The 52,773-nt window shown below is 70.3% G+C and carries 51 protein-coding genes and 1 pseudogene; 29 read left to right on the top strand and 23 right to left on the bottom strand.

Annotation, left to right across the window (positions count from 1 at the left end):
- Together MZTS_RS07315 and MZTS_RS07310 are read right to left on the bottom strand one after the other, a co-directional pair.
- Window positions 1-1,001: sodium:proton exchanger (locus tag MZTS_RS07315; protein WP_192282885.1), on the bottom strand; the 1,001-nt coding region annotated here is incomplete at its 3' end.
- A 255-nt stretch (window positions 1,002-1,256) separates the two neighbouring features.
- Complete coding sequence (locus MZTS_RS07310) at window positions 1,257-1,973, bottom strand: YkgJ family cysteine cluster protein (RefSeq protein WP_158022374.1); 717 nt, start codon at window positions 1,971-1,973, stop codon at window positions 1,257-1,259.
- A gap of 1,071 nt (window positions 1,974-3,044) precedes the next feature.
- Here MZTS_RS07310 and MZTS_RS07305 point away from each other — a divergent pair.
- The 15 genes from MZTS_RS07305 (at window position 3,045) to MZTS_RS07235 (ending at window position 18,637) form a co-directional block, all read left to right on the top strand.
- On the top strand, window positions 3,045-3,518 hold the full coding sequence (locus MZTS_RS07305) for a hypothetical protein (protein ID WP_012752991.1): 474 nt from the start codon (window positions 3,045-3,047) through the stop codon (window positions 3,516-3,518).
- Between the two features lie 367 nt (window positions 3,519-3,885).
- Complete coding sequence (locus MZTS_RS07300; RefSeq protein WP_009862913.1) at window positions 3,886-4,122, top strand: DUF6894 family protein; 237 nt, start codon at window positions 3,886-3,888, stop codon at window positions 4,120-4,122.
- Window positions 4,123-4,563: 441 nt separating this feature from the next.
- A complete protein-coding gene (locus MZTS_RS07295) occupies window positions 4,564-5,835 on the top strand; it encodes a multidrug ABC transporter ATPase (RefSeq protein ID WP_343068718.1) in 1,272 nt (423 codons plus the stop codon).
- Window positions 5,836-6,156: 321 nt separating this feature from the next.
- Entirely contained in the window at window positions 6,157-6,993 is an 837-nt protein-coding gene (locus MZTS_RS07290; protein ID WP_153874034.1) for a hypothetical protein, read from the top strand.
- 57 nt (window positions 6,994-7,050) lie between these two features.
- A complete protein-coding gene (locus tag MZTS_RS07285) occupies window positions 7,051-7,449 on the top strand; it encodes a hypothetical protein (protein ID WP_153874033.1) in 399 nt (132 codons plus the stop codon).
- 206 nt (window positions 7,450-7,655) lie between these two features.
- Window positions 7,656-9,032, top strand: a complete 1,377-nt coding sequence (locus tag MZTS_RS07280) for a hypothetical protein (RefSeq protein ID WP_153874032.1) — start codon at window positions 7,656-7,658, stop codon at window positions 9,030-9,032.
- A 252-nt stretch (window positions 9,033-9,284) separates the two neighbouring features.
- The gene (locus MZTS_RS07275) at window positions 9,285-9,782 is read left to right on the top strand and encodes a hypothetical protein (RefSeq protein ID WP_012752997.1); all 498 of its coding nucleotides are present in this window, start codon (window positions 9,285-9,287) and stop codon (window positions 9,780-9,782) included.
- 464 nt (window positions 9,783-10,246) lie between these two features.
- Window positions 10,247-10,399 carry a hypothetical protein gene (locus MZTS_RS07270; RefSeq protein WP_009863639.1) on the top strand — a complete coding sequence of 51 codons (153 nt, stop codon included), beginning with the start codon at window positions 10,247-10,249 and terminating at the stop codon, window positions 10,397-10,399.
- Window positions 10,400-10,490: 91 nt separating this feature from the next.
- Entirely contained in the window at window positions 10,491-11,654 is a 1,164-nt protein-coding gene (locus MZTS_RS07265) for a hypothetical protein (RefSeq protein ID WP_066927218.1), read from the top strand.
- Complete coding sequence (locus MZTS_RS07260) at window positions 11,654-12,340, top strand: TnsA endonuclease N-terminal domain-containing protein (RefSeq protein ID WP_012752999.1); 687 nt, start codon at window positions 11,654-11,656, stop codon at window positions 12,338-12,340. The genes MZTS_RS07265 and MZTS_RS07260 overlap by 1 nt, the downstream gene beginning before the upstream one ends.
- A gap of 4 nt (window positions 12,341-12,344) precedes the next feature.
- Window positions 12,345-12,557 carry a hypothetical protein gene (locus MZTS_RS07255; RefSeq protein ID WP_066927220.1) on the top strand — a complete coding sequence of 71 codons (213 nt, stop codon included), beginning with the start codon at window positions 12,345-12,347 and terminating at the stop codon, window positions 12,555-12,557.
- A gap of 2 nt (window positions 12,558-12,559) precedes the next feature.
- Window positions 12,560-14,806 carry a DDE-type integrase/transposase/recombinase gene (locus tag MZTS_RS07250; RefSeq protein WP_082222805.1) on the top strand — a complete coding sequence of 749 codons (2,247 nt, stop codon included), beginning with the start codon at window positions 12,560-12,562 and terminating at the stop codon, window positions 14,804-14,806.
- A 10-nt stretch (window positions 14,807-14,816) separates the two neighbouring features.
- On the top strand, window positions 14,817-15,938 hold the full coding sequence (locus MZTS_RS07245; protein WP_066923658.1) for an ATP-binding protein: 1,122 nt from the start codon (window positions 14,817-14,819) through the stop codon (window positions 15,936-15,938).
- Between the two features lie 10 nt (window positions 15,939-15,948).
- Window positions 15,949-17,808: a TniQ family protein gene (locus tag MZTS_RS07240; RefSeq protein WP_066923656.1), complete on the top strand. Its 1,860-nt coding sequence runs from the start codon at window positions 15,949-15,951 to the stop codon at window positions 17,806-17,808.
- A gap of 484 nt (window positions 17,809-18,292) precedes the next feature.
- On the top strand, window positions 18,293-18,637 hold the full coding sequence (locus MZTS_RS07235; protein WP_012753004.1) for a hypothetical protein: 345 nt from the start codon (window positions 18,293-18,295) through the stop codon (window positions 18,635-18,637).
- A 13-nt stretch (window positions 18,638-18,650) separates the two neighbouring features.
- On the opposite strand, the gene MZTS_RS07230 is transcribed toward MZTS_RS07235, so the two are convergent.
- Both MZTS_RS07230 and MZTS_RS07225 read right to left on the bottom strand, forming a co-directional pair.
- On the bottom strand, window positions 18,651-19,373 hold the full coding sequence (locus MZTS_RS07230) for an RES family NAD+ phosphorylase (protein ID WP_012753005.1): 723 nt from the start codon (window positions 19,371-19,373) through the stop codon (window positions 18,651-18,653).
- Complete coding sequence (locus MZTS_RS07225; protein ID WP_012753006.1) at window positions 19,354-19,743, bottom strand: MbcA/ParS/Xre antitoxin family protein; 390 nt, start codon at window positions 19,741-19,743, stop codon at window positions 19,354-19,356. Before MZTS_RS07225 ends, MZTS_RS07230 begins: the two co-directional genes overlap by 20 nt.
- Window positions 19,744-19,897: 154 nt before the next feature.
- Here MZTS_RS07225 and MZTS_RS07220 point away from each other — a divergent pair, with 154 nt between their 5' ends.
- From MZTS_RS07220 to MZTS_RS07200, 5 genes are all read left to right on the top strand, one after another.
- Complete coding sequence (locus MZTS_RS07220; protein ID WP_142584743.1) at window positions 19,898-20,614, top strand: multiubiquitin domain-containing protein; 717 nt, start codon at window positions 19,898-19,900, stop codon at window positions 20,612-20,614.
- Window positions 20,607-21,044 (top strand): putative metal-binding protein, encoded by a 438-nt coding sequence (locus MZTS_RS07215; protein ID WP_043766874.1) that lies wholly within the window; start codon window positions 20,607-20,609, stop codon window positions 21,042-21,044. The genes MZTS_RS07220 and MZTS_RS07215 overlap by 8 nt, the downstream gene beginning before the upstream one ends.
- Window positions 21,041-21,511, top strand: coding sequence for a Mov34/MPN/PAD-1 family protein (locus MZTS_RS07210; RefSeq protein ID WP_009865918.1), 471 nt, complete (start codon window positions 21,041-21,043; stop codon window positions 21,509-21,511). The genes MZTS_RS07215 and MZTS_RS07210 overlap by 4 nt, the downstream gene beginning before the upstream one ends.
- Window positions 21,508-22,875, top strand: coding sequence for a ThiF family adenylyltransferase (locus MZTS_RS07205; RefSeq protein ID WP_012753009.1), 1,368 nt, complete (start codon window positions 21,508-21,510; stop codon window positions 22,873-22,875). Before MZTS_RS07210 ends, MZTS_RS07205 begins: the two co-directional genes overlap by 4 nt.
- A gap of 1,567 nt (window positions 22,876-24,442) precedes the next feature.
- The gene (locus MZTS_RS07200) at window positions 24,443-25,687 is read left to right on the top strand and encodes a hypothetical protein (RefSeq protein WP_192282881.1); all 1,245 of its coding nucleotides are present in this window, start codon (window positions 24,443-24,445) and stop codon (window positions 25,685-25,687) included.
- A 6-nt stretch (window positions 25,688-25,693) separates the two neighbouring features.
- Here MZTS_RS07200 and MZTS_RS07195 read toward each other — a convergent pair whose 3' ends face one another.
- The 3 genes and pseudogenes from MZTS_RS07195 to MZTS_RS07185 form a co-directional block, all read right to left on the bottom strand.
- Window positions 25,694-27,106: a hypothetical protein gene (locus MZTS_RS07195; RefSeq protein ID WP_066922167.1), complete on the bottom strand. Its 1,413-nt coding sequence runs from the start codon at window positions 27,104-27,106 to the stop codon at window positions 25,694-25,696.
- A gap of 1,495 nt (window positions 27,107-28,601) precedes the next feature.
- Window positions 28,602-29,309: pseudogene (locus MZTS_RS07190) on the bottom strand (sigma-70 family RNA polymerase sigma factor).
- A 13-nt stretch (window positions 29,310-29,322) separates the two neighbouring features.
- The gene (locus tag MZTS_RS07185; RefSeq protein WP_192282879.1) at window positions 29,323-29,658 is read right to left on the bottom strand and encodes a hypothetical protein; all 336 of its coding nucleotides are present in this window, start codon (window positions 29,656-29,658) and stop codon (window positions 29,323-29,325) included.
- 96 nt (window positions 29,659-29,754) lie between these two features.
- On the opposite strand from MZTS_RS07185, the gene mscL reads away from it, so the two are divergent.
- A complete protein-coding gene (mscL, locus tag MZTS_RS07180; protein ID WP_009864584.1) occupies window positions 29,755-30,180 on the top strand; it encodes a large conductance mechanosensitive channel protein MscL in 426 nt (141 codons plus the stop codon).
- Between the two features lie 7 nt (window positions 30,181-30,187).
- Here mscL and MZTS_RS07175 read toward each other — a convergent pair whose 3' ends face one another.
- From MZTS_RS07175 to MZTS_RS07145, 7 genes are all read right to left on the bottom strand, one after another.
- On the bottom strand, window positions 30,188-30,481 hold the full coding sequence (locus tag MZTS_RS07175) for a hypothetical protein (RefSeq protein WP_192282877.1): 294 nt from the start codon (window positions 30,479-30,481) through the stop codon (window positions 30,188-30,190).
- Window positions 30,482-30,725: 244 nt separating this feature from the next.
- On the bottom strand, window positions 30,726-31,139 hold the full coding sequence (locus MZTS_RS07170; RefSeq protein ID WP_192282875.1) for a DUF1236 domain-containing protein: 414 nt from the start codon (window positions 31,137-31,139) through the stop codon (window positions 30,726-30,728).
- Between the two features lie 169 nt (window positions 31,140-31,308).
- Window positions 31,309-31,470: a hypothetical protein gene (locus MZTS_RS25655; protein ID WP_009861379.1), complete on the bottom strand. Its 162-nt coding sequence runs from the start codon at window positions 31,468-31,470 to the stop codon at window positions 31,309-31,311.
- A gap of 369 nt (window positions 31,471-31,839) precedes the next feature.
- The gene (locus MZTS_RS07160) at window positions 31,840-32,031 is read right to left on the bottom strand and encodes a hypothetical protein (RefSeq protein ID WP_192282873.1); all 192 of its coding nucleotides are present in this window, start codon (window positions 32,029-32,031) and stop codon (window positions 31,840-31,842) included.
- Between the two features lie 143 nt (window positions 32,032-32,174).
- Window positions 32,175-33,581 carry an ATP-binding protein gene (locus MZTS_RS07155; RefSeq protein ID WP_192282871.1) on the bottom strand — a complete coding sequence of 469 codons (1,407 nt, stop codon included), beginning with the start codon at window positions 33,579-33,581 and terminating at the stop codon, window positions 32,175-32,177.
- A gap of 8 nt (window positions 33,582-33,589) precedes the next feature.
- Window positions 33,590-34,318: a response regulator gene (locus tag MZTS_RS07150; RefSeq protein WP_192282869.1), complete on the bottom strand. Its 729-nt coding sequence runs from the start codon at window positions 34,316-34,318 to the stop codon at window positions 33,590-33,592.
- Window positions 34,318-34,890 (bottom strand): MarR family winged helix-turn-helix transcriptional regulator, encoded by a 573-nt coding sequence (locus MZTS_RS07145; protein WP_192282867.1) that lies wholly within the window; start codon window positions 34,888-34,890, stop codon window positions 34,318-34,320. Before MZTS_RS07145 ends, MZTS_RS07150 begins: the two co-directional genes overlap by 1 nt.
- 197 nt (window positions 34,891-35,087) lie before the next feature.
- Here MZTS_RS07145 and MZTS_RS07140 point away from each other — a divergent pair, with 197 nt between their 5' ends.
- The 3 genes from MZTS_RS07140 (at window position 35,088) to MZTS_RS07130 (ending at window position 36,812) form a co-directional block, all read left to right on the top strand.
- A complete protein-coding gene (locus MZTS_RS07140; RefSeq protein ID WP_192282865.1) occupies window positions 35,088-35,975 on the top strand; it encodes a branched-chain amino acid aminotransferase in 888 nt (295 codons plus the stop codon).
- Between the two features lie 107 nt (window positions 35,976-36,082).
- Window positions 36,083-36,334 (top strand): DUF3072 domain-containing protein, encoded by a 252-nt coding sequence (locus tag MZTS_RS07135; RefSeq protein ID WP_192282887.1) that lies wholly within the window; start codon window positions 36,083-36,085, stop codon window positions 36,332-36,334.
- A gap of 259 nt (window positions 36,335-36,593) precedes the next feature.
- On the top strand, window positions 36,594-36,812 hold the full coding sequence (locus tag MZTS_RS07130) for a Flp family type IVb pilin (RefSeq protein WP_192282863.1): 219 nt from the start codon (window positions 36,594-36,596) through the stop codon (window positions 36,810-36,812).
- 73 nt (window positions 36,813-36,885) lie between these two features.
- Here MZTS_RS07130 and MZTS_RS07125 read toward each other — a convergent pair whose 3' ends face one another.
- The 3 genes from MZTS_RS07125 to MZTS_RS07115 all read right to left on the bottom strand — a co-directional run bounded on the left by MZTS_RS07125 (window position 36,886) and on the right by MZTS_RS07115 (window position 41,291).
- Window positions 36,886-37,683: a DUF937 domain-containing protein gene (locus MZTS_RS07125; RefSeq protein ID WP_192282861.1), complete on the bottom strand. Its 798-nt coding sequence runs from the start codon at window positions 37,681-37,683 to the stop codon at window positions 36,886-36,888.
- A gap of 244 nt (window positions 37,684-37,927) precedes the next feature.
- A complete protein-coding gene (locus MZTS_RS07120) occupies window positions 37,928-39,400 on the bottom strand; it encodes an MATE family efflux transporter (protein ID WP_192282858.1) in 1,473 nt (490 codons plus the stop codon).
- Window positions 39,393-41,291, bottom strand: a complete 1,899-nt coding sequence (locus tag MZTS_RS07115) for a monovalent cation:proton antiporter-2 (CPA2) family protein (protein ID WP_192282856.1) — start codon at window positions 41,289-41,291, stop codon at window positions 39,393-39,395. The genes MZTS_RS07120 and MZTS_RS07115 overlap by 8 nt, the downstream gene beginning before the upstream one ends.
- A gap of 321 nt (window positions 41,292-41,612) precedes the next feature.
- Here MZTS_RS07115 and ispH point away from each other — a divergent pair, with 321 nt between their 5' ends.
- A complete protein-coding gene (gene ispH / locus MZTS_RS07110; protein WP_192282854.1) occupies window positions 41,613-42,635 on the top strand; it encodes a 4-hydroxy-3-methylbut-2-enyl diphosphate reductase in 1,023 nt (340 codons plus the stop codon).
- Window positions 42,636-42,729: 94 nt separating this feature from the next.
- The gene (thrB, locus tag MZTS_RS07105; RefSeq protein ID WP_192282852.1) at window positions 42,730-43,695 is read left to right on the top strand and encodes a homoserine kinase; all 966 of its coding nucleotides are present in this window, start codon (window positions 42,730-42,732) and stop codon (window positions 43,693-43,695) included.
- Between the two features lie 48 nt (window positions 43,696-43,743).
- Here thrB and MZTS_RS07100 read toward each other — a convergent pair whose 3' ends face one another.
- Window positions 43,744-44,226 carry a peroxiredoxin gene (locus tag MZTS_RS07100; RefSeq protein WP_192282850.1) on the bottom strand — a complete coding sequence of 161 codons (483 nt, stop codon included), beginning with the start codon at window positions 44,224-44,226 and terminating at the stop codon, window positions 43,744-43,746.
- Window positions 44,227-44,430: 204 nt separating this feature from the next.
- Between MZTS_RS07100 and MZTS_RS07095 the strand changes: the two genes are divergently transcribed.
- A complete protein-coding gene (locus MZTS_RS07095) occupies window positions 44,431-45,039 on the top strand; it encodes a YqgE/AlgH family protein (protein ID WP_192282848.1) in 609 nt (202 codons plus the stop codon).
- Between the two features lie 28 nt (window positions 45,040-45,067).
- Here the strand turns inward: MZTS_RS07095 and MZTS_RS07090 are convergent, their stop codons facing one another.
- The 3 genes from MZTS_RS07090 to MZTS_RS07080 all read right to left on the bottom strand — a co-directional run bounded on the left by MZTS_RS07090 (window position 45,068) and on the right by MZTS_RS07080 (window position 49,812).
- The gene (locus MZTS_RS07090; RefSeq protein ID WP_192282846.1) at window positions 45,068-46,132 is read right to left on the bottom strand and encodes a zinc-binding metallopeptidase family protein; all 1,065 of its coding nucleotides are present in this window, start codon (window positions 46,130-46,132) and stop codon (window positions 45,068-45,070) included.
- A gap of 179 nt (window positions 46,133-46,311) precedes the next feature.
- Entirely contained in the window at window positions 46,312-48,990 is a 2,679-nt protein-coding gene (gene alaS / locus MZTS_RS07085; RefSeq protein WP_192282844.1) for an alanine--tRNA ligase, read from the bottom strand.
- 93 nt (window positions 48,991-49,083) lie between these two features.
- A complete protein-coding gene (locus MZTS_RS07080) occupies window positions 49,084-49,812 on the bottom strand; it encodes a helix-turn-helix transcriptional regulator (RefSeq protein WP_192282842.1) in 729 nt (242 codons plus the stop codon).
- A gap of 74 nt (window positions 49,813-49,886) precedes the next feature.
- On the opposite strand from MZTS_RS07080, the gene MZTS_RS07075 reads away from it, so the two are divergent.
- Window positions 49,887-50,486, top strand: coding sequence for a glutathione S-transferase family protein (locus tag MZTS_RS07075; RefSeq protein WP_192282840.1), 600 nt, complete (start codon window positions 49,887-49,889; stop codon window positions 50,484-50,486).
- 77 nt (window positions 50,487-50,563) lie between these two features.
- Here the strand turns inward: MZTS_RS07075 and recA are convergent, their stop codons facing one another.
- The gene (gene recA, locus MZTS_RS07070) at window positions 50,564-51,643 is read right to left on the bottom strand and encodes a recombinase RecA (RefSeq protein WP_378741895.1); all 1,080 of its coding nucleotides are present in this window, start codon (window positions 51,641-51,643) and stop codon (window positions 50,564-50,566) included.
- Between the two features lie 489 nt (window positions 51,644-52,132).
- On the opposite strand from recA, the gene MZTS_RS07065 reads away from it, so the two are divergent.
- Entirely contained in the window at window positions 52,133-52,348 is a 216-nt protein-coding gene (locus tag MZTS_RS07065; RefSeq protein ID WP_192282836.1) for a hypothetical protein, read from the top strand.
- A gap of 49 nt (window positions 52,349-52,397) precedes the next feature.
- On the opposite strand, the gene MZTS_RS07060 is transcribed toward MZTS_RS07065, so the two are convergent.
- Window positions 52,398-52,613 (bottom strand): hypothetical protein, encoded by a 216-nt coding sequence (locus tag MZTS_RS07060; protein WP_009862991.1) that lies wholly within the window; start codon window positions 52,611-52,613, stop codon window positions 52,398-52,400.
- Between the last annotated feature and the right edge of the window lie 160 nt (window positions 52,614-52,773).

Below are 52,773 nucleotides of genomic sequence, written 5' to 3'. Positions count from 1 at the left end.
AGCAGCGCCAGGGCGAACAGCGACTGCGCCGCGGTCAGGAAGAACTCCTCGGCCTGGCGCGCGTCGAGCGGCAAGGCCGTCAACGAACCCGCGCCGACGCTCATCGCCAGGGGCAGCATGCCGACGAGCAGCGTCCACTGGTTGATCTTGTCGCTCACCAAGGCGGCGAGGCCGCTGGCGGCGCGCCCCGCGACCACGAACAGGATCGCGACGGTGACGGCCGGGGCCTCGCTCGCCAGCGGCGCCAGCCACTGGATCAGCAGGAACTCGTTGAGGCCCAGCAGCCGGCCCGAGCCGACCATCGCCTCCGCGAAGGGCTCGGCCGAGACCAGGATGATCCCGCAGGCGACCACCGTCAGCGCAGCCATGGACGCCCACTGGGCGGCGGGCGTCAGCGCGTTGAGGGCGGCGGCCGGGCCGGGCTCCTCGCCCTCGTCCTCCTCGGCCTCGGACCCGCCGCGCACGCGCCAGACATAGGCCGCGAAGATCGCGACGAGCACGGCGAAGTCGAGCAGCGTGATCGTGTCCTTCAGCACGATCAGGAAGGCGTAGAGGCTGGCGACGAGCAGGACGACGATCTCGACCGCGTTGCTCCGCGTCAGCGCGATGGCGCGCCCGCCCCCCTTCAGCCAGTGCAGCGCGACCAGCAACGGCCACGCCAGCCCGACCAGGAGGCGGTTGGCGCCGGTCATGTTGGCCGCGGCGTAGTGGACGTACTGGGAGTCCGGGCCCGCCTTGCCGGCCTGGTAGGCGTAGTAGAGATCGACCGCGTATTCGGGCAGCACGGTCACCAGGGCCACGACGGCGACGATCAGGCCCAAGGAGACGTGGCGTTCGGCCGCCTCCGCGCCCCACGAGAGCAGGAACCCGGCCGACAGGATCGCGGCGCCGAACGCCACCATCTCGCCGATGGGACCGACCTGCAGGCCGGTCAGGCGGATCCCCACACCCGGCAGGGCTGCCAGCACCGCGAGTGCGACCAGCATCAGGAACCGTCTCATCCCTCATCCCCCGTCACACCATCCTCCCCTTCGGCCTTGCGGCGCCGACCGTCACCCGAGTTGCCGTCCCGGAGAGTCCCGGATTTCCGCCCAAAAACGGGCGGCCCGGCGCGGGACACCTCCGTTCCGCACGGCCGACCGCCGCGGCGCGGAGATCTCGGCCCTTGTCCGTCATGCGTGCGCCGTTCGGCCGGCGAGTCAGCGGCACCAAGCCGTCCACGCCCGGAAGCCGGGGCTCGGGAGGCAGAGCTGCCGTCAAGGACCGGCTCTCGGCGTGAACACCCTCGCGCCCGCCATCCAGCGCTCAACGGTGTCCTTGTCGTCGCTGATCTGGGACAGGGCCGACACGAGGCTCACGTCGTCGTGTTGAAGACCGAGTTCTCTCGTGATCGCGTTGATGCCCGCCCGATGGGCGCATCCGACAAGTTGGAGGACGCCATAGGACTTCATGTAGACGTCGGCTTTTCCGGAAACCGCCGATTTCAAGGCGTCTTCGCACAGCACGGCATCGGAGGACAGCAACGTACGACATGCGAACGGTCGCACCGCGTAGACCGAGCAGGTTTTCTCCTCGCTCAACAGCGGGCACGGCAGGCCCGCGCGCGACCGGCCGACGACGCGGAGGGGAGCCGGTCGATGCGCGGGTGCGCCCGACGGCCGGCCTTCGGGGCCGTGCGCCGCGTCTCTCCTGCGCGCGATCAGGATCGCTTCCGGGATGGACACGTCGACATCCTGGTGGCAGCACCAGGCGCATCCCGTCCTGCAGGCGACCGGCAAGCGTCCGCCCGGAGCGTCCGCGACCAGGCCGTCGACCGCAGCGTCGCCATGCCTGAAGACGACGCCTTCCAGATAGTTCAGAAGGGCTTCGATCTTCGCCGCGGTGCTGCCTTCCGCGGACCGGCACCTCGTCAGGCCGCCGTCCCTGACGTCGCGAGCGATATTCGTCGCAGCTCCATAGATCAGTGGATCCAAATTCGTCGGCATCCCCATCGGAAGCGGGACTTGGATGGGGTGTCCCTGCCGGGATGGAACCTGTTCGGATGCTCGCCGCCGGCTTGATTGGCGGCCAAACGCTCGTCGCTCCATTGCGAACCTCGATACGTACCCATGATTTGGCTGAGCGGTTCGGGTTGTCGTCTGCATGCCGCAGAGACCGACGTATCGAGGTCGTGGTGGTTTACTCGGCTTATCCAGGTCAGCCGAAGGCAAAGCCGCCGCATCCGGCGGAACGCCAAGATGGCGGGCAAGCAGATGCCGTCCGGGACATTCGAGCGCCGGGCTGAGACCCGAGCCGCAGTCGCAGGTGCCACCGCACAGGCCCGGTCCAGGCAAGGAGTCCTGGGAACAGCCCGGAGGCTCGCGGCTTCCGTCGCGCAGCACGCCGGGCAGGTCCGCGAGAGCGATGGTAGCCTGCCTCTCGGCCGGTCCGCCCGTGGCCGCGGTCGCGAGACCGACCAGCCCCAGGATCAGCGCAAGCGCGATCATGCACGCGCCCAGGCGGAGCGGGCGGATCGCGGTCGGCACGGAGATGCGTCCGGTTTTGCGCATGGCTCTCAGGGATCGGGCCGCCGGTCACGCGAAGTGGTTTCGGGCATCCGCCCGGCCGTCGCCGGCTGACCGGACGGTGCGGCCCAGGCCGGAACGGTCCCGGGCGGCCTGTCCATGCCCCTCGTCCTGCAGCGAAGGGACTTCGCGGCCGCGGGAGACGCGGGCGTCGGGTCCGCAAGAGCCGCTGCGATCATGAGGCGCTCCCTCTGCCCGGCACCGGGGGCCAGGCCGGAGGGCCGCCTTCATGCACCCTGTAGCCACTACAGGGTCAAGGCCATATCGCGGGTCCCTTCGCCGACCGTCGGCGGTCTTGCCAGCGCCGCGGGGAGGCGCAGTTGGCCCGGCCGAGGCGTCATGCGGCCGACCGCAACCGGGACCCAGCGCGGGCCATCGTTCGTCGCCTCCGGGCCGGGGGAGGTGCACGCTCGTCCCGGATTGCCGGGGCTGCGTGCTCGTGCGATGCTCCGCGGGAGGCGGGGGGAGGTCAGCGAACCTGTGGCGATCGCGCGTTTCCTGGTGCTGTCCGTTTTCGCGTTGGCCATTGCCGTCGCGCCGGCGGCGCAATGCACGACGCCGAGACACGCCTCCCTCGCTGACCTGACGGTGGCGGAGCCCCCGGCCTATCCTCACGACGGTGGATGGAGCGTTGGCATCGTGCCGGCGCCCGACGATGGCGACGTCGTCGGCGCGGGGGCCGAGGCGATCTCCGCGGCCGCCGAGGCGGCCGGTGACATTCCGGACGACGTGGCGCCGAAGCCTTCCCACCGGCACCAGCCCCAGCAGAAGCGCGCCGCCTCCTGCCCGGCGACCTGTTCGCCCTTGGCATGCCAGGCCGCCGTGCCCGCGCCGCCGGCCTCCGGTGCCATATCGGGGCTTCGGCCGGCCGAGCGGCTCCGGGCGCTGCAGGAGGATGCCGTCGCCGACCCGCACCTCCTGCGCATCGAGCGGCCGCCGAGACGCACCGCCTGACGCGGGCGGCGCCCGGACACGGCCGCCCCGAAACCGCGTCGCCGAGCCGGTCATCCTGAGCTGATCCCGGCCGACGGCCGGCCGTGCCCTGGTCGACGCCTCCGCGTCGCCGGTGCAACTCGGGCGCGCCGTCCCTCCCATGCCCGCCAGCCCCGCTCCGCGGCAGGCCCGCCCCCGTCCGGGACCTCCCTGATGTCGACGGCGGCGGGACCGGTCATCGGCCGCCGCGGGCAGGGGCGCCGTCGGCAAGCTCTGTGGGGCGATGCCAACCGCCGTGCCTCCGGATTGGGAGCCCGGACGCCCGCGCCGGCCCGTTACCGCCTCGTCCGCGAGGCGGCGTCATTGTCGGAGAGCGAGGATCCAGCCGATGCCGCGGTACTTCTTTGATTTCAGCGACGCCAACGGAAAGGTCTTCGACCGGGACGGCCTCGACCTCGCCGACCGAGAGGCCGTGCGGGAGGAGGTCAGCGCCACCCTTTCCGAGCTCGCCAGGGACCTGCCGCCCGGCGAGGACCGGACCACGCTGATCGCGCGGGTGCGCGACGAGGCCGGGGGCGTCCTGCTGATCGCAACGCTGTCGCTCGTCGTGGAGTGGGTCACCTAGGCCGATGCGAGCCGCCGAGGGACCGTGCCGTCAGCCCTTGCCCCGTCTCGCTCCGGCCGCGGGAAACGGATGCGCGACGGCGGCTCGGTTCGCGCTCACGTGCCGGGAGGTCAAGGCGGCACCGCGCCCGCTGCCGCGCGGGGCCTGCCGCGCGCCCCCGGGCCGGGGTTGGCGCAGCTCCGGGCGCGAGCGCGGCGCCGCATCGCTTCGCCCGGCTGCCGGAGGCCCCGGTCCCGCGGCGCGTGCGCGGCGGCCCTGGCCGCCCGGCCCGAGCCTGCGGACGGGAATCCCCCGGTCGTCACCGGCCGGGCCGGGCCGGCGGAGCCCCCGGCGAGGCCCGGACGCGAAACGGGGACGTGACGCGGGCACGCACGCATCGGCGCGGGCAAGCCTGACGGCCCCCACGGGATGGGATCGATCCCGGCATCGGAGCGCCCCGTGGTGACGCCAGCCTTCATCCACGCCCTGGCCCACCGGATCACGGGGCTCGACTACCCGCACGGCCACTGGTGGATCGACCTCCTGGCCGTGCTCGTCTTCGTGGTCGCGCCGGCCTGGACAGGATGGCTGATCGTCCGGTTCGGCCTGCGGTGGGCGGGGCTGCGGCGGCGCCGGCGGGCCCGGCCGAGGCCGATGCCGCCGACCGCGGTCGGCGCGTCCGAGGGCGAGCGGGGGTGGCGCCTGGAGCGCTTCATCGTCCGGGCGACGCTGCGCTTCCAGCTGCGCCTCGTGCTGCTCTCGCTGCTGACCCTTCCGGCGGCGTGGCTTCTCCTGGAGATCCCCAAGCACATCATCAACCGCGCCATCACCGACGCGGACGGGGACGGCCATCCGGAGATGACCGTCCTGGGCCTCACCCTCTCGCAGGTGGAACTCCTGTTCGCCCTGTGCGCCAGCTACCTTGCCGTGCTGACGCTGGGCGGGCTCGCCAAGTACGCGGTCAACCGGGCGCGCGGGCGCGTCAACGAGCGCCTCGTGCGCCGGCTACGCCTCGCCATCGTCCGGCGGGCGCGCGGGGAACGCTCGCCCGAGCGCCGGGCCGCGCTCGCGGCCGTCGCCGTCCAGGAGGTCGAGCCCATCGGCTACTTCGGGGCCAGCCTCGTGGCCGTGCCGCTCGTGCAGGGCGGCACGCTGGTGACCAGCGTCGCCTTCCTGCTCCTCCAGAACGCCGCCCTCGCGCTGGCCGCGCTGATGATGCTGCCGGTGCAGCTCAGCGTCCTGCCCCGCCTCCAGCGGCGCCTGAACGGCAGGGTGCGCGCGCGGGTCCACGCGACCCGGGCGCTCGGCGGCCTCCTGACCACGGAGGAGGCCGCCCGCGCGCCCGCGGCCGCGCCCGGCCCCGCACGCGGGTCGGCCCTGCTGCGGCAGATGCGGTTGGCGGAGGAGCTTGAGCGGGTGCGGGTCGAGATCAACGACCTCAAGGGCCGGCTGAAGGGGCTCTACAACTACACCTCCAACCTCACGCCGTTCTTCTTCTTCGCGATCGGCGGCTACCTCGTCGTCCAGGGCCGCCTCTCGCTCGGCGCCCTGGTCGCGGCGCTGGCGGCCTACAAGGAGATCGCGCCGGCCCTGCGCGAGCTGTTCGACTTCGCCCAGAACTGGTCCGACGCGAGCGCGCGGTTCGAGGAGGTCACCAAGGCGGTGAGCCGTCCCCGATCGGACCAGGGGCCGCGTCTCACTGACGCGCCGGGGCGGTCGATCCGGACCGCCTGAGCGCTCGCCCGCGCCCCGTCGCCGGCGCGGCGGGCTCGCCGGGAACGCGACGGGCAACGGATCGGCGTCCGGCGAAGACCGGGCTCGCGGCTCCCCGCGCGGCCCGCTCGCCGAGCCGTCGGAAGCGTGGCGGTGGTGCGGCCCGCATCCCCGCACGTCGGGGCGCGTAGACTGCTTTCGGTTAACCAAGGCCAGAGATTGCGGTGGGGTGAACTGCTTTCAGGCAAGACCGAATCTAGCCAGTCTATTTTACCATTGGTATAATTCAGCCTTCCTCAGAGAAGGAAGCTCCAGCGGCCCGCAACCGGAAAGGATGCCGCCATGGTCTATGGGTTCTTCGCGGACGATGCGTCCGGATACCACGCGGCGTTGCTGGCCGCCGCCGCCCTCGCGCGCGTCGAGCGCCCGGCCACCGTCCTGGCCTACCCCGGGCACGCGCCCGGCCCGGCCGCGCCGGCCGGCCGGCGCCCGCCCGCCCTGGTCGCCCACGGCGCGGCGGCGCAGCTCCAGGGCCTGCTCGACCGCGCGGCGGCAGCCCTGGCGGGCGGGTCCGAGGTCTTCCTCGTGCTGCCGCTCGCCGCGCTGGACGAGGACCGGGTCCGCGCCCGCCTCGGCGTGGCGGTCGTGACGGGCATGAGCCCGCTCCACGCCGCCCGGGCCCTGCGGGCCGTCGCGCACGCGGCCGCCCCGGCCGGCCGGCGCCCGCCGCCCCCCTGGCTGCTGCCCTGGTCCGCCGCGCTCTCCGGATGCCGGCGCCTCGAAGGCAGGCTGCGGACGCTCCCGGTCCGCCTCGCCCCGCCCGGTCGCGCGGACCTCGCCGCCCTCGCGGCCGGCACGCCGGCCGCCAGCCTGCTGCGGTCGGGCACCCTGCTCATGGCCGTCCTGGAGGCCGCGGCGGCCGACCCGGACGCGCAGCGGCTCGACGCCGCGGCCCTCGGGGAGGCGCTCAGCCCCGCCGGCTCCCCCGCGGACCAGGCCACCGCCGAGCGCCTCAGGGACCTCGCCGAGAGCTTCGCGCGCCTCGGCGGCGACGGCTCCCGAGCGGCGCGGGCGCCCCGCCGCGCGCCGCCGCCGAGGCGCCGCAGGCCCGGACCCCGCGTTCCCGGCCGACGCCCCGCCGCCTGCCAGCCCTGCGCGGCGATGCCGGGGGCTCGGTGAGCCGGCAACCCCTCCGACCTGCGCCACCCCATCGATCCTGCTGCGACGGAGACGACGATGACGACATTGGCGAACACCCGCGGCGCCCCCTCCAGGGCAACGCCCGGGCGCGCGGCGAATCCCAGGCCCCGCCGGCCCGGGCCGGCGCGCTCGCCCGGGCCGGGCCGGGGCCGCCCGGACCGCGCCCGGGGCCGCGCCGGGCGGCTCGCCGGCCGTCTCGCCCGCGACCCGGGCGCGGCCGTCGACCCGGCCTCGCCGCGGGACCGCGGGCGGACCGGGCCGGACGACCGCGGCTTCGCCGATGGCGCGGCGCTCGCCGCGCCGGAGGCGTGGACCCTGCTCGACGGCGCCTTCGACGACGCCAACGAGGACCTCGCCACCTTCGTCCGGCTCGCCCGCGAGACCGCGTCGCTGCCGGGCTCCTGGGCGTCCTGGGACACCGGCGAGGCGACCTGAGGCGCGCGCCGGTGCAGGGGATGCGGCACGGCCCGGGCGGCGCCGATTGTGGCTTGCTCCGTGGCCCGCACAATGGGGCGTGCGCCCGATTCCCGGGCGCCGTCCGCGGCCCGGATCGAAGCGCCCTGGATCCATCGCGCCGGCCTGGCGCGGTCCCGCGGCCTATCGCCCGGCCGGACGCTCGCGTTCCTGGGCATCCTCCGGCCATGCACCCCGCTCCCGTCGTCCCGGCCTCCCGCGCCGGAAGCAGCCCCACGCAAACGGACGCGGGAGAGCTCGCGACGGCGTGGCGAACCATCGCGACGCTCTCGCACCCGGCCACCCGGCACACGGTCGACGCGACGATGGAGAACCTGCACGCGGCGTTCGTGGCCGGCGGCATCCGGGCGACCCGGATCGCGGCCCTGAGGCGGGCGATCCGGAAGGATCTCCGGCAGGTCTGGGACGACGGGATCGTCCTCCCCCTGGCGCGGTCGCGCGCGGCGGCCGACCGCGCGCTCCTGCGCGCGCTCCCCGGGGCCTTCGCGCCGGCGGATCACGCGCAGGTGCGGGATGCCCTGCTCAGGGCCGCCCGCTGGATCCCCGAGGATGGCGCCTCCGCCCGCGCGCATGTCGAGCGCGCCCTCCGCTTCCTCGATTGCCTGCCGGCGGTCCTCCGGGCCTCCGACGAGCTGGAGGCGCTCGCGTTCACGGTCGCGCCGGAGGCGCGGCAGGCCGCGGCGCTGATGGCGGATGCCGGCGAGGCAAGCCGGGCGGCGCAGGCCGCCTCGGCCGGCCGGCGGCTGCGGGCGGCCCTGGCCAAGGGGCTGCCGCCGCTGGTCGAGGCCGTCGCGGATGCGCTCTACCGAGAGGCGCTGGGCGCGAGTGCCGGACAGCGCTTCCGCCACGCCGCCGCGGTCCTCCGGGCGCTGCCGGCCCCCGGCGCCCGGAGGAGCGACCGCGACGGCCCGGCTTGGCGGCGGCGCCTCGCCGACGCGCTCGCGCGGGACATCGTCGACGCGGAGCTCGGCCCCGCCCTGGGTCGCCTGCTGCGCCGGCATCGGGGACTGGCGGTGGGTCCGGCGTCCTACGCCGCGGGCGAGGGACTCGACGGGGCGGTGGCGATCACCGTGACGCGCACCGCTGTCCGCCTCGTCCTGTCGGCCCGCTTCGACCTCCGGGCCGGCGGGATCGAGCTGTCCGTCGCGGCGGTCCTGCCGGGCGGCGGCGCGGCGCGGGTCTCCGACGCGGCGGCCGACACCCTGCTGGACGCCTCGGTCCCGGCCGAGCTCGACACCGCCGCGCACCGGGTCATGCGCCGGCTGACCCGGGGGGACGACCTGCCGGACCTGCCGCTGGGCCTGTCGGGGGAGGGGGACCTGGTCGTAGGCGGCCTGGCCGGGCGGGCCCCGCGCCCAGGCTTCCTGGAGCGGCTCGTCGCGATCGCGGACGCGGAGGGGGCCGGGCTGCGGATCGCTCCCGCCGACGACGCGCAGCTGACGGCGGCGCTGGCCGCGCTTGGCTTCGCCTGGGCGGAGGGCAGGGGGCAGCCCTTCATGTCGCGCGAGCCGGTCGGTCCGGCCGCGGCCTACCGGGCGGGGTGACGCCGAGTCACCCGGCCAACGGCCGGAGCGCGCCGGCACGCCCGGCCCGGGCTCGCCGCCCGCGGGCGCGCCCGGCCAGCTCTGCGCGGCCGGTCCGGACGGGAAGCCACCCGGCCGGAAGCAGGGTCGGTCAGGCAGGACCCCGTTAACCAGGCGCCTTGCGGCCGGGTCTCACCCGGTTGCCACGGGGTCCGCGACCGGGTAGGATTTCAAAATCGGCCTGGGCGCGACCGCCCGCGGGCCTTGTGGGGGATGGTCGTGCTCACCGAACTGCAACAGGCGCGGGAGAGGCTGCGCGAGCAGGCCCGGCAGGCCGAGGCGGAGATGCACGAAGCCGTGCGGTCGGCGATGCTGGCCGGTGCCGCGAAGCTTCGCGAGATCGCCACCGAACTGGCCGGCATCGACCACCTGATCGGCACGTTGGAGCGCTCCGGCCTCGCGCCGGCCGTGGCCCTCCCGCGGGCGGCCGCGGATGCGGATCGGCCGGGGGCGGAGCCCCTGCAACTGCCCGCGGTCACCGGCCCGGTCGCGAAGGTGATCGTCACGGCGTTGGCGAAGGCGGGCCCCCGGGGGATGTCCGGCGCCGAGGTGAACGAGGTCGTCCGGAAAGCCGGCTACCAGCTCGACGCCTCGGAGAAGTCCAAGACCAAGCTTAAGCGCGATGGGAAAATAATCCACGACCGGAAGGCGAAGATGTGGTACGCGCTCGGCCAGTTCCGGGCGCAGCCGTCTCAGGGCGAAACCGAGTAAAGTCCCGTCCCGGGACTTCGAGGGAGAGTAACAATGCCCGGCCAGATCAGACCGGTTCGCGTCCGCCGTGGGCGGTCGCGCGACCCTCCGCGACCGGCTCCGGTCGCGCCCCATGAGTCATGACAAAGGCGCACGGCCCGAGGGCCGCACGCCTTGAGATCACCTGCGTCTAACCACCAAGCCACCGCAGGTGTATCGCTCGACCGCGCCGGGAAGGGGAGTGGAGTGGAATCCCCGGCCCAAGCGACGTCCGAGCCTTTTCGACCGCGACCGTGAAACTACCGCACCGACCGGATGAGGCACACGCCGAGGCCCGACACGTATGCCAGCTCCCGCGCGTGAAAGCAAGGGCCTGCGCGTGTCGCCTCCTTGGGGTGTCCCGGCCGCCTGATGCCGCCGAGCCGGGGCCGTCCGACGGACGCCCTCGACCGGGCCACCGACCTCGCGACCCCAGGAGAACGCCCTTGACCGATCAGTACGGCGGCGAGCCGCCCGCCGGCGACCGCTTCGTCGATCCCGCCTTCGACGCGTGGGACGACGACCTCGGCCTCCTTCTCGGCCACCCCACCGGCAAGTTCACGCCCGAGGCCTGGGACGACCAGGCGCCCGAGGACTAGCCCGCACGACCGGCCCCGGCCCGAGTGCCGGGGCCGCCTCGCCCAGCTTCCATCAACGCCCGCCACGGGCTTTCAGAGGACCGCCGCGGTCATGACGCAGCTCGAACTTTTTCCCGTCCAGAGCGACTCCCTCGCCCCGGCGGATCCGCCGGCCCTCTCGGAGCTGACGGAGGCGCAGCGCGCCCGCGCCGGACGGCGCCTGGCCTATGTGCAGGCCCTGGAAGGCCTGCCGGCCGGCGCGTGCGGCGCCGATGCCGTGCCGGCCGCCTTCGCGGCGGTCGGCCGTGAGGTGGACGACGTCAAGTGGCCGTCGCTGCGGCAGGTCAGGCGGTGGCAGCGGCTGCTCCGCACGAGCGGCGGGCAGGTGGCCGCGCTCGCCGACCGGCGGCGGTCCGTGCCGGCCCGGCCCCGCTGGGCCGCCTGGATCGGGTCCGTGGCCGACGAGGCCGCCGCCCAGGCCCGCCTGCGGCCGGCGCCCTCGCTCTCCCTGTTGACGCAGGCGGCGCTGCAGCGGTGCCGGGAAGAGGCCCTGGCCCGCGGGTGCGCGCCCGACCAGGTGCCGGCGCCCGGCACCCTTCGCCGGATGATCCGCGCCCGCATGCGGCCGCCGGCGCGCGGATCCGCGGCGCCCGCCCGGCAGGTCTTCCGGTTCCTGCACATGTCGAGCGGGCACCCCTTGGGCGAGGTGGTCGTCGGCGAGGAGACCCTCGACATCGCGCTGCCGGAACTCGACACGGATCGCGTCCACCTGCTGACCGCGCGGGACGCCTACAGCGGCGTGACGGTCGCGGCGAGGCTCTCCACGACGGAGCCCGACGGCGACGCCGTCCTCGGGCTCTTCGGTGCCCGGCCGGCCGCAGCCACGCCGGAGCCGCTCGGCGTCGCCCGCCTCTGCCTCGGTCTCCCGGACGCCCTCCTGCTCGACCACGCCCCCCGGTTCCGCAGCGAATCGGTCCTGCGGTCCGCGGCGGCGCTCGGGATCGAGCTGCGCTTCGGCCCGGCGGCCTCCGCGGGCGGGGCCGCGCCGGCGGCGGGCCTGGGGCAATGGCTCGCCGCGACCGGGGCCGCGGTGGCGACGGCCGACGGCCTGATGGCCGCGGTGCAGGATTGGCTCAGCCAGCACGACCTCGGCCGCTCGCGCCGGGACGGGCGGACCCCGCTGGACCGCTGGCAGGAGGGGGTGACGCGGTATCCAATCCGCCTGGGGGCGGCGGCCGCGCCCGCGCGGATGCCCGGCGCCGGGGCAGGGGCCTGATGTCCCGGACCCTGCGAAGCCGGCATGTCGGCAAGCCGAATCCGTCCCGCCGGATCGTCACCGGACGGCGGGACTGCATCACGGGCGAGATCCCCTCCGGCAAGCCGGGCATGGGCCACCGCATGGTGGCCTACGAGGGCCTCCTCGCGCGGGATTTCATCCTCCTCCTGGAGCAGGACGACGCCGTCCTGCGCTACCAGGAGGAGCCCGTCCCGTTCCGGTGGCACGACGGCGTCCGGTGGCACACCTACACGCCGGACTTCGCCGTCGAGATCGACGACGGGCGGCGCCTCTGCGTCGAGGTCAAGCCGCTGAAGCGGGTGATCAGGCTCGGCTGGGACGAGATCCGGCCCCGCTTGGCGGCGGGCGCCATCGCGGCCGGCTACCACGGCTTCGAGCTCTGGACCGAGGTCGAGATCGACGCGCTCCGGGTCGCGAACGCGGCGCTCGTCGCGAGCGAGCGAAGCTTCGTCGTCGACGAGGCGGAGCAGCACACCATCCGCGTCGTCCTGGACCGCTTCGGCGGCGAGGCCCGCGTCCGGGAGCTCCGAGCGGCCTCGGGCCTCGGGACCCGCGCCTTCCGGGCCGTCGTCGCCCTGGTCGCGCGCGGGGAAGCCGAGCTCACCGAACCCGGCCGACCGTTCGACGACCACGCCCTTGTCCGCCGTTCCCCGAGCCGGAGGTAGCCCCATGACAGGAGATCGGTCTCAGATCCGCACGCACCGCGGCGCGGTCGCGCTCGTCGACGGGATCCCCCACGCCATCGCGCGCGCCGCGGCCGGCGTCCTCTTGCGCCGGCTCGGGCCCGATCCCGTCACGCTTTTCCTGAGCGAGGCCGCGATGCTGGACCTTTGCCGCAGCGGGCGGCTGCGCGTGTCCGAGCCCGGGAGGGGGCGGCGTTGAACATGGGCGCTTGCCAGATCCGCCTGCAGGAGGGCGCCCTCGTCATCGTCGAGGGCGTCTACCACAAGGTGCTCTCGCGCGACGCGAGCGGCGTCACCCTGCGCACGCTCGGGGCGAGGCCGGTCTCGGTCACGAAGAGCCATGCCGAGCTGGCCGACCTCTACTTCGGCGAGCCGAGGCGCCTTCAACTGGTGGAGGACACGACCGCGGGCCTGCCCCAAGGCGTCCAGGACAACCTCCTCCGCACCATCGACACGTTCGATGTCCGCCAGCAGGACGCGGCGCTGATGCGCCTCGACTACATGCAGGCCTGCGACCGGTGCTTCGCCGAGCGGACCCACAAGAAGGTCCTGAAGGGCTACGCCGAGATCGCGAAGCTCGTCGCGGCGGAGCGTCGGCAACGGGTCATCGAGAACGAGGGCTCCCATCCCGACGACGTGCCGCTCGAACGGGTGAGCGGGTCCTCGCTGAAGGGTTGGTACGGGCGCTGGCGCAAGGGGGGCAGGGCCCTCGCGGCGCTGATCCCGTTGCACGACCAGAAGGGGCGGGCGGGTTTCCGCCTCGACCCGGAAGTCGAGGTGATCCTCGCCGAGCGGGTGCGCGAGGACTGGCTCATCCGGAACGGCCCCCCCCTCAGCCACGTCATCCTGTTCATCCAGGGCCGGGTCGAGCGCGAGAACAAGACGCGCGCCGTGCCCCTCGATGTGCCCGACGCCATGACCATCCGGCGCTGGGTGAAGGCGAACGTCAGTCGGTTCGACGAGATCTATCACCGCCAGGGCCCCGCGGAGGCGGAGCAGGCCTTCCGGCACGTCAAGAAGGCTCCTCAGGCGACGCGGCCGCTCGAAATCGTCGAGATCGACCACACGCCGCTCGACGTGCTGGTTCTGGAAGGCGACGGCACCCCGGCGCGGAACCGGCGTCGGAAGGACAAGCGCACCAAGCGCGTCTGGCTCACGGTCGCCATCTGTGCGGCCACCCGGATGATCGTCGGGTTCCATCTCAGCGAAGAGCGCCCCTCCTGGACCTCGGTGATGCATTGCCTGCGCATGGCGGTGCTGCCGAAGGACCTGACCCGCGTCCGCGTCGAGACGTCCTGGCCCGTGTTCGGCGTGCCGGAGGTGGTCAAGCTCGACAACGGACGGGAATTCCACTCCCGCTCGATGAAGGCGGCCGCCGGGCAGCTGCGGTTCGAGCTTCGCTACATGCCCCGGCGCAAGCCCCACCTGAAGGGCAAGGTCGAGCGGGCCCTCGGCACGATCGCGCGCGACTTCTGCGCCTACCTGCCGGGCCGGACCTTCCGGGACGTGCGCGAGCGGGGCGACTACGACAGCGTCGGGCAAGCCGCCCTGACCCTCGCCCAGCTCATCGAATTCTTCACGATCTGGGTCGTCGACATCTATCACAACCGCAAGCATGGCGGGCTGCTGGGACGCACGCCCCTGCAGCGCTGGCAGGACCTGATCGGCTACGGCACGCGCCTGCCGCCGTCGGCCGACGACCTCGACCCGCTCATCGCGCTCGTGGTCCCGAGGACCATCCAGCGGCACGGGATCACCTTCCTCGGGCTCACCTTCCAGTCGGACGAGCTGAAGGGCGTCCGCCGCAGGAAAGGCTTCCACTTCGGCGAGGAGTTCCTCGTCAAGGTCGATGCGTCCGATCTCGGCCACCTCCTCGTCCTGGTGGACGAGGAGGCCGGGTGGATCAGGGTTCCCTGCGACGACGCCTTGGCGGACGGCACCTCCCTTGCCGAGTGGCGCGACGTGGTCCGGACGGCGCGTCGCATGACGCTGGAGGGCCAGCGCGTCGCACGCGCGACCCTCGTCCGCGCGATGGAGCTGCTTCGCGCCGAATGCCGCAAGGCCGGCGTCAAGCCGCAGCGGTTGGCCAGCACCGACGTCGACTGGTTCCGCGAGCACGCGGACGACCCGATGTTCGAGGTGGCCTGGGACGTCGCTGACGAGAACGCCCACGAGGCCGAGCGGCTGCGGACCCGGCGCCCGAGGAAGGCCGCGCCGTCGGCCGCGGCCGACGGCCAGGCGGCGCCTGCGCCCCGCATCGGGCAGGGGGGCCGCAAGACCGGCGGGCGCCCGGTCCGCGCGGCGCAGGACGACTCGGTCGCCGCCGAGCCGGCACGATCACCGCCCGTCACCGCGGCGGCGACCGTGCCGGCGGCGACCATGCCGGCGGCGGCGGCCGACGACATCGGGTTCGATGCAGACGATCCCGATAACTGGACTGCCGAGTGAGGACCATCGCATGCTGCAAGCCCACGAAGCGGACATCTTCCGCCCCGACGTCACGGTCCTCGCCCCGCAGGAGGCCGTTCCCGCGCGCCGGGAGCGGTTCGCCACCCGTCTGAGCCCCCAGGATCTGGAGCGGCGCGCCTGGAAGAGACGCGTGAACACGATCCACGTGAACACGGACGTCGTCGTCAAGGCGGTCGCGCGCTTCGACCAGATGCTGGCCGACCTCGCCGACGACGTCGAGGGCCAGTGCCTTGTCGTTCCGGCTCCTTCCGGGGCCGGGAAGTCGCATCTGCTCGCCCGGCTGCAGATGCGCCCGTCCCTGGTGCCGTTCCGTGACGAGGTCGGCCCCGTGCGCCCGCTGGTGTTCATCAAGGCGCCCAGCCCCTGCACCCTGAAGACGCTGGGGCTCGCGCTGTACGTCGCCCTGACCGATCTGGAACTCAGCGCCACCCTGAAGGAGCACGACATCTGGCGCAGGGTCCGCCACCAGATGCACGCCCAACTCGTGTCGGTCGTCATGGTCGATGAATTCCACCACGCCCTCCGCGGGCGCACCGGCGACGAGCGGCGGGCCTTGGTCGAGACGCTGAAGAACCTCGTCCTCCCGGACCCGAACGACCCCCTGCGGCCGCCGGGGGCGGAGATGCGCCCCATCTCGCTCGTGCTCTCCGGCATGCCGTGGCTGAGGCGGGTGCTCAAGGAGGACTTCCAGTTGCTCCGACGCTGCATCTTCATGCCCATCAGGCCACTCGGCCACTCGGCGGCCTGTGTGAAGAAGGCGACGAAGTTCCTGGAGCTGATCGAGCCGCGGCTCGGCTTCCCGGCCCCCTCCGGCCTGTCCGAGCACGACATGGTCCAGCGCATGCTCAAGGCATCGGCGGGATACACCGGCCGGATGATGCACCTCGTCAAGAAGGCGGCCTTCCGCGCCATCCGAAGCGGCGCGCCGAGCATCAGCCAACTCGACCACCTAGCATTCGTCTTCGACGAGATCTTCGAGCTCGGCCCTCACCGGAACCCGTTCAGGGTGCCCGACATCTCGACCTGCCCGAAGCTGAAGGAGATCGAGTTCGACAAGCTCACCCGACTGATGGGAACCGCGCAAGCGGACATCGACCCGGACGACGCGTAGGAGGACGTCGGTGCGACTGACCATCATCCCGCCCGTCGTCGAGGGCGAATCCGCAGCGGCGCACCTGCTGCGCGCCTTCGACGTCAATGGCGAGCCGTGGAGCCGGGAACGCCTGAGGAGCGCCGGCCATGCCTTGAGCGACATCCTGCAGGGGCGCGCCGCCAAGCCCCTCGCGGACCGGCTCGGCCGTGACGGTGAGCCCTTCCTGCGATGGACCCCGGCGGAGGTCACCAAGCGGAGGGTCGTGATCGCCGGCGAGGAGATCCACCGGGACGACTGGACGACGAACGCGCGTCGCTGGTGCCCGCGCTGCTGGGACGACGACCTCCGCCGGCCGCGGTCCGGACGTCACGCCCATTGGAACGTTCACCGGCGCTTCTGGTGGGACGTGGCTGCCGTCCGCACCTGCCCGGTGCATCACGTCCTGCTGGCCGCGGCTTGCCCGACCTGCGGCGTGGACGTCACCTGGGAAGCCGGCTCGCTGACCCGGTGCAGGAACGGCCACCCCCTGCTGGCCTGCGAGGGCGTCGAGGTCGCGCCCGGCACGACCCTGGCGGACGCCTACGTGGTCGGCCGCCTCGGCGGCATGCCGAGGACGGAGGTCCCCATTCTCGACGGGCTGACGCTCGCAGAGGCTTGCGACGCCATGGAGCGGCTGGGCGTCGCCCGGCACGGGGGCGCCGACGGGGCCTTGTCGAAGTTTCCGGCGGAACGCCATCCCGAGGTGCTTTCGGCCGGCCTCGCCATCGCGCGGGACTGGCCGCGCGCCTTCGAGGCCCTGCTCGACGGGATGGCCGGAGCCGACCATGTCGGCCTCGGGGCCTGGGGCGCCGAACAGGTCTATGGCTACCTGTACCTGTGGGCGAAGCGACTGCCGGCGGGAGGGAGCGGTGACGCGGTGCGGGCGATCCTCTTCGCGCATCACGCGGCACGGGGTCCGGTCCACAAGACCTCGGTGGTGATCCGGCATGCCGATGTCCCCCTGGTCAGCCTCGCCGAGATCGCGGCCCAGTGCGGGCGCCGGCCGGAGTTCGTCGCCGGCTACGTCAAGGCCCTGGGTGCGTGGCCGGAACGGACCAAGCGGGGCACGCCCATCGGCATCACCCGCGAGACCGCCGCCGAGATCCGCGCGCTCCTCGACCGTGCGGTCCGCGCGGACGACCTGCCCGCCGCGCTCGGGCTGGCCAAGCGACAGGCCAGGATGCTGGTGGCCGCCCGCATCGTCCCGCCAGCCGAGATCCATCGTCGCGCCGGCATCAAGGCCGAGGTATTCGACCGGGGTGCCATCGACGCCGTGCTGGCCCGACTCCGCGGCCCAGCGCCGACCGTCGAGGCCGCTCCCGCCGGCCTCCTGCCGCTCGCGCGCGCCAGCCAGCACGGCAAGGTCGACGGCGTGCGCGGCACCTGCGCCATGATCTTGGCCGGACAGCTCCGGGTCAGGGCGGTCCTGCGGGACGCGCCCGGCCTCGCGGGGTTCCTCCTCGACCCGGAGGACATCAGGGCCGCGCGCCGGTCCCGCGGGGGCGGCGGCCTCACCCTCGCAGAGGTCGGCCGGCGCATCACGGTGCCGTCCGACGTCGTCGGCCTGATCGTCCGGCAAGGCCTGCTGACCGGGACCGCGACCGCATGCGGGGAGATCCTCGTCCCGGAGGATGCGTTGGCGGCCTTCGAGAGCGAGTACGCAACCACGGGGGCCCTCGCCAGGGACATCGGATCCGGCATTCGGTGGGTGCGGGAAGCCCTCGACCGGGCCGGCATCAAGCCGGTTTTCGCGACCGCCGGCCGTAAGGTCACGACGGTGTGGTCCCGGGAGGATGTACCGCGGGACCTCCGGCGCCGCATTCCCAGGACGCATGCGCGCCCGCTCTAACGGAGGTTGCGCCTCGGCGGCGGGATACGTGAGCGGACCGTGCGGGGCTGCCCCATCCGAGAGCCCGCGGCGGGCGCACCGGGCGCCCGGGTCCTGCGACGCGGCGGCCGCCGCCCGGGAACCCGAGAGACGCAAGAGGATGGCGGCCCAAGGCAATTTCGCAGCAGCGTGCTGCAAGATCGCGGGACCGGCCCAATACTCGCCGAAGCCCTCCCGTGCTTGAGGTCTCGTCGCGGGAAGCGTCCTGCGCCGAAGTCCGTCCCATTGTGCTCCTACAGCCGGGGAACGGGCTCGGCCCCCCAGCGCCGGCTCTCCTGCTTGTCGGCGATGGACCGATGGCCCCCAGCTTGCGCCGCGTTCAGGCTCCTCACGATGTCGGGGGCGCCGGCATGGTGTAATGACGGCGTGCCCGACCGTTCGGCCGGTCTCAGGGCACGGCATACGCTCGCGAAATCACGGCCCTTGTGGATGTTGGTGACACCGCATGTTTGACTGGCTCCGATCCCTCCTGCGCCGTCTCTGGCTTGGCCGTTCGGGCGACGCGCCTCGAACCGAACGTCCCGTTGAACCGCGGCACCGACAGGTCACGATCCGCCGCTACGGCGGTGGGGACAGGCCGCCGCCGCTGCACTGGAAGGCCTGCCACCCGTCGACGGTGAGGCGCTTCAAGGCCGAGATGACCTGCTCGCAGGGTCACGCGCTCGTGCTGAAGGACCACACGGTCACGGCGGAGGGCCGGGTCCTGCCGAGCGTCGTCTGCCAGGCTCGCGGCTGCACGTTCCACGAGTTCGTCCGCCTGGACGGTTGGGCGGCAGGCGAGCTGCGCTGAGGCGCGGCGGAGCTCAGGCGGCGAGCACGTCCTCCTCGCCGCCCAGGGTCTCTGGCCTGACCTCGCGCCCCTCGTCGTCGAACGCGTAGAGGAGGGCGATGCGGCGGCCGGTCCAGACGTACCGGTAGTGCACCGTCTGGATCGAGCGGCCGAGCACGCTTGCCCTGAGCACGGCCAGGCACGTCGCGCTTGAGCGCTCGGGAGGGTGGTAGAGAACCCCGTCGGCCTCGGAGGATACGCGGGCGCCGATCTCGCGGCACGCCTTCGCGTCGAGATCGGCCGGGACGTGGCGAAGGTCCACGAAGCGTCCCTCGGCCGGCGTCCGCAGCATGCGCATGTCGAGGCCGATGGGCGCCTCACGGGTCCGGGCGAGAAACCTCTCGCGACGCGCCACCGACACGGCGAGCGCGGTCTGGCGGTCCGCAGCCAGTTCCAGGCACGGCCTCAGGTGATCGAAGAAGCGGCTGCCCTCCGGGTTGCCGTAGGCGAAGGGCGCGTGGTTCCAGTTCTGCAGCCTCGGGGCATCGGCCGGGACCCCGGGTCGGAGCCGCGCGAGGCGGTCAATCGAGCGGAGGCGCGGGTTCGTGATGTCCTCGACCGCGACGAGGGCCTCGACCCTGCCGTCGGCCACGAGCCCGTCATAGACGGACACGGGCGGAAACCGGGACGGGATCAAGCGGAACGCGTCACCCTTCCACGTCGTCAGGGAAAAATCTTCAGCCGCCACGCTGAGCATCCAGGTAGATGCGGACCTTGTACAAGTCCGCGAATTTCCCCGAGAGCATGACGTCGAGCGCGCTCGCCCCATCGAAATACTCGTTCGGCGCCCTGATCCACTCGTCCCCACGCTCGTCTACGGTAAACAGGATGCGCAGCGCCTTCCAGATCGAGAGAAGGTGAGACACCCGCTCCGTCGTGTCCGGCGGGATGCTGCCCCCTTCCTTCTTCCACTTGAAAAACGTCGACCGCGCCGGCGAACCGAGAAGCGCGATCTGCTCGTCGGCGCTCAGGTGCCACCTGTCGGCCATCGCGAAGAACGCTTCGAGCTCCACAGGGAGCCGCGACGACCCAGCCTCGTTCCGGGCGCCGTGGGCAGAATTCGTCATCAACCCCTCCCTGGTCCAGAATCGGACTTGACGGCCGACCTAGTCCAGATACATACAGTCCCAGCCGAGACTGAAAGCGTCTTTTAGTCCAAGTCCGTCGTCCGTCAAGAGTGTGTACGGGAACGTCGGCGCGCGCCAGCAGGTGGAGACGAGGATGAAGGTTATGGATAACGCGCGGGCCCGCAGCTTCGTGTTCCCGGTGAACGGCACCCCGGTTCGCTTCGACGACGGCGAGGTCACCGGGCGTGAGGTCCTCACCAGGGCCGGCCTCTTGCCCGCGAGCGAGCACCAGCTCATCCTGGTCCGGGGCGGCCGCACCCACCTCGTGGGCACGGACGACAAGGTCGACCTCGTCGCCGAGGAAGGCGGCGCGTTTCGCGGCTTCCGCAGCGACCGCAGCTTCTCCTTCACGGTGGACGAGGTCGGCCAGGTCTGGGGTGACGGCCGGATCGAGGTCGACGAGCTCCTCGCCATCCTGCACGTCCCGGCAGGCCACGACCTCGTGCTGGAGCGCGAGGACGAGCCCGACAAGATCCTGCGGCCCGGCGGCGCGGTGTCGTTCGAGACTCGCGGCGTCGAGCACATCGTCTCGCGGCGCGCGCAACGGCCGGACTTCGTGCTGGTGACCGTGTTCACCACGAGCGGCGTTTTCCCGGCCGAGGGGGCGGTGCGGGTTCCCGCGACGACGCCGGTCGCGGACGTGCTGGTCCGCGCCGCGCGCAAGCTGGAGCTCGGCGACACCGCGACGTGGATCACGACCGTCGGCAACCGCGACATCGATCCGTCCGCCTCCTTTGCCGGGAACGGGCTCTCCGGCGAGGTCGAGATCGAGTGGGGGCCCCGCGAGGGCGGTGGGGGCGCCCGTGCTTGAGCTGCTCTCCCGGGCCGCGTTCGAGCGCGACGTGCGCCGCCTCGATTCCCGAACCGCGGCCCACCGCAACTGGACGGTCCTTCAGGCGGAGTATCCCGTGCTCGACGTGATCCTCGGGCATCCGACCGCCGCGCCCCTGAGGCTCCGTTTCACCTGCGTCGATTGGGACGACCTCCCCCCGTCGGTCGAACTGCTCGACGCCGCCGGGCAACACCTCTCGCAGGCTCCCCCCGGGGCCGGCGGCATCTTCCACCCCAGTCCCCATCCCGTGACCGGCCGCATGTTCGTCTGCATGCGCGGAACGCGCGAGTACCACACCCACTTCAGCCATGTCGGCGAGCGGTGGGACGGTTACCGCGGCCAGTCCGGCCTGGATCTGCTCGGCATCCTCGACCAGATCTGGCGCTGCTGGAAGAGGGCGGTCGGATGACAGCCGTCGCTTGCACCGCCGCCATCCTCGCGGAAACCCTCGACCGCCTCCGCGTCGGGGGGCGGCGCGGCGAGGAGCGCGCCGTGCTCTGGCTCGCGCGCTCGGCCTCGGCGGCGCCGACGCCCGTGCAGGAGGTCTACGAACCCGAGCAGGCCACCGCCGAGGACTACTTCCACCTGCCGCCCGCGAGCATGCGCGCGCTGATGGGGCACCTTCGCGCCCACCGTCTCAAGATCGTCGCCCAGGTCCATACCCATCCGGGCAGGGCGTTCCATTCCGAGGCGGACGACGCCTGGGCCATCGTCCGGCATCGCGGGGCCCTCTCCCTGGTGCTGCCGCGCTTCGCCGCGACGGCGACGCCCGGGACCTTCCTGGAGGAGGCGATGGTCTACGAGCTCTCGGACGCTGGACTGTGGGAGCATGTGCGCCGGCCGGGCGAGCGCATCCGCATCGAGGTGACGCCATGATCACGCCCGCCCAAGAGAACGCCCGGATGCTGGCCGCCATCCTCGGAAGCGACGAGGACGACGCGTCCGAGCGCCTCAACCGGGCGGTTCTGGTCACCGCTCCTCCCGGCGGCGCGGACGCCGCCTGGGCGGCGGAAGTGGCGGCCCTGCTCGCGCGGACCGTCGGCGTGGTGACCTCGCCGGCCGAGGAGGCGCAGCTCGAACTCGTCATCGGCGAGGCGGCCGCGCGGACGGACCTGCCCCGGCTGCACGCCGCCATCGACGCCGGCGGCGCCACCGTCGATGTCCGCCCCGTCGGGCGGACGGGCGGCCCGCCGCCCCATCCCCTGCTGGCCGCCGTCGCCGCATGCCCGGCGGCCGCCGCGACCCTGCGGATGCTGCTCGACGACCCGGCACTTCCGGCCGTCGCCTACCCGCTCCGGCTGGACTTCGACCAGCTCGGCGTGCCGGACGCGGCGCTCGCGACGACCGTCGATCTCTCGGACGCCGTGCTCGTCGGCGCCGGCGCCGTGGCCCACGGCTTCGTTCGCGCCCTGCGCCACCTGCGCGCCGTCGGCCGCCTCCGCATCGTCGACCCGAAAACGGTAGGCTCAGGCAATCCCAACCGCTGCCTCTACCTGGGCGACGAGGATGTCGGCCGCGACAAGGCCGTCGCGCTCGCCGAGCGCGCCGCGGCCGACTTCCCCGAGCTCGCGTTCGAACCACTCGTCCAGGACTTCTCGGCCTATTGCAAATCCGCGGGGCCGCCCGCCACGGCCATCGTCACGGTCGACAGCAGGCGCGCGCGGCGCGGGATCCAGAAGGAGCTTCCGGGCCGGGTCCTCGACGCGTCCACGACCGACGTGCGCGGCGTCGTCGTGCACTCGCACCGGCAGCCCACGCAGGATGCCTGCATGGCCTGCATCTACCGTCACGTTCCCGACGAGCACGCGCGGGAGCGCTCGATCGCGGATGGGCTGGGCGTCGACCTCGCCGCGGTCAGGGAGGGTTTCATCTCGGCCGAGGCCGCCGGGCGGATCCATCGGGCCCATCCCCAGATCGATCCCGCGGGGATCGTGGGCACGGCCTATGACAGCCTCTTCAAGCAGCTCTGCGCCGCACAGACACTGCTGACACCGGAAGGCAGGCAGGTGCTCGCCCCGTTCGCGTTCGTGTCGAGCATGGCCGGCGCCTTGCTGGTGGTCGAACTTCTGCGCTCGAACGCGGGGGCGGCGGCGACCAACTATTGGGCCGTCGATCCCTGGAAGGCCCCCATCGGGCGGCGCCGGCTGCGGCGGGCGCGCGATCCGCACTGCGAGTTCTGCTCCAAGCCCGAATCGGACGCGGCGGCCGAGCACCTCTGGGGCCGGAACGCGGCGGGGTGACCTGCCGACGCCGTGATCGCTCGGGCCCGCGGGACCGTTTTCCGGGGCGGCGCGCTCCGGGCGGCGAGGCGCCCGGAGCGTCGGGCGGCCCCTGAGCGAGGTGGTGTCGAGGCCGATCTCGGCGGCACGGCGCGAAGTGCCGCGACGCCGGCGGATGAGGCGGAAGAGCCGACGGCAGGCGGGCCCTTCGCCGGGCTCCGGGGCGGACCTCGGGGCGGGCGCCGAGCGGGGCCGGTCACGGCAGGCCGTCCGGGTCGGCCCTCCCGGGAAGGGGCGGCGCCGGAGCTGATAGGACGTCCACGCCCATCGAGCGTCGCCCGTCCGCGGGCCACGCCCAGACATGGTCCGGCAGCCGGGCTCGCTCGAAGGACAGGCTTCCCGGGAAGTCAGGACAAATTGTGTTGAGAGCGTTCCTTCGGCGAGGCCGGAAATCGGGACAAGCTTTCGCGATAGCTTGGCCCGCCGGCCCACGCCGGATCGGCCGTTCCAAGCCCCGGGCGGCGAGCCCCGCCCAGTGGGCGAGAGCGCTGGCCTGGCGATCGTAGAGCCGCCACCGTGGTGGCGAAGGCGCGGACGGGGGGCGAAGCCAAGGGCCGGGCTGATCGACCGCTACCGTCGCTTCGTCCGGCATCATCGCTCCGCCTCGCTCGGGAGCGGCGGAACGCCCACGGCATCGGACGCCACGCGCGGTCACAAGCCATGGACATCCGCGGACGTGTAACCACCGCGATCCGCGGGACGAAATCCAAAGAAAACGGCGAGACGTACGCGCCCCATCGTCGATTGCGGAGGTGAATATGAAAACGATCCTGTTTGCCGCTGCTGCGAGCGCCGCTCTTTACGCGTCGGCCCTCGCGCAAGGGGGTGCCCCGTACAATGCCAGTGGGCAACAGGCAGGGGGCCCGCGTGCGGGGATGGAGCGGCGTCTGGGAGTGTCGGTCAGCACCCCGACCGGGAGCCTTCTGCCGACACAGCGAAGGAGCGATGTTCGGAGCCGCTGCAGGCCGGATGGCAAGGGCCAATATGCCGGCGGCTACCGCGGCGAGTTGGCGCGCCGTGGATGCGCATAGCGAGGCTCGCTTGCCGAGAGGAATTCGGTCTGGTGCGCCGGGTGCATGGTCGGGCATCCGGGCGGCGACGCCGGCGCCTGACACCGCCCGATGAGGTGGGTCGAGTGCGGGCATGAGCCCTTTCCGCGACGACCGCCCGATCGGCCGGTTGCGGCATCGGCACGCGCGCACTTTCAGGGGTGAGCTGCGCGACGCTGATGTGCCAGCCGAGGTGACCCGGTTCGGCGAACGGGACGGCGTCGAGCTTCTCTCGCTGTCGAGTGCCGGGCGAGGATGGCCACGTGCACCGGCTCGTCACCTATCCAAACAGGGCGCACTCCATCGTGCGAGCGCGCCGCCATGGAGCCCGCGCAGGGCTTGATGGTCACCGCGGACCGACGGGATGCCCGCCCTTGGGAGCCGACGCCTCGGGGCATCCCTCGGGGAAGTTGCGCGGCAATCCCTGGCCCGCAGGGACCGGGTCGGCTATCCCCTCGCGCCTCACTGAGAGCGACGCGATGGCTGCCGATTTCCACGACTGGGACAAATCAGACGCATGGCAAACCGACCACCCGGTCATCCGGGCATTCGGCCGCCTGCGCACCACGGTCGCCCTTGGGAAGCTCGCCGGCATCGCATGCCTACCCGCGAGGTTGAGCCCGCGGCAGCGGGGCGTCCTCCTGGCAGCCCTGGAGCGGTTGTACGCCGGTGGCGTCCGGCCGAGCCTGGCCGAGGACACCCGGCGAGGCCTGGGAGCGATGGCATCGACCGGCGAAGTGACGTCGCGTGGCGTCGGCTGGCGTCAACTTGCCCCGACGCTCGGCCTCGGGGCGGGAGCGTTCGATCCGGATCGAGCCGCGGAGGAAGGGCGGCACCATCTCGTCGCACAGCTGCTCGCGATGTCGCCCAGATACTGGGCCGACCCGGTTCAGGCCATTCTGTTCACGGCCCTGCAGTACGGCTTGGAAGTCGCCCTCCGTCGCGGACGCTGCAAGCCCGAGCCGCTCAAGACGGAAGCGGTGCTCCATTACATCCAAAGCGCGGTCGAGCACCGTGTGATCCCGGCCATGGACGAGGCGGGAGCCGGCCTGCCGGAAACATACACGCTCGACCTCGGCACCGCCTCCATGCTGGAGGGCCGGGATCTTCTCGCGGCGGACCTCGCGGTCGTCGCCGGCGTGCACGTCCTCGGGCGCCCGATGTACCGGATCGTCCTCTTCCAAGCCAAGAACGCGACCGCGACGGGCTTGACCGACGTCGGGAGGAACGAGGGACGGCAGCTCGACACGTTCCTCTCGACCGGGATGGGCTGGTACCTCTTCTACCCGGCCTGGGCGAGGAAGGGGGCCTTCATCACGACCGTCAGGCCGGCGACCGAGGTGTTCCACGATGTCTGGGCCCACGGTCAGGCGCCGGCCTTCGGGCAGGTCGACGCCTATGGCGGCGAGCGCTCGCCCGGGTGGGATTTCGCGTCGTTCGTCAGCATCGCCATGTCCTCCGGCCGCGACCTGTCGTTGGGGCGTCTCTTCCCGGACGCCGAGACCGCCGCCGAGGCTCTCTCGGACGACCGCAGGCAACCCTTGGCGGCCGACATCATCGCCATCGACCGGACGGGAAGGCTCGCGCTCCGCGACTTCATCGATGCGACCGCCAGCCTGGGGTACGGGGACGGACGGGTCTCGTCCTTTCCGTCCAGGCGTCATGCCGCGCACCGCCGCGACGAGGCGGGAAGTCCGGGCGACCCGTTTGCGCCCGGTTGGTGAGACCGTTCAGTCCGGCAGGCCGAAGGTCATCTCTCGGGCGAGGCAACCCGCGCGCAGCGAGGTGAGCCGGTCGCACGATTGGGCCAGCGTGCGGAGGACGTCCAGTTCCTGCGCGGGCGGCAAGAGATCGACGACCAGGCGCTCGACGTCGCGGTAGACGTCCTGCGACATCCAGGCGAGAAGGAACTCGGCCAAGCCGCGCCGCAGGGCTCGGTCGTCGCCGACGACCGCTCGGATCCGCCACTGCCACAGGCCCTTCTCCGCGTTGCCCAAATGGCGCCACACGGCGCGGGCGCCTGGGATATCCATGGGCAGGTCGGCAAGCTGGGCGTGCAAACGGACGATCATTTCCCCTGACGGAAGATCCCGTAGCGCCAAGACGAAGGCCTCCTCTCGCTCGGCGTCGGCCAACTCCGAGCGGACCGCGCGACGCCGGCGCGCGAGGTGCAGGAGGCTCAAGGCAGCGAACACCGCGCTTGCCGGCTCCGAGCCCTCCAAGGCGCGGACACCCGAGACGATTGCCGCCATGAAGGCCTCTGGATCGTCCTCGAAGAGCGGTTCGAGCCGAACGAGACGCCGGATGTCGTTGGCTTTCCAGGCGCGTGCGCCGGCGATGGCCCGCAGCCATTCCGCAGCGGCTGGCATGCCGCCAACCCTGTCCCGCAGGTCGGCACGGCCCTCAAGCTTCCCGAGCAGCGTTGGGAGCCACCTCTCGTCGGACAGAACGTCCCGGAAGGCGGCGAGGTAGTCTCCCGGGGGCGGTGCGCAGCGCTCGAAGAGGCGGGCTACCCCCCGTTCGATCGCGGGAGCAAGGATTTCCGCTTGAGCGAGGACGGCGGCGTCGAACGCGGTTCGGTCGCCTTCGACCATGGAACGCAGGCTGTGGAGCGCAAAGGCGTCGTCCCTGAAATCGAAGATGAGGTCGCTGACCGGCGCGGTCACGCCGAAGGCCAGCGCCGCCGTACCGTCCCCGCAGACCCGGAGCGGCGCGCCGTTCAGGAACGACAACAGGCGCCCGGGTTCGCCGCGCGCGCATCGAAAGCCTTGGGCGACGAACGCGGCGGCCTTCCCTCGAAGGTATGAGGATACTGGGTCGGAGGGCGCCCAGTGGCGTTGGATCTCCTCCAGGCACCGGATTGCCCGACCGCATCCTTCTTCCAGCGGCCAGGCGCCGTGCTCGATCGCCAGGATCGACAGCAGCGTGAACAAGGCGTGCTCGCGCTGCGTCAGCGGCGGTGTTCCGAACCGGTCGAACATGCCGATCCGGTCCCTCTCGCTCGGGACGTTGTCGCGTATCCAACGGTCGAAATCCTCTGCGACATCCGCCTCACGGAGCGGTTCGGGCAGCGCAAGGCGGGCAAGCCTCTTGATCGGGTGCGGGTCACCGTCGGTCGTCAGGTCAAGAGGTTGTACGCGCACGTGCTGTCTTCCTCTGCGGCTCCGGCCGTCGCGAATCCGCCACGTCGGCATTGTCCTTGCAGCCTTGCCGAAAGCAAAGTGGGGCGGACCGATAGGGCGGGCCCGCGAGAGCCATCGGGATGGCAGCTTCACCCGAAGTCGATCCCGCCCGCCGGTCGATTCTGGCCCCAGTTCCGGTTCCCGCCCCCGCAGGCGCAGGCACGACGGCCTTTTCGGGTTCGTGAAGCGGGGTCAGTCACGGCTCCTGTCCCGACCGAGCGCGGCCGACAGATCGCTTCCGCGCCTGGCTCCTGGGCTCGCGGACGCTCGTGGAGGCGCGTTCGACCCAGCGCATCCCGTCCGTCACCGGAGGCGGGCCAGACGGGGGCTGCCAGAGGCGTTCGGAAGGCCCCGTTCACGCCCTCCGTGCAGCCGCGACGCGCTGGCCTGATCGCGACAAACCCCACGAAGTTCAGCCTTCTCTGGCAATCGAGACAAACTTTGTTGAGAGCGCGCCTTCAGCGCACGCCAAAATCAGGACAGGCTTTCTAGAGAATTTATCCCGCCGGAGGGTGGGGGGCACGCCCGGCTTCTCCGATCATTCTTGCGCGGCCCCCATCCCGGCGGTTGGGTTGCTCAACCAGGCCGGCGAAGTGCGAACGAATTGTCATGGGGCCGCGTCCCGGACGACGTCGCGGAGCCTGCGGTCCCGCCGCGGATGCGCGACAAGGTTCGACGTTGTGGTTGAAGCCGACCCAGCTCGTCGGGAGATGTCGAGGCCCCGATCGATCCGGCGCAGCGAGCAAGTTCGGGCCGTGGCGGTGTCGAAACCGGTCGCCCTGGGTGCCGCAATCCGTCCCTGGCGTCCCCTTGCACTCAGATGGCCTTACGCTGGCGTGAGTGCAGCCTCATGGGAGCCCGCCAACTCCCCAAGCTCCGCCCCTCATCGGAGCGCAGGAGAGCCCTACGTTGTGCTATCGTGCCGAACGCATGAGCGCGCGACTAGGAGGGCTGCAGAGGCCGATTGTCATCAAAGTCAAAGTTCTTTGAGAGCAGCAGCACGCAAGGGCAATGTTCTAAGAGAGTCGAGTTAAATTCGATTGAGGAGGTCCCTCGGGCGGCCCCCGAAATCAGGACAAACTTCGTTGAGGAATTACACCTCCCGAAGGGGAATGAACGGCTCATTCTGCGACGGGATCCGCTTGATCGGAGCGGGTCCCGTATCAACCAGCCCGCGCGGCGTCTGAGCGAAGCTCGAATCCGCCATCCCGAAGGGATCGACCGGATTGGGTCTGAGAGGAAAGGGAAGAGCCGACGCTCCGCGTTCGGGGGATGCGAGCCTCGGTTCAATGCTTCGGTCGTTCCTTCCGTCATTGCGAGGCGGAGCCGTGGCAATCCGGTGCGGCGCGCTGTCCGGATTGGGTGGCCCCTCTGGATCGTTTCGCTGGCGCTCGCGATGACGGTGTGCGGCAAAACCCGAGACGGTTGACTGAAAACCGTACCAAGCGGCGCAGGATCATGCCCGCGCCGCCAGCAACCCATCCGGCAGGCCCTCGAAGGATTCGATCAGGAAGGCGCGGGCGCGGCTGACGCGGCTTTTGACGGTGCCGACCTGGCAGCCGAGCCGTTCCGCCGCTTCCTCATAGGTGAAGCCTTCGGCGCCCACGAGCAGCAGGGCCTGACGCTGGGGTAGCGGAAGCGTGCCGATCAGGTTCAGCACCGTCCGCAACCCCGCCGCATGCTCCTGATCGGGATGGGCCGTCAGTGTGCCGGCATGGACGCCATCGGCATCCTCGACCTCGCGGCGCCCCTTGCGGATCTCCGTGTAGAACTGATTGCGCAGGATGGTGAAAAGCCACGCCGTGAAGTTCGTGCCCGGCGTGAACCGGGTCCTGTTGGCTCAAGCCTTGGCCATGGTCTCCTGAACGAGGTCGTCGGCCCGGGTCGGGTTGGCGGTCAGGGAGATCGCGAAGGTGCGTAGCATCGGCAATGCCTTGACGAGTTCGTCGCGAAAGAGGGCCTCCACTTGGCCGCCATGGGCGGCGAGTGCGTCCTCGAACTGTCGCAACAGGTCGGCGAGCCGGTTCGGCAGAGGCGCCTGCCCCGTGAGATCGAAGTAGTCGCGCAGGGCGAGCGACAGATGCCGGGGCACAGCCCTTGCTGCTTCATCCCGGTTTTCTGCGGGATATTCTGGCAAATGGGTGTGAGTCAGGTCGTCGGCCATCCGAAAGGGGACCTCAGGCTACGCAGAATCGTTCGTGTGGTGTCGATTCGGTAGCAGTCGAAAAATGAACTGGTTCTAAACGGGAAGCGGAACCGGTCGGCTTCTGGCCGCCGAAGCCCTGCAAATTGGCTGTGCAGACCAGGGAATTTGTTTCTAAATTTTTCCCCTTTACTGCCAACCAAGTTCCGACCTGAGTTTTGAGGTCAAGCTTCCCAACGAAGACGCTCGTTTTATGCTTCTGTATCGGCGGATATATCCGGTGCGTGCCGTCGCTCATGTCGAGTGTGCCGATATGCGTCCAAGGGTGTGAGGATTGCTCTCGACCTTGCGCCGTTTTGGCGGTCGGCATGCAAGCCCGTCCCGTCGGACATCCCCTTCTGAGCCGAGCGCTCTAGCTTCCCATGGCGGCGCACAGGCTTGCGCCGGACCGAGAGGGGACTACCGAATGCTGGAAGAGTTCAAGAAATTCGCGTTGCGCGGCAATGTGGTGGATCTGGCCGTCGGTGTCATCATCGGCGCCGCCTTCGGTGCCATCGTCAACTCGTTGGTGCAGGACGTCATCATGCCGATTATCGGCGCCATCACCGGCGGTCTCGATTTCTCGAACTACTACATCCCGTTGTCGTCCAAGGTGCAGCCGGGCATGCCCTATGCCGAAGCGAAGAAGGTCGGAGCCGTGGTCGGCTATGGTCAGTTCCTGACACTCGCCGTCAACTTCACCATCATCGCCTTCGTACTGTTCATGGTGATCCGCGCCATGAATACGCTGAAGTCGAAGGAGGAGGCCAAGCCGCAACCCGTCGCCGAGGTGCCGACCGATGTGAAGCTGCTGACGGAAATCCGCGACCTTCTGGCCAGCCGCAGAGCGTAAGGCGCTGCTACCGTTGGGTGCTGTCGGTGTCGTTCGGCCTGACGCCGAAGGCATCGAGGATTCGGTCGAGGGCATGCTCGACCGCTTCCGTTCCCTCTTCGTGGGTCTTCAGGCGGGTTTCCAGACGACGGATCTGCGGCTCGAACTTTTCCGGCACGGTCGGTTCGTCGCCGAGAAAGCGGGGCTCCGGCGTTGCTTCGGTGAGAACGCCGCGCAGTTCGTGGCCGAGATGATCGCGAACCGATTCCGGCAGCGGTGATGTTTCGGGGGATGCCTCGGGGGTGGTGTTCGGGCCGCTCATCGCCAGTCCTGGTCAAGCGCGAAGGTGTCTGCCACCTTTAACGAGCGAACAGAAAGAGCGTTGCCTGGCTCTTCTTCAGCTTAGGCGGCTGCCGGTTCTCGAGGGAACGGATACTCCGGGTCACGAACACTGCGCATCGCATTCTTGCGTCTCGGGCAGGCCCGGCTCATGGCAAACGGCCCCGGCATGGGATGCCGGGGCCGGATGGCGCCGCCCTTCGCGGGCGGCGCATCGAGGGGATGGGTTAGTCGAGCACTTCGATGATCCGGTGACGGCCGTCGACCAGCACCGGGCGATCGTTCACGACGGTATAACGGGTGCCACGGGCCACGCGGTACTCATCCGGAACCTCGTAATAGGTCACGCCCGAGGACGGCAGGGTGGATCCGACGACGACGCGGCCGTCGTAATCGTAGGAACGGACGTTGCGCTCGCGGACATAGGAGCGGAAGCGCGGACGATCATCGACGCCGAGAATGCCGCCGATGGTCCCGGTGGCCGCGCCGACGGCACCGCCCACGATCCCACCGATCGGCCCAGCAGCGTCCGCGCCTTCCTGGGCACCGCGCTCGGCGCCGCGGAGGGTGCCCTGCGCCTGAGCGGCCGCGGGCAGGGCAAGGGCGATGGCCGAAGCGGCGAGAAGGGTTTTCATCTTCATTCCAGCATCTCCGTCATTGGGACGTCCGCTACGAACTCAAGCGCAGCGAAGCATGGGCCGGTAACGTCCGAGCTGCGAATTCGGATGCATGAAAAATCGAGAAAGGCCGAGATTATCCCGTGATGCTCGATTCGGAGGCAGATCTTTCGAGATCTGGCGGCGCTATGCGCTAAATCCTTTTGGGTCCGGCCGGTGAGCGCTCCGACAGGAACCGTCCGATGCGCACCAGGGTGCGGGCGATGTTGTCGGTGGAGTGCGCGTAGGGCAGGCCGGGCAGGCGGTTCACGCCATCGACGACAAGGCTACGGCGGCGGTCGAACTCGGCGACCATGTCCGTGACGCAATCCTGCGGGCCATCGAGGGCAGCCCATTGGCGTGACGGCGTTGACGCAGTAATGCGAATTGACCGCGAGCTTGCGGCCAGCCAGACCCGCCATATCGCCATCAATAGGGTGACCTTGCCGCCCGGCACGATGTCACCGAATCGGGTGAGACCTCGACACCCTGGCGCCGGTGGATGTCCCGTGTCACCGCCTCCCGCAGCGGCGGGAGGCCGAGGGCCCGCGTGCAGCCGTGGTGGCCGTCGCGCAGGGCCTTGATGTCCGCCTCGACGATAGGGGCGGCGACGGGAAATCCTGCTGGCCGAAAGGGGGAACGATGTGCGGCGCGACCCCGTCCCCCCTCCGGCCGGCGAGGACGATCAGCCGTGGGAACGCTCGGCGAGGCGGCTGGCGGCGAAGGAGATGCCGCCGGCCACGGCGAACAGGATCGCGAAGGTCTTCACGGCGGCCCAGAACAGAGCCGGCTCGATTCCGGTGTCGGTGTAGAGCAGCGTGCAGATCGCCCCGATGGGGAGCAGCAGCACGACGAAAAGCGGCACCAGCGGGTTCATTCGACGTCACTCGCGTTCGAAGGGACCGCGACGCGGCCCGAAGAATAATGCGAGGTGGTCTTAGCATCGCCGTTCCGCCGGAGGAAACTCCCGCCGGCTCAGAATCTCGGCGCTCCGGCTTCGCGTTTCCAGAAAATACGATGTCAGGCCGGGATCCGCACCGTCGCCCGCAGCCCGCCGAGCGGGCTGTCGTGGAGCGCCACGTCGCCGCCATGGGCGCGGGCGATGTCGCGGGCGATGGCGAGGCCGAGCCCCGAGCCGCCGGCATCCTGGCGGGCATCGTCCAGGCGCACGAACGGCTTGAACACCTCGTCACGGCTCTCCGGCGGGATGCCGGGCCCATCGTCGTCGATGGTGACGAGGAAGGAGCGATGCTCTCGCCTGCCCGAAATCGCGACGGTATCGGCGTAGCGCGCGGCGTTGGCGGCGAGGTTGAACAGGCAGCGGCGCATCGCGTCGGAGCGCACGGTGACGAACGGATCGCCCTCGATCTCCACCGCCTCGACATGGGCGCCGAGCCGTTCCACGTCGCTGCGCAGATCCTCCAGCAGGGTCCGCATGTCGGTTTCCGTGGCGGTCTCGGCGGAATCGCCGCGGGCGAAGGCGAGATAGCCCTCCAGCATCCGGCTCATCTCGTCGACGTCGCGCTGGAGATCCTCCACCTCCGGCGTCTGCTCGACCAGGGCCAGCGAAAGCTTGAACCGGGTGATGATGGTGCGCAGGTCGTGGCTCACGCCGTTGAGCATCGTCGTGCGCTGCTCCATCGCCCGCTCGATGCGGCGCTTCATCTCGATGAAGGCATGGCCCGCCTGCCGCACCTCGCGGGCGCCCCGGGGCTTGAACTCGATGTCGCGGCCCTTGCCGAACCCTTCCGCCACCGCCGAGAGGCGCAGGATCGGCTTGATCTGATTGCGCAGGAACAGGATCGCCACGCCGAGCAGCACCAGGGAGGAGCCGGTCATCCACAGCAGGAAGATGTGGGAGTTCGAGGCGTAGGCTTGGTTGCGCCGGGCGGTGACCCGCAGCACGCCTTCCGGGATCGCCACCCGGATCTCGATCAGGTTCGAGCGGCCCACCGTGTCGATCCAGAACGGCCTGCGAATCTGGCGCCGGATCTCGTCCGAGAGCACCTCGTCGAGGATCGAGAAGAAGGGACGCGGCCCCGGACTTGGCAGCTTGGCCCCCTTCAGGATGTCGACGTCGAGGTTCAGCCGCTCGCCGGCGATCCGCGCCAGCGTCTCGCCGTTCTTGTCCTGCGGATAGGACTCGTAGATGTCCATCAGCGCGGCGACGTCCGCCGTCACCGCCGCCGAGAGACGGCGGGTCACGAGCTGCCAGTGCCGCTCCATGAAGGTGTAGGCGATCACCGACTGGAGCAGGACCATCGGCGCGATGATGATGATCAGCGAGCGGGCGTAGAGGCCCTTGGGCAAGGCGTCGCCGATGGTCCGGCTCACCCGCCGCCAGATCTTGCGGACCCGGCCGAACGTGCCGAGGAGCGCGCCGGCTCGGCGGGATCCGGTCGGGGAAAGGCCGGCGGGACCCGCCATGGGCATTCTCAATCGATGGCGAGGCGGTAGCCGACGCCGCGCACCGTGTGCAGGAAGCTCGGATTGGCCGGATCCGGCTCGATCTTGCGGCGCAGGCGGTTGATCTGCACGTCGATGGTGCGCTCGGCCGCCAAGCCGCCATTGCCGGCCAGGGTCTCGCGCTCGACATTGCCGCCGCGGGCCTGGGCCAGGATGGTCAGGATCTCGCGCTCCCTCTCGGTGATCTTCACCGCCTCGTTGTCGCGCCGCAATTCGCCTCGGTCGGCCCGGAAGGTGAAGGGGCCGAAGCTCACCGAGCCCTCGCCGGAGAAGCGCGCCTCCGCTGCGGCGGTGTGGCGCCGGATGATGTTGTTGAGCCGCAGGATCAATTCGCGCGGCTCGAAGGGTTTGGGCAGGTAGTCGTCGGCGCCGATCTCCAGCCCGGTCACCCGGTCGTTGGGATTGGAGCGGGCGGTCAGCATCAGGATCGGCACCCGCGAGGTCTCCCGCACCGATCGGGCATAGTCGAAGCCGCTCTCGCCGGGCATCATCACGTCGAGGACGAGGGCGTCGAATACGAAGCATTGACCGCGCAGGCGCGCCTCGGCCACGTTCGCGGCGGCAGTGACGCGAAACCCCTGCTCGGAGAGAAAGCGGGAGAGCAGCTCGCGCACCCGCCGGTCGTCATCGACGAGCAGGATGTGGGGCGCATGGTCCGGAAGCTCCGGCCGCGGCCTGAGGGCGGGGCCCGCCGTCATCAGGCGCGTCCCGTGGCGCGGCGCGCCATCAGGCGGCGGATGGCGGCGCGTTCGTTGGGCTCGATCATGGCGAGGAGGAAGTCCTGGGCCGAGGCCGCCCGGGCATCGCGACCGCCCTCGTCGCCGGCATCGGCCGGCGCATCGAGGGCCCGCACGATCCGGCGCACCTGCACGCGGGTGAGATCGGCGGTCAGCGCATGGCCGCTCTCGGTGCAGAACAGGAGCCGCTGGCGCCGGTCGCTGGTGCCGGTCTGCTGCTCGATATAGCCCTGATCGATCAAGTCCTTCAGCACCCGGTTGAGGCTCTGCTTGGTGATGCGCAGGATATCGAGGAGTTCGGCGATGGTGAGGCCGGGGTAGCGATCGACGAAATGCAGCACCCGGTGATGCGCCCGCCCGAACCCATACTGCGCCAGGATCCGGTCGGGATCGCCGACGAAGTCGCGATAGGCGAAGAACAGCAATTCGATCAGGTCGTCGCTGTCGCCGCCCTCGGCGGAGCGGGCGGGAGCGGAGAGCTCGCCGGGAGCCTGCGGCGCCGGGTCGGCCTCTGACGTCATCGCACGATTCACGTCGTGAATACCTCGGTCGGCGGCGGATCGCGGGGGGGCGGAAGATAAGTCAGTGTTGTTGACATATCTCAGCCCCGTTGGTACCCGTCAACCCTGCCGGTCCAGCCGCCGCTGCCTCGTTCATGCGCCCGCGCGCCGGTCCATACTCCATCCTGCGACCCCGTTTTCGCCGAGGCCGCGCAGAGGAATGTCAAGAGATGTCCGTCATCCCGTTCGACGAGCGCGAGGGCACGATCTGGTTCGATGGCGCCATGGTGCCGTGGCGCGAGGCGAAGATCCACGTGCTCAGCCACGGCCTCCACTACGGATCGGCGGTGTTCGAAGGTGAGCGGGCCTATGGCGGCCGGATCTTCAAGAGCCGCGAGCATTCCGAGCGCCTGCGCCGCTCGGCCCAGCTCCTCGACTTCGAGATTCCGTTCTCGGTCGATGAGATCGAGGCGGCCAAGGCGCATGTTCTGGCGACCAGCGGCCTGCAGGACGCCTATCTGCGCCCGGTGGCTTGGCGCGGCTCGGAGATGATGGGCGTCGCGGCGCAGAAGAACACCATCCATCTCGCCATCGCCGCCTGGGAATGGCCGAGCTATTTCGATCCCGAGACCAAGATGAAGGGCATCCGCCTCGACATCGCCGATTACCGCCGGCCCGATCCGCGCACGGCGCCCTCGACCTCGAAGGCGGCCGGCCTCTACATGATCTGCACGATCTCCAAGCACCGCGCCGAGAACAAGGGCTATGCCGACGCCCTGATGCTTGATTGGGAAGACAACGTCGCCGAATGCACCGGCGCCAACGTGTTCTTCGTCGCCGACGGCGTGATCCACACGCCCCAGGCCGACCGCTTCCTCAACGGCATCACCCGCCAGACGGTGATCGAGCTGGCCAAGCGCCGGGGCATCCAGGTGATCGAGCGGCGCATCCGTCCGGAGGAGATGGCGGGCTTCTCGGAATGCTTCATCACCGGCTCCGCCGCCGAGGTGACGCCGGTGGCCGAGATCGGACCCTACCGCTTCACGCCCGGCAGCCTGACCAAGGCGCTGATGGACGATTACCTCGCCGAGGTGCAGCCGCGGGCGGCGGCGGCCTGAAGCCGGGTTCATGGGTTCCGGGCGCGACGCGCGTCCGGAACCTCGCCGCCGATCCCGCGTTCATGGATGAACTGCCTGGAACATTCCGTGAACGAGTGGGTGTGTCGATGACGCGTCAGACGACCAAGGACCAGAAGGCGGCCGAGAATCCCAAATCCGATCCGACCGATGAGTCGAACCGGATCAAGGATCCCGATGAATGGACCACTGGCGCCGAGCCGATGACAGGCGCGCAGGCCTCTTACCTCAAGACCCTGTCCGAGCAAGCCAAGGCGCCGGAGGCCTTCGAGGCCGATCTCGATAAGGCGGAAGCCTCCAAGCGCATCGATGCGCTGCGCAAGGAAACCGGCAAGGCCTGACTGACCCGGCCGGCGGCGGCATGCCGCCGGCCCCGCAGTCCGAAGGCCCCGTGGAGGCGCGGCGTCGGGCGCGGTAGCGCGGCGCCTCAACGATGGGATTTCGAACGGGAGCAAGGTTTGAAGCTCTCCGATCCAAGCCACGTGATGGCGGGCCGGAGAGCGGGGCATCGGTCAGGAAAAAGATCGTGAGGCCCTTAAGCTCGTTGCAAGTTTGGATCGGCAGGATCGGCCGATTGCAACGGTCCCGGAGCGATGTGCCGTGGGTTCGCTCTCTTCCGTCCGGCGATTCGCGCATGTCGCCACGTCGCTCCGCAGGGCCGCTCTCGGCTTTTCCCGGGAGGAGGGCGGCGCGACGGCCATCGAGTATGGGCTGGTCTGTGCCTTCGTGGCGCTGATCACGATCGGAGCGATGCGGATCCTCGGAGCCGCGATCATCGAGGCGTTTCCGAAGGCGATCAATTTCCCCACGTCGGAATAAGGCTGCGCGGCGGTTCGCTCGCTGTCACGGTCGGTTGTCCGCGCAACCACTCTTGGAACGGGGCGTCCGATCGTCAGGTTTTGCCGTCCGGCCGCCGTTTCGAGCGGAACACCGCCTGCTCAGGTTCTGACGAGGCCGGCGGCGGGGCGGGCGAGGGCGAGACGGCGCCCGACGGGGCGGAATCGGATTTCGACGGGCTCCAGAAGGCGTTGAACACCTCCTTCATCGCCTTGACGTTCTGTTCCTGAACTTCGGCGCCGGTTTGGAGCATCTGCTGAATCACCTCCATCGAGGCTTTGGACGCGTCCGGCGCCGGGGACGCCTCCACCTTCCGCCGCGCGGTGCGGGGCTCCGGCCGTCTCGGCGTCGGCGACGATGCGGGCGGTGCCATCTGGGCGGCCGCCGCGCTCAGCCCGTTGAGCCAGTCCGTCCACAAGGTGCCGACCGGATAAGGGGAGGGCGGTGGCTCGGCGGCGGTGGCTTGGGCGGGAGCGTTGAGCAGCAGGTGCACGATGCCGGCGACGATCATGCCGGCCATGATCGGCAACATCTGGCGCAGAGCCTGGGCACCGACGCCGCTGGCCGCCGCCGCTTGTTGGATCACCGCCGGGCCCAGCAGGGGGGAGCCGAACAGGCCCGTCAGCAGATCGGGTGCGCCGGTCGGCTGCGCCGACCCCGGCTGGTTCAGGCCGAACAGCCGGGCGAGGCCCATCGGGTCGGTCGCGGCGTTGCGCTGCAATCCCATGGTCAGGGCCGGCAGCAGGGCCTCCATGGCCCGGCGCGTCTGCTCCGGCGTGAGACCGAATTGCTGCCCGAACGCGCGCACGCTCGCGTCCCCCTGGCCCTGCAGGATGTCGAACATGGTGTACATGGCCGGGCGCCTCGCGCGAACAGCATCGTTTCCGGATGCCGGACGCTTCCGGGCCTCGTCATGACAACGGCTGCATGACGTGCCCCAATCCCCGTCCCGGACGGCGCGTCCCGGTGGACCGTCGACGCTCACACCCGGAGGCTCGCCGGAACGGCCTCAAACGGTGAGTGTGTCGCATCGGCGCCGACCTGGCCAGCCGAAAGCCCGGCTACCAACCGATTTCTCCGGAAGTTCCTGCGGATCGTCACCGGGCGCTATCGAGAGCATTCCCTTGCAGCGACATGCCGCTCGACGGGGCCGCCTGCACCGCTTCGTCGGCCGCCGATCCGTCGAGGACCGGCTTCGCCTCGGGCGGCACGCCCCGCTCCAGCCGTCCGACGGCGCGGAAGGCGAGGGTGAGCCCGGTCAGGCCGAAGGCGATGGAGCCGATGCCCGTTCCGGCGATCACCCCCTCCGGGCCGTACCAGGCCGCTCCCGCCAGCGCCGGCGGGATCGTGCCGAGCGTGGCCCGGCCCCAGTTGAGCAGGGTGGAGACGAAGGGAAAGCCGAGATTGTTGAACGAGGCATTGGAGAGAAACAGGAGGCCGTTGAAGAACCAGACCGGCCCGCTCACGAGGCAGAAGAACACGAACAACTCGGCCGCCACGCCATCGAGCTCGAAGGCCCCTGCGAGCGGATGGCGGGCGAGCACGAGCAGCAGCCAGACCGTCAGAACGTAGACCGCCGTCACCAGTGCGCCGCCGCGCAGCACCGCCCGCATCCGGTCGAAGCGTCCGGCGCCCCAGTTCTGGCCGAGGATCGGACCGATCGAGCCGGACATCGCGAACAGCCCGCAGAAGGCGACCGGTGCGAGGCGGTCGATCACGACGTTGCCGGCGATCGCCGGAGGGCCGAAACCGGACAGGGCATGCGCCACGAAGGCGCGGGCGACGGAGGGCGCGAGGTTGGTGAGCACGGCGGGCAGGGCGATGCGCACCACCAGGGGCAGGTCGCCGAGGATGGCCCCGAGGCTCGGCGCCTGCAGCAGCCGGTAGCGCCGCACCCCCGCCCAGCCGACGGCGATGAAGGTCACGCGGGCGATGCAGACCGCCAGGGCCGCGCCGTCGACGCCGAGGCCGAACCCGAAGATCAGCAGCGGATCGACGAAGATGGTGACGACGGCGCCGCCGAGGGTCACAAACATCGCCTCCCGAGCCGCGCCGACCGCTCGCAACAGGCCGGTGAACAGCATGCCGGGCCCCAGCAGCAGGTTCGAGGGCAGGCTGATCCAGAGATAGCGCTTGGCCACCTCCAGGGTGTGCCCCTCGGCGCCGATCGCTCCCAGCAGCGGGTCGAGCAGAGCGAGGAGCAGCGCGGCGAGCAGGCCGGCGGCGATGAGGCCGTGGACGGTGATGGAGGTGGCGATCCGGCGGGCGCCCAGGGGATCGCCCGCGCCGATTGTCCGGGACACCAGGGCGCCGGCCGCGATCATCAGGCCGATATTGATCGCGACGGCGAAGAACTGGACGATCGAGGCGAAGCCGACGGCGGCGGTGAGGGCCGGATCGGCGAGCTTCGAGACGTAGAACAGGGACAGGAGATCGACGGCGAAGATCGCCACCAGCCCGACCGAGCCGGTGGCGCTCATCACCAGGACGTGGCGCAGGATCGAACCCGAGACGAAGCGCGCCGCGCTCGCCGCCTCGCCGGCCCTTCCGCCGGAGCGGGCCTCAGGCATCCGGCTCGGCGTCCTCGGGTTCGAGGGCGCGGGCGGCCGATTCATGGGGCTGCGACTCGATCAGGCCGCGCGTCTCGGCGCTGAGCGCCCGCGAGGGGCTCTTCGGGGCCGTGAGCGGCTCCGGCCGCACCTCCGGCGCGCCGCGCAGCCAGCCGCTGCCGTCCGGCATCGCGCCGGCCTGCTGCAGCACCAGCCGGGCGACGTCGCGCTTGCGCACATCCTCGACCCGGCGGGCCGCCGCCTCGGCGGGAAGGCCCAGGCCTTCCAGGGTGGCGCGGCCGAAGCCGAGGGCGGATTCGACGGTCTCGCGGAGCTGGAAGTCCACGTCCCGGTGCATCAGCTCGATGGCATGGGTCCGGTCGTAGGCCCGCACGTAGCTGCGCACGTTCGGGAATTCTTCGTGGACGATGTCGACGATCTTCAGGGCCGCCTGCGGGTCGTCGATGCAGACGCAGATCAGCTCCGCCTTGGCGAGACCGGAGGCGCGCAGCACGTCGAGCCGGGTGCCGTCGCCGTAATAGATGCGGAAGCCGAAACTCGTCGCGGCGCGGATCTGCTCGACGTCCTTGTCGATGACGGTGATGTTGATGCCCTCCGCCAGCAGCACCTGCGCCAGGATCTGGCCGAAGCGGCCGAAGCCGACCACCAGCACCCGGGTCTCGCCGGATTCGAGCGCCTCGCCCACGTCGGAGGGCGGCTCGGCTCCTTTCGGGCGCCGGGCGATCACGGAATCGAGCCCCTTGGCGGCGATGGGCCCCACCAGCATGGTCAGGGCGGCGAGCGCCACGCAGAAGCGGGTCACGTCCGAGCCGAGGATGTGCAGGTCGCCGGCCGCCGGCAGGATCACGAAGGCGAATTCGCCTGCCGGCGCCAGCACCGCCGCGCCGCGCAGGGCATCGAGCCAGGGCGAGCCGAACAGGCGGAACAGCCCGGCGATCAGCGCGATCTTGACCGCGATCGCCGCCACCGTCGTGGCGATGAGGACCGCCCAGTGGTTGGTGAGCAACCCGCCGTCGATCGACATGCCGACACTCATGAAGAACAGACCGAGCAGCATGCCGCGGAATGGCTCGATGTCGGCCTCCAGCTGGTGGCGGAAATTCGACTCGGCCAGCATCACGCCCGCGAGGAAGGCGCCCATGGCCATGGACAGCCCGGCCTTCTCCATGACGAGGGCGGTGCCGAGCACGACGAGGAGCGCGGCCGCGGTCATCACCTCGCGCCCGCCCGCCGCCGCGAGCAGGCGGAAGAACGGATTGAGGCCGTAGCGCCCGACGACCACCACGCCGATCACCGCCACCCCGGCGCGCGCGGTGGAGCGGAGGCCCTCGTCGAGCCAGCCGTCTTTCGGCGTAGCCCCGGCCGAGGCCAGCAGCGGCAGCAGCGCCAGGATCGCCACCACCGAGATGTCCTGAAACAGGAGCACGGCGAAGGAGCGTCCGCCATAGGCGCTGCCGAGGTCGCCCCGCTCCTCCAGTAGCTGCAGGGCCACGGCGGTGGCCGAAAGCGCGATGGCGATGCCGACCACCCCCGCGGCGGCCGGCGTCAGGCCGTAGGCGAAGGCCGCGCCCGCGATCACCAGGGCGCAGAGGGCGAGCTGGGCGGTGCCGAGGCCGAAGATGTCCCGCCGCATCGAGACCAGCCGGGAAATCTCCAGTTCGAGACCGACGATGAAGAGCAGCAGCACCACGCCGATCTCGGCGACGCTCGCGGCGGTCTCCGGCTCGGCGATCAGGGAGAAGCCCGCCGGGCCGATCACCACGCCCGCGACGAGATAGCCGAGCACCGCGCTCTGGCCGAGCAACCGCACGAGCGGCACGCCGATCACTGCCGCCGACAGGAAGGTCAGCACCGGCGGCAGAAAGCTTGCGTGGTCCGCGGCACTCGCCATGAAAGCCCGATGCCTCGCTGGTTCCGTGAAGGGGATGGCCTCCCCTTAGCCCGCCAGTCCCGTCATCGCGAGGGTGATTCGCGTGTCGTTCGTCACATGGCCGGTTACTCGGCAGGCCACTTGACCGATCACGGCGTCGGCCTCGGCCAAGGGGCGTCGAGGCCACACCGAGCCCTGCGTCGGACGCTTGAACAGATGGTGGGGGTCACGCAGCGCGCCGAATGTGCTATCTGGCGTGTAAGGACAGGTTCAAACCTGTTGCGGCTTTCGGGCTGGCCGCAGTTGACAGACCCGGCCATCCCTCTCCACATCCGCCGGATCATGAGCGCCGACACCATCAACCTGACCGCCGACCCGAACCGGGTCCCGCAGCCGGCCGTGACGGGCGAAAAGCCGCCACTGGAAATCCTGCTCTGCGCCCCCCGCGGCTTCTGCGCGGGTGTCGTCCGTGCCATCGACGTGGTGGAGCGCGCCCTCGCGATCTACGGAGCGCCGGTCTACGTGCGCCACGAGATCGTCCACAACAAATACGTGGTCGAGACGCTGAAGCGGAAGGGCGCCGTATTCGTGCGCGAGCTGGACGAGGTGCCCGATAGCGGCGCGCCGGTCATCTTCTCCGCCCACGGCGTCGCCAAGACCGTGCCGCAGAACGCCGATGCCCGCGGCCTCACCACCATCGACGCGACCTGCCCGCTGGTGACCAAGGTCCACCGCGAGGCCGAGATCCATCACAAGCGCGGGCGCCACGTCCTCCTCGTCGGCCATTCCGGCCACCCGGAAGTAGTCGGGACCATGGGCCAGCTGCCCAAGGGCTCGATCACCCTGGTCGAGGACATCGACCAGATCGACGCGCTCACCCCGCCGGCCGATCAGGAACTCGCCTGGGTGACGCAGACGACCCTGTCGATCGACGACACCAAGCACATCGTCGAGGCGCTGAAGGCGAAGTTCGCGGGCATCCACGGCCCGCACAAGGACGACATCTGCTACGCCACCACCAACCGCCAGGAGGCGGTGAAGGAGGTCGCGCCGCGGGTCGATGCGCTGATCGTGGTCGGCTCGTCGAATTCCTCGAACTCGCAGCGCCTGCGCGAAGTGGCGGAGCGCGCCGGTTGCCCGATCACCCGCCTCGTGCTGCGCGCCGAAGAGATCGACTGGGAGGCGTTCAAGGATGTGCGCCGCCTCGGCCTCACCGCCGGTGCCTCCGCGCCGGAGGTGCTGGTGGAGGAGATCATCGACGCCTTCGCCGCGCATTTCGACGTGACGGTGGATCAGGTCTCGGTCACCGTCGAGGACATGTCCTTCCCGCTGCCGCGCGAGCTGCGCAGCGAGGCCGCCGAGTAGGGCGGTCTGCGCCGGCCGCTTCGAGGCGGCCCGAACGATCCCAGGGGCGCCACCGGCGCCCCTTTCTCTTGCGCGAACCGACGAAGCGGCATCCGTGGCGGTCTACACCGACGTTTCCGACGAGGCGCTGCGCGCCTTCCTCAGCGAGTACGACCTCGGCGAACTGGTCTCCTACAAGGGGATCGCGGAGGGCGTCGAGAACTCGAACTTCTTCCTGCAGACCGGCACCGGCACCTACATCCTCACCCTCTACGAGAAGCGGGTCAGCGAGGCGGACCTGCCGTTCTTCATCAACCTGATGGGACATCTGGCGCGCGCGGGTCTCGCCTGCCCGCTGCCGGTGCGGAACCGCGCCGGCACGGCGCTCGGGCGCCTCTGCGGCCGCCCGGCGGCGATCGTGACCTTCCTGAAGGGGGTGTCCCTCAGCCATCCCAGCGCGGAGCATTGCCGCGCCCTCGGCGCCGCCCTCGCCGGGCTGCACGCCGCCGGCCGCGACTTCCCGATGGTGCGGGAGAACAACCTGTCCGTCGCCGCCTGGCGCCCGCTCTTCGCCCAGGCGGAGGCGCAGGCCGATACGGTGGCGCCCGGGCTGGCGGCGCGCACCCGCGCCGACCTCGATCTCCTCGAAGCCGCATGGCCGCAGGGCCTGCCCTCCGGCGTGATCCATGCCGACCTGTTCACCGACAACGTCTTCTTCATCGGCGACGCGGTGTCGGGCCTGATCGACTTCTACTTCGCCTGCACCGACGCCTTCGCCTACGATCTGGCGATCAGCCTCAACGCGTGGTGCTTCGATGCCGACGGCACCTTCCACCGGAACAAGGCGGGGGCGATGATCGCGGGCTACGACGCGGTGCGGAAGCTGGAGCCCGCCGAGATCGCCGCGCTGCCGGTGCTGGCGCGGGGCGCGGCCATGCGCTTCATGCTGACCCGTCTCGTCGATTGGCTGAACGTGCCGCCGGGCGCCCTGGTGCAGCCGAAGGATCCCCTCGAATACGACCGGCGGCTCAGCTTCCATCGCAAAGCGACGGATGCGCGGGATTACGGCTGGGAGGGGTAGAACCCCGCTTCGACCCTCCCCTTGCGAGGGAGGGTCGTAAAAGGACGGTCAGAGGACCTTGAGCAGGGCCTCGGCGCCGGAGATCTCCGCCTTGGACGGCGAATCCTCGACATTGAGCAGCCGCACCACGCCGTCCTCAACGAGCATGGAATAGCGTTGGGAGCGCGGCCCGAGGCCGAAACCGGAGCCGTCCATCTCGAGGCCGATTGCCTTGGCGAACTCGGCATTGCCATCGGCCAGGAACTCGATGCCCTCGGCCCCGCTCTGCTGCTGCCACGCATTGAGCACGAAGATGTCGTTGACCGAGGTCACGGCGATCGCATCGACGCCGCGGGCTAGGATCTCGTCGCGCTTGGCGACGAAGCCCGGCAGGTGGTTGCGGTGGCAGGCCGGCGTGAAGGCGCCCGGCACCCCGATCAGTACGACCCGCCGGCCCTTGAACACGTCATCGGTGGTCCGGGCCTGGGGACCGTCCGGCCCGCCTATCCGGAAGGTGACCTGGGGCAGGTGATCGCCGACCTGTATCGTCATCCGTGGTCTCCTCGCATGTGCGCTGAACCGTTAGCCTCGCCCAGGGCCCCTGTCGAGGCAGGCTCGCCCGACGCGCGGCTTTGGCTTATGGATCAATGCCTGCAGGGCGATTAGAGTGCTGTGCAGAACGCCCGGCGACGGGCTTTCCTTCTCGCGGACAGACGGGATGGCCCGCATGTCGTGAGGCTCACTCAGCACAGGCCCATGCAGAGACCCACCCCCTCGCTCAGAGATCCGGCCTATCTCGACGGCCAATTCCTCGTGGCCATGCCGGGCATCGGTGACGAGCGCTTCGCCCGCTCGGTGATCTATCTCTGCGCCCATTCGGCGGACGGGGCGATGGGCATCATCGTCAACAAGCCGCTGACCGATCTCAGCATGCCGGACCTGCTGATCCAGCTCGACATCGCCAGCGAGGACGATGCGATCCGCCTGCGCGAGCGTGTCGGCCACATGCAGGTGCTGATGGGCGGGCCGGTGGATGCGAAGCGCGGCTTCGTGCTGCACACCGCCGACTTCCACATCGATCAATCGACGCTGCAGATCGACGAGGGCGTCTGCCTGACCGCCACGGTCGAGATCCTGCGCGCCATCGCCGACGGGCGGGGCCCCTCGAACGCCGTGCTGGCGCTCGGCTATGCCGGGTGGCAGGCGGGCCAGCTCGAGAACGAGATCCTCGCCAACGGCTGGCTCAACTGCCCGGCCGACCCGGAGCTGATCTTCGATCCGGGCCTCGGCACCAAGTACGATCAGGTGCTCAAGGCGATCGGGATCGATCCTGCCATGCTTTCGGCGGATGCGGGCCGGGCCTGACCCGGCCCCGCCGACACCGACGTGCTTCCTACACCCGGCCGTGCACGAGGTCGTGCATGAAGCCGAGCTTCCTCACCACCGCCGGCGCGAGCACGAAGGGGTAGAGGTCGCCCTCGCCCATGGCTCGGCTGACGCTGTTCATGGCGAAGACGAAGGGCAGCCACGCATCGACGATCTGCTCGATGGTCTCGGCCTGATAGGGGTCGAAATCGACATGCGCGGCCAGTTCGCCCTGGACGTCGGCCTTCGGCTTCACCTGCATCCCGAAGGCGCTGGCCATCTCCAGCGTATCGACGATGTGCAGGTAATGTGCCCAGGTCTCGGCGAAATCCTCCCAGGGGTGGGTGGTGGCGTAGGCCGAGACGAAGTTCTCCTGCCAATTCGGCGGCGGCCCCTGATCGTAGTGGCGCTGCAGCGCTTCGCCGTAATCCTGAGAATCGTCGCCGAACATCGCCCGGCACGGCTCCAGCTTGCCGGCGTCGCGCACCAGGATGTCCCAGTAATGGTGGCCGACCTCGTGGCGGAAATGGCCGAGCAGGGTGCGGTAAGGTTCGCCCATGGAGGTGCGGCGCTTCTCACGCTCGGCGGGATCGGCCTCGATGAGCGCGATGGTGATGATGCCGTTCTCGTGTCCGGTCATCACCTTCGGCGCGCTGGCATCGGGCGGGTCGGCCAGGAAGTTGAAGATCAGGCCGTGCTCGGGATCCTCGGCGCGGGTCTTGAGCGGCAGGTTCCAGCGCAGCAGCGTGTAGAACAGCCGGTGCTTGGCGTGCTCCATCTCCCGCCAGCGGTGCAGATTCACCGGGTCGCTCACATCCGGCACGATGCCGTTATGGCGACAGGCGAGGCAGAAGGCGTCGGTCGTTCCGGGCGGCACCAGCCAGTTGCAGGTGTCGTGCTCGGCATTGGTGCACAAGAAGCTCGGCCGGTCCGGCGCCGCCAGCGGCGTCCAGGCATTGTTGCTGCCCGTGGGCTCCAGGGCCGAGATCCGCCCGAGCTGCGGCAGGTAGGCGAGCCGATGGCCGCAGCGCCCGCAGCTGCGGTTCTCGAAATACAGGACGTTGTCGCAGGATTGGCAGCGGAAGAGTTTCATCGGGTCACAGGCGGTTGGCCTTCCGTCCGCCGGCGGCACGGCACCGGTGCCGGGGCGCGATAAGGAACGTTCGGCCGAAGAAGGGAGGGGATCGCGGCCTACAAAGTCGCGGCCCGCCTCACCGTTCCGTGAGCGCCGACATTTTTCTCAACCGGCTTTCACGCCGGCGGCGCCTAGCCTCAGGCGGCGGCGAGCGCCTCGGTGATCGCCGCCAGCGCCGCCTCGGCGCCGGCGCCGTTCGGGCCGCCGGCTTGGGCCATGTCACGCCGCCCGCCGCCGCCCTTGCCGCCGAGATGGCCGGCGCCGGCCCGCACGAGGCCGACCGCGTCGTAGCGCTCCGTCAGATCCTCGGTGACGCCGACCACGAGCCCGGCCTTGCCGTCGGGGGCCACGCCGACGATGGCGACGATGCCCGAGCCGAGGCGGCTCTTGCCCTCGTCGGCGAGACCCTTGAGGTCGCGCATCTCCACGCCCTCGACCACTCGGGCCATCAGCTTCACGCCGTTGACCTCGCGGGCCTCGTCGCCGCCGCCGGCAGCGCCGCCCATGGCGATCTTTTTCCGCGCGTCGGTCAGCTCCTTCTCCAGCCGGCGGCGCTCCTCGATCAGAGCGGCGAGGCGGTCCGGCACGTCCGCGACCGGAGCCTTGAGCAGTCCGGCGAGCTGGCTCAGCGTGCGGCTCTCGGTGGCGCGGTGGCGGCGGGCGGCGTTGCCGGTCATCGCTTCGATGCGGCGCACGCCGGCGCCGACCGCGCTCTCGCCGAGCACGGTGATCTGGCCGATCTCACCCAGATGCGACACGTGGGTGCCGCCGCACAGCTCGATCGAGAAGTTCGGCAGGCGTCCGCCCTCGACCTCGCGGCCCTCGTCATCGACGGGGCGGCCCATGGAGACGACGCGGACCTCGTCCCCGTACTTCTCGCCGAACAGGGCGCGGGCGCCGGACTCGATCGCCTCGTCCACCGCCATCAGCTTGGTGACGACCGGCGCGTTCTGCAGCAGGACGGCGTTGGCGATCTCCTCGACGCGGTTCAGCTCCGCCTCGTCGATGGGCTTCGGATGGCTGATGTCGAAGCGCAGACGCTCGGGCGCCACCAGCGACCCCTTCTGCGCCACGTGATCGCCGAGCACCTGCCGCAGCGCCTCGTGCAGGAGGTGCGTCGCCGAGTGGTTGGCGCGGATCGCGGCGCGGCGGGCGTGATCGACCTTCATCTCCACGGCGGCGCCGACGGCAAGCGTGCCCTCCTCGACGGTGACGTGATGCACGAACAGGTCGCCGAGCTTCTTCTCGGTGTTCGTCACCCGCGCCTTGAGACCGGGACCGCTGATCGTGCCGGTATCGCCGACCTGACCGCCGGACTCGCCGTAGAACGGGGTCTGGTTGACGACGATGAGGCCGCTCTCGCCGCTCTTCAGGGCCTCGACCTCACCGCCCTCGCGCAGGGCCGCGCCGACCACGGCTTCCGCAGCCTCGGTCTCGTAGCCCAAGAATTCCGTGGCGCCGGTGCGCTCCTTGATGCCGAACCAGACCGTCTCGGTGGCGGCCTCGCCCGAGCCCTGCCACGCGGCCCGCGCCGCCTGCTTCTGGCGCTGCATCGCCGCGTCGAAAGCGGCGGTATCGACGCCGATGCCGCGCGCCTTCAGCGCGTCCTGGGTCAGGTCGAGGGGGAAGCCGTAGGTGTCGTAGAGGGTGAAGGCGGTCTCGCCGGAGAGGTTCTGGCCGGCGCTCAGGTCGCGGCTCTCCGTATCGAGGATGGCCAGCCCGCGCTCCAGGGTCTTGCGGAAGCGCCCCTCCTCCAGCCGCAGGGTCTCGGAGATCAGCGCCTCGCTGCGCACCAGCTCGGGGAAGGCCTGACCCATCTCCCGTACCAGCGCGGGAACGAGGCGGTACATCACCGGATCGCGGGCGCCGAGCAGTTCGAGGTGGCGCATGGCCCGGCGCATGATCCGCCGCAGCACGTAGCCGCGGCCCTCGTTGGACGGCAGCACGCCGTCGGCGATCAGGAACGAGGTCGAGCGCAGATGGTCGGCGATGACGCGGTAGGAGGCCCGCGTCTCCAGCGTCGGGGCACGGGAGACGGCGTGGGCCACCGCATCGATCAGCGCGCGGAACAGGTCGGTGTCGTAGTTCGAGTGGACACCCTGGAGGATGGCCGCCATCCGCTCCAGGCCCATGCCGGTATCGATCGAGGGCCGGGGCAGCGGATTGCGCACCCCCGGCTCGACCTGCTCGTATTGCATGAACACGAGGTTCCAGAATTCGAGGAAGCGGTCGCCGTCCTCGTCGGGAGAGCCGGGCGGGCCGCCGGCCAGCGTCGGGCCCTGGTCGATGAAGATCTCCGAGCATGGGCCGCAGGGGCCGGTATCGCCCATCTGCCAGAAATTGTCGGAGGTGCCGATCCGGATGATCTTGTCGTCGCCGAAGCCGGCGATCTTCTTCCACAGGCCGGCGGCCTCGTCGTCATCGGCGTAGACCGTCACCAGCAGGCGCTCGGGCGTCAGCCCGAATTCCTTGGTGATCAGCCTCCAGGCCAGTTCGATCGCATCGGCCTTGAAGTAGTCGCCGAAGGAGAAATTGCCGAGCATCTCGAAGAAGGTGTGATGCCGGGCGGTGTAGCCGACATTGTCGAGGTCGTTGTGCTTGCCGCCGGCGCGGACGCATTTCTGCGACGAGGTCGCCTTGACGTAGGGACGCTTCTCGACCCCGGTGAAGACGTTCTTGAACTGCACCATGCCGGCGTTCGTGAACATCAAGGTCGGGTCGTTCTTCGGAACCAGCGAGGACGAAGGCACCACCGCGTGCCCGGCATCCCGGAAGTAATCCAGGAAGGTCGATCGGATCTCGTTGACGCCGCTCATCGGATAGGCTCGGAAATCAAGTCGCGTCGGGGGGCCGGCTGAGGACAGCACGGCACAAGTCTCGCGCCCTCATACGGGCCGAAGCTGTGCGAGTCACGTCGGCTTGTCATGCGCAGGGCCGACTGGCTCCGGTCCCCGCCGGCCGGCCCTCAATTCGGCGAGGTAGCTGCGCAGCAGTGCGACGCGGCGCGGCCTGAAGCTGGTGCCGGTCGCCCGTACCTCGCGGATGCGATCCAGGCGGAACATGCGGTAGGCCTCGCGCAGGCAGCACCACGCCAGCAGCGTCATCTTGTTGTCGAGATAGACGATGGAGAGCGGCAGGATGGTCCGCTCGGTCACCGTGTCGTCCTTGTCGGCGTAGCGAAGGGCGAGCGCCTCCTCGCGCCAGCACCCGGCCCGGATGGTCTCCATGTCGGGAATCGTGGGGAAGCGCCGGTCGAACCGGTGGACCAGGGAGACGGCGTGGAGCAGGTGCTGTTCGGCGCGGTCCGGCAGGGTCGCGGCGACCTTGGCCAGGACGGAAGCCGCCGCCTCGGCCAGGGCCGGGTCGCCCATGTGGCGAACTTCCGCGAGCCCCAGCACCAGCGCCTCGATCTCAAGCCGGTCGAAGCTCTGCGGCGGCAGCGCGACGTCCTCGATCAGCCGGTAGCCGTAGCCGCGCTCGCCCTCGATCCGGGCTCCGGCGGCCCGCAGACTGTCGATGTCGCGATAGAGGGAGCGCAGCGACACGCCGGTCTCCGCGGCGAGCCGCGCTGCCGTGGCCGGCTGGGGCAGCATCCGCATGGTGTGCAGCAGACGGAAGAGTCGGTCGGTCCGCGCCATCGCCCAACTGACGGAAACTGGCAGGTGAGCTTGGCTATACCGTCTCCCGCCAACCCGCCAGCAGGAGGCCCCCGATGATCACCCTGTTCCACTCCCCCCGGAGCCGCTCGACCCGCATCGTCGCGCTGCTCAAGGACCTCGATGCCCTCGACGACGTGACCATTGAGGTCGTGTCGATCCCGCGCATGGACGGATCGGGCCGCCGCGATCCGCGCAATCCCCATCCCGACGGCAAGGTGCCGCTCATCGACCATGACGGCGTGCTCGTGCGGGAATCGAGCGCGATCATCCAATATCTCGCCGAGTTGTTCCCGAAGGCGGGGCTCGCCATCCCGGCCGGCCACCCGCAGCGCGGCGCCTATCTCGGCTGGCTCGCATGGTATGCCGGTGTCGTCGAGCCGGTCCTGACCTTCGAGGCGGTGGGGATCGACCACCCCGCCCTGGCCCGGACCTTCCGCACCGGCGCCGAGGTCAAGGCCCGGCTCGCCGAGACCCTGAGGGACAAGCCATACCTGCTCGGCGACCGCTTCACCGCGGCCGATCTGCTGCTGCACTCACCCTATGCCTGGTTCGGCAAACCCGGTGTGCCGGAGATCGATGCCTGGGTGGATCGCTGCATGGACCGGCCCGGCGCCCGGTTCGCGGCCGAGTTCGACGCCCAGCATCCGGCCTGATTTCCGGTCTTCAGCCAAGAAAAAGCCCGCTGCGATCGCTCGCGGCGGGCTCTTTCGTGTGTGCGGAGCGGGGAGGCTTACGCCTCGCCCTCGTCCAGATCCTCGGCGGTCGGCTTGGCGTTCTCGAGGATGCGGTCGGCGACGAGCCCGGAATTCTGGCGGATCGAAGCCTCGATCTTGGCCGCGATATCGGGATTGTCGCGCAGGAAGCCCTTGGCGTTCTCGCGCCCCTGACCGAGGCGCTGGCTGTCGTAGGAGAACCACGCGCCCGACTTCTCGACGATGCCGGCCTTCACACCGAGATCGACCAACTCGCCGACCTTCGAGACGCCCTCGCCGAACATGATGTCGAACTCGACCTGCTTGAAGGGCGGCGCGACCTTGTTCTTGACGACCTTGACGCGGACGTTGTTGCCGATGGCCTCGTCGCGGTCCTTGATCGTCGAGACGCGGCGGATGTCGAGGCGCACGGAGGCGTAGAACTTCAGCGCGTTGCCGCCGGTCGTGGTCTCGGGCGAGCCGTACATCACCCCGATCTTCATGCGGATCTGGTTGATGAAGATCACCATGCAGTTCGAGCGCGAGATCGAACCGGTGAGCTTGCGCAGGGCCTGACTCATCAGACGGGCCTGGAGGCCTGGCTGGCTCTCGCCCATCTCACCCTCGATCTCTGCGCGGGGCGTCAGCGCGGCGACCGAATCGACCACCAGCACGTCGATGGCGCCGGAGCGCACCAGCGTATCGGTGATCTCGAGCGCCTGCTCGCCGGTATCGGGCTGCGAGATCAGCAGGTCGTCGAGGTTGACGCCGAGCTTGCGCGCATAGACCGGATCGAGAGCATGCTCCGCGTCGACGAAGGCGCAGACGCCGCCTTTCTTCTGGGCCTCGGCGATCGTGTGAAGCGCCAGGGTGGTCTTGCCCGAGGATTCGGGGCCGTAGATCTCGATCACCCGGCCGCGCGGCAAGCCGCCGACGCCGAGCGCGATGTCGAGGCCCAGCGAGCCGGTCGAGACGGTCTCGACCTCCTGCACCTTGTCGGCTTTGCCGAGGCGCATGATCGAGCCTTTGCCGAAGGCCCGCTCGATCTGCGTCAGCGCAGCCTCGATCGCCTTCGACTTGTCCTTGTCCGCTGCTGCCATTGTCGAGGATTCCACCATCTTCAGCGCAGGCTGGGCCATCGCTCGGCATCCTTATGCATGGGAGGGGCACGGCGCTCAATCCGCCGCCGTCGCTGGATTTTGTACCTGTTTTGTTCTTTTGGCGCAAGGCTCGGATGCAGGCCTTCGGCTCACCCCTCGCGCTTTCTCGCCCCACGAGGCATCGACCCGTCGCGACAGCCGTCACTTTACGTTGTACGGTCGAATCCGTTATTCGCGTCGGCAAGGTCTGCTCAATGCGCCGAAGGCTCTTGCCGGTAAATAAAATTTACTCTTCGTCGATGATGGTCTCGACACCGGGCTCTTATGATAAACGATTTAAATAAGGTTTATCGATCATGAGCAAGAAAAAGCGCCAAATATGGTTGGCGTGAAGCGGCACAACCTCCTGAGGCTGCGGCCTTACAAACCATCGTGCCATTCGTCGGGCGTCGTCTAGCCGCGCGTCGCTCCCCTTCTATTTAATGAGCGCACGGTAGGGCAGCTACTATGCCGAACGACCTCGACGAACTTCGTGAAATCGAGCGGCTTCTGCGTGAAGCGGAGGCAAAATTGGAGTCCGTCGGCACGTTCCGACAACGGACGCTGCTTCAGATGGCGCTGTTCGAAGTTGGCCGCCGTGTCCGCGCATCGGGTCGGGAGGACGAGCGGCCAAAAGATGATCGGTCAACAGCCGCACCGCCGCGCGATGAGCACGGCCGCTGATAGTCCTGGCCGTGCAGGCTCTCACCATCGAAAGATTTCGGAATCGAGGTCAGGGAACACCGCGGGCGGCGCGCCACGCCTGGAAGGCCCGCTGACGCTCCTCGAAGGCGCGGCGCAGGGTGGTCCCCGCCTCGCCCCTGTAAGCGGGCAGGATCAGCTCTCCGTCGTCGATCTGGCGGCCCAAGGCCTCCGCCACCTCGTGGCGCCACTCGGCGTCCGCGATCGCGAGTTCCACATCCGTCCGAATGGTGCGTTCATCGTCCATGACAGAGGCCCGGCACCGCTCGTCACCATCGACGAATGCGCCACTTGTTTGGGTTTCCAGGGCGCATCCGCGACCAGTCAAATTAACCTACAGCATATTGACGCCCGCGTCATTTGCCTCCCAGGGGCGAATGATACGGAATCCTGTACCTGAAGGCTGG

The organism is Methylorubrum zatmanii (genome assembly GCF_014845115.1).
Taxonomy (GTDB): Bacteria; Pseudomonadota; Alphaproteobacteria; order Rhizobiales; family Beijerinckiaceae; genus Methylobacterium; species Methylobacterium zatmanii.
Note: the sequence above shows the minus strand (reverse complement) of the source record. Positions and strands in the feature narration are given on the sequence as shown.

What these genes read in the sequence shown, in the direction of transcription:
- MZTS_RS07300 (WP_009862913.1), top strand. Translation starts at nt 3,886, where the DNA reads ATGCCGCGGTACTTCTTTGATTTCAGCGACGCCAACGGAAAGGTCTTC.
- MZTS_RS07290 (WP_153874034.1), top strand. Translation starts at nt 6,157, where the DNA reads ATGGTCTATGGGTTCTTCGCGGACGATGCGTCCGGATACCACGCGGCG.
- MZTS_RS07285 (WP_153874033.1), top strand. Translation starts at nt 7,051, where the DNA reads ATGACGACATTGGCGAACACCCGCGGCGCCCCCTCCAGGGCAACGCCC.
- MZTS_RS07280 (WP_153874032.1), top strand. Translation starts at nt 7,656, where the DNA reads ATGCACCCCGCTCCCGTCGTCCCGGCCTCCCGCGCCGGAAGCAGCCCC.
- MZTS_RS07275 (WP_012752997.1), top strand. Translation starts at nt 9,285, where the DNA reads ATGGTCGTGCTCACCGAACTGCAACAGGCGCGGGAGAGGCTGCGCGAG.
- MZTS_RS07265 (WP_066927218.1), top strand. Translation starts at nt 10,491, where the DNA reads ATGACGCAGCTCGAACTTTTTCCCGTCCAGAGCGACTCCCTCGCCCCG.
- MZTS_RS07260 (WP_012752999.1), top strand. Translation starts at nt 11,654, where the DNA reads ATGTCCCGGACCCTGCGAAGCCGGCATGTCGGCAAGCCGAATCCGTCC.
- MZTS_RS07255 (WP_066927220.1), top strand. Translation starts at nt 12,345, where the DNA reads ATGACAGGAGATCGGTCTCAGATCCGCACGCACCGCGGCGCGGTCGCG.
- MZTS_RS07250 (WP_082222805.1), top strand. Translation starts at nt 12,560, where the DNA reads ATGGGCGCTTGCCAGATCCGCCTGCAGGAGGGCGCCCTCGTCATCGTC.
- MZTS_RS07245 (WP_066923658.1), top strand. Translation starts at nt 14,817, where the DNA reads ATGCTGCAAGCCCACGAAGCGGACATCTTCCGCCCCGACGTCACGGTC.
- MZTS_RS07235 (WP_012753004.1), top strand. Translation starts at nt 18,293, where the DNA reads ATGTTTGACTGGCTCCGATCCCTCCTGCGCCGTCTCTGGCTTGGCCGT.
- MZTS_RS07230 (WP_012753005.1), bottom strand. Translation starts at nt 19,373, where the DNA reads ATGCTCAGCGTGGCGGCTGAAGATTTTTCCCTGACGACGTGGAAGGGT.
- MZTS_RS07225 (WP_012753006.1), bottom strand. Translation starts at nt 19,743, where the DNA reads ATGACGAATTCTGCCCACGGCGCCCGGAACGAGGCTGGGTCGTCGCGG.
- MZTS_RS07220 (WP_142584743.1), top strand. Translation starts at nt 19,898, where the DNA reads ATGAAGGTTATGGATAACGCGCGGGCCCGCAGCTTCGTGTTCCCGGTG.
- MZTS_RS07210 (WP_009865918.1), top strand. Translation starts at nt 21,041, where the DNA reads ATGACAGCCGTCGCTTGCACCGCCGCCATCCTCGCGGAAACCCTCGAC.
- MZTS_RS07205 (WP_012753009.1), top strand. Translation starts at nt 21,508, where the DNA reads ATGATCACGCCCGCCCAAGAGAACGCCCGGATGCTGGCCGCCATCCTC.
- MZTS_RS07200 (WP_192282881.1), top strand. Translation starts at nt 24,443, where the DNA reads ATGGCTGCCGATTTCCACGACTGGGACAAATCAGACGCATGGCAAACC.
- MZTS_RS07185 (WP_192282879.1), bottom strand. Translation starts at nt 29,658, where the DNA reads ATGCCGACCGCCAAAACGGCGCAAGGTCGAGAGCAATCCTCACACCCT.
- mscL (WP_009864584.1), top strand. Translation starts at nt 29,755, where the DNA reads ATGCTGGAAGAGTTCAAGAAATTCGCGTTGCGCGGCAATGTGGTGGAT.
- MZTS_RS07175 (WP_192282877.1), bottom strand. Translation starts at nt 30,481, where the DNA reads ATGAGCGGCCCGAACACCACCCCCGAGGCATCCCCCGAAACATCACCG.
- MZTS_RS07170 (WP_192282875.1), bottom strand. Translation starts at nt 31,139, where the DNA reads ATGAAGATGAAAACCCTTCTCGCCGCTTCGGCCATCGCCCTTGCCCTG.
- MZTS_RS25655 (WP_009861379.1), bottom strand. Translation starts at nt 31,470, where the DNA reads ATGGTCGCCGAGTTCGACCGCCGCCGTAGCCTTGTCGTCGATGGCGTG.
- MZTS_RS07160 (WP_192282873.1), bottom strand. Translation starts at nt 32,031, where the DNA reads ATGAACCCGCTGGTGCCGCTTTTCGTCGTGCTGCTGCTCCCCATCGGG.
- MZTS_RS07155 (WP_192282871.1), bottom strand. Translation starts at nt 33,581, where the DNA reads ATGGCGGGTCCCGCCGGCCTTTCCCCGACCGGATCCCGCCGAGCCGGC.
- MZTS_RS07150 (WP_192282869.1), bottom strand. Translation starts at nt 34,318, where the DNA reads ATGACGGCGGGCCCCGCCCTCAGGCCGCGGCCGGAGCTTCCGGACCAT.
- MZTS_RS07140 (WP_192282865.1), top strand. Translation starts at nt 35,088, where the DNA reads ATGTCCGTCATCCCGTTCGACGAGCGCGAGGGCACGATCTGGTTCGAT.
- MZTS_RS07135 (WP_192282887.1), top strand. Translation starts at nt 36,083, where the DNA reads ATGACGCGTCAGACGACCAAGGACCAGAAGGCGGCCGAGAATCCCAAA.
- MZTS_RS07125 (WP_192282861.1), bottom strand. Translation starts at nt 37,683, where the DNA reads ATGTACACCATGTTCGACATCCTGCAGGGCCAGGGGGACGCGAGCGTG.
- MZTS_RS07120 (WP_192282858.1), bottom strand. Translation starts at nt 39,400, where the DNA reads ATGCCTGAGGCCCGCTCCGGCGGAAGGGCCGGCGAGGCGGCGAGCGCG.
- MZTS_RS07115 (WP_192282856.1), bottom strand. Translation starts at nt 41,291, where the DNA reads ATGGCGAGTGCCGCGGACCACGCAAGCTTTCTGCCGCCGGTGCTGACC.
- ispH (WP_192282854.1), top strand. Translation starts at nt 41,613, where the DNA reads ATGAGCGCCGACACCATCAACCTGACCGCCGACCCGAACCGGGTCCCG.
- MZTS_RS07100 (WP_192282850.1), bottom strand. Translation starts at nt 44,226, where the DNA reads ATGACGATACAGGTCGGCGATCACCTGCCCCAGGTCACCTTCCGGATA.
- MZTS_RS07095 (WP_192282848.1), top strand. Translation starts at nt 44,431, where the DNA reads ATGCAGAGACCCACCCCCTCGCTCAGAGATCCGGCCTATCTCGACGGC.
- MZTS_RS07090 (WP_192282846.1), bottom strand. Translation starts at nt 46,132, where the DNA reads ATGAAACTCTTCCGCTGCCAATCCTGCGACAACGTCCTGTATTTCGAG.
- alaS (WP_192282844.1), bottom strand. Translation starts at nt 48,990, where the DNA reads ATGAGCGGCGTCAACGAGATCCGATCGACCTTCCTGGATTACTTCCGG.
- MZTS_RS07080 (WP_192282842.1), bottom strand. Translation starts at nt 49,812, where the DNA reads ATGGCGCGGACCGACCGACTCTTCCGTCTGCTGCACACCATGCGGATG.
- MZTS_RS07075 (WP_192282840.1), top strand. Translation starts at nt 49,887, where the DNA reads ATGATCACCCTGTTCCACTCCCCCCGGAGCCGCTCGACCCGCATCGTC.
- recA (WP_378741895.1), bottom strand. Translation starts at nt 51,643, where the DNA reads ATGGTGGAATCCTCGACAATGGCAGCAGCGGACAAGGACAAGTCGAAG.
- MZTS_RS07065 (WP_192282836.1), top strand. Translation starts at nt 52,133, where the DNA reads ATGCCGAACGACCTCGACGAACTTCGTGAAATCGAGCGGCTTCTGCGT.
- MZTS_RS07060 (WP_009862991.1), bottom strand. Translation starts at nt 52,613, where the DNA reads ATGGACGATGAACGCACCATTCGGACGGATGTGGAACTCGCGATCGCG.